The 57,671-nt window shown below is 72.4% G+C and carries 48 protein-coding genes and 1 pseudogene (2 of these 49 only partly in view); 42 read left to right on the top strand and 7 right to left on the bottom strand.

Annotation, left to right across the window (positions count from 1 at the left end; genetic code table 11):
* The 4 genes from secD to OG552_RS05805 all read left to right on the top strand — a co-directional run.
* Positions 1–1,455 carry the 3' portion of a protein translocase subunit SecD gene (gene secD, locus OG552_RS05820; protein ID WP_329130119.1) on the top strand. It extends 339 nt beyond the left edge of the window, so 1,455 of the gene's 1,794 nt are visible here — the last part of the coding sequence; its start codon lies off the left edge, out of view; its stop codon occupies positions 1,453–1,455.
* Entirely contained in the window at positions 1,455–2,645 is a 1,191-nt protein-coding gene (gene secF, locus OG552_RS05815; RefSeq protein ID WP_329130118.1) for a protein translocase subunit SecF, read from the top strand. The genes secD and secF overlap by 1 nt, the downstream gene beginning before the upstream one ends.
* 138 nt (positions 2,646–2,783) lie before the next feature.
* Positions 2,784–3,344, top strand: coding sequence for an adenine phosphoribosyltransferase (locus OG552_RS05810; RefSeq protein ID WP_329130117.1), 561 nt, complete (start codon positions 2,784–2,786; stop codon positions 3,342–3,344).
* 119 nt (positions 3,345–3,463) lie between these two features.
* Positions 3,464–5,959: a RelA/SpoT family protein gene (locus OG552_RS05805; protein WP_443070874.1), complete on the top strand. Its 2,496-nt coding sequence runs from the start codon at positions 3,464–3,466 to the stop codon at positions 5,957–5,959.
* Positions 5,960–6,014: 55 nt separating this feature from the next.
* Here the strand turns inward: OG552_RS05805 and OG552_RS05800 are convergent, their stop codons facing one another.
* Together OG552_RS05800 and OG552_RS05795 are read right to left on the bottom strand one after the other, a co-directional pair.
* Positions 6,015–7,244 carry a DUF349 domain-containing protein gene (locus tag OG552_RS05800; protein WP_329130116.1) on the bottom strand — a complete coding sequence of 410 codons (1,230 nt, stop codon included), beginning with the start codon at positions 7,242–7,244 and terminating at the stop codon, positions 6,015–6,017.
* A gap of 267 nt (positions 7,245–7,511) precedes the next feature.
* Entirely contained in the window at positions 7,512–8,360 is an 849-nt protein-coding gene (locus OG552_RS05795) for a peptidylprolyl isomerase (RefSeq protein ID WP_329130115.1), read from the bottom strand.
* A gap of 363 nt (positions 8,361–8,723) precedes the next feature.
* Between OG552_RS05795 and OG552_RS05790 the strand changes: the two genes are divergently transcribed.
* The 3 genes from OG552_RS05790 (at position 8,724) to OG552_RS05780 (ending at position 11,481) form a co-directional block, all read left to right on the top strand.
* Positions 8,724–9,434, top strand: coding sequence for an MBL fold metallo-hydrolase (locus tag OG552_RS05790; protein WP_329130114.1), 711 nt, complete (start codon positions 8,724–8,726; stop codon positions 9,432–9,434).
* A gap of 11 nt (positions 9,435–9,445) precedes the next feature.
* Positions 9,446–10,708, top strand: a complete 1,263-nt coding sequence (hisS, locus tag OG552_RS05785; protein ID WP_329130113.1) for a histidine--tRNA ligase — start codon at positions 9,446–9,448, stop codon at positions 10,706–10,708.
* Between the two features lie 116 nt (positions 10,709–10,824).
* Complete coding sequence (locus OG552_RS05780; protein ID WP_329130112.1) at positions 10,825–11,481, top strand: vitamin K epoxide reductase family protein; 657 nt, start codon at positions 10,825–10,827, stop codon at positions 11,479–11,481.
* 69 nt (positions 11,482–11,550) lie between these two features.
* On the opposite strand, the gene OG552_RS05775 is transcribed toward OG552_RS05780, so the two are convergent.
* Positions 11,551–12,909, bottom strand: a complete 1,359-nt coding sequence (locus tag OG552_RS05775; protein ID WP_329130111.1) for a glutamine synthetase family protein — start codon at positions 12,907–12,909, stop codon at positions 11,551–11,553.
* A gap of 145 nt (positions 12,910–13,054) precedes the next feature.
* Between OG552_RS05775 and OG552_RS05770 the strand changes: the two genes are divergently transcribed.
* Positions 13,055–14,410: a replication-associated recombination protein A gene (locus tag OG552_RS05770; RefSeq protein WP_329130110.1), complete on the top strand. Its 1,356-nt coding sequence runs from the start codon at positions 13,055–13,057 to the stop codon at positions 14,408–14,410.
* 37 nt (positions 14,411–14,447) lie between these two features.
* Here the strand turns inward: OG552_RS05770 and OG552_RS05765 are convergent, their stop codons facing one another.
* Positions 14,448–15,230, bottom strand: coding sequence for a DUF2470 domain-containing protein (locus OG552_RS05765; protein WP_329130109.1), 783 nt, complete (start codon positions 15,228–15,230; stop codon positions 14,448–14,450).
* A gap of 76 nt (positions 15,231–15,306) precedes the next feature.
* On the opposite strand from OG552_RS05765, the gene rpsD reads away from it, so the two are divergent.
* The gene (gene rpsD / locus OG552_RS05760; protein ID WP_329130108.1) at positions 15,307–15,921 is read left to right on the top strand and encodes a 30S ribosomal protein S4; all 615 of its coding nucleotides are present in this window, start codon (positions 15,307–15,309) and stop codon (positions 15,919–15,921) included.
* Positions 15,922–16,226: 305 nt separating this feature from the next.
* On the opposite strand, the gene OG552_RS05755 is transcribed toward rpsD, so the two are convergent.
* On the bottom strand, positions 16,227–18,368 hold the full coding sequence (locus OG552_RS05755) for an ATP-binding protein (RefSeq protein ID WP_329130107.1): 2,142 nt from the start codon (positions 18,366–18,368) through the stop codon (positions 16,227–16,229).
* A 228-nt stretch (positions 18,369–18,596) separates the two neighbouring features.
* Here OG552_RS05755 and OG552_RS05750 point away from each other — a divergent pair, with 228 nt between their 5' ends.
* The 16 genes from OG552_RS05750 to fusA all read left to right on the top strand — a co-directional run bounded on the left by OG552_RS05750 (position 18,597) and on the right by fusA (position 36,099).
* Positions 18,597–19,034 carry a DUF948 domain-containing protein gene (locus OG552_RS05750; protein WP_329130106.1) on the top strand — a complete coding sequence of 146 codons (438 nt, stop codon included), beginning with the start codon at positions 18,597–18,599 and terminating at the stop codon, positions 19,032–19,034.
* Between the two features lie 13 nt (positions 19,035–19,047).
* Positions 19,048–19,425 carry a DUF6167 family protein gene (locus tag OG552_RS05745; protein ID WP_329130105.1) on the top strand — a complete coding sequence of 126 codons (378 nt, stop codon included), beginning with the start codon at positions 19,048–19,050 and terminating at the stop codon, positions 19,423–19,425.
* Positions 19,425–22,094 (top strand): alanine--tRNA ligase, encoded by a 2,670-nt coding sequence (gene alaS / locus OG552_RS05740; RefSeq protein WP_329130104.1) that lies wholly within the window; start codon positions 19,425–19,427, stop codon positions 22,092–22,094. Before OG552_RS05745 ends, alaS begins: the two co-directional genes overlap by 1 nt.
* A gap of 130 nt (positions 22,095–22,224) precedes the next feature.
* Entirely contained in the window at positions 22,225–22,689 is a 465-nt protein-coding gene (gene ruvX, locus OG552_RS05735) for a Holliday junction resolvase RuvX (RefSeq protein WP_329140565.1), read from the top strand.
* 102 nt (positions 22,690–22,791) lie between these two features.
* Positions 22,792–24,648, top strand: a complete 1,857-nt coding sequence (mltG, locus tag OG552_RS05730) for an endolytic transglycosylase MltG (protein WP_329130103.1) — start codon at positions 22,792–22,794, stop codon at positions 24,646–24,648.
* Positions 24,645–25,508 carry a shikimate dehydrogenase gene (locus OG552_RS05725; RefSeq protein WP_329130102.1) on the top strand — a complete coding sequence of 288 codons (864 nt, stop codon included), beginning with the start codon at positions 24,645–24,647 and terminating at the stop codon, positions 25,506–25,508. The genes mltG and OG552_RS05725 overlap by 4 nt, the downstream gene beginning before the upstream one ends.
* A 125-nt stretch (positions 25,509–25,633) precedes the next feature.
* Entirely contained in the window at positions 25,634–26,818 is a 1,185-nt protein-coding gene (gene aroC / locus OG552_RS05720) for a chorismate synthase (RefSeq protein ID WP_329130101.1), read from the top strand.
* Positions 26,815–27,345 carry a shikimate kinase gene (locus OG552_RS05715; RefSeq protein WP_329130100.1) on the top strand — a complete coding sequence of 177 codons (531 nt, stop codon included), beginning with the start codon at positions 26,815–26,817 and terminating at the stop codon, positions 27,343–27,345. Before aroC ends, OG552_RS05715 begins: the two co-directional genes overlap by 4 nt.
* Entirely contained in the window at positions 27,342–28,448 is a 1,107-nt protein-coding gene (gene aroB, locus OG552_RS05710) for a 3-dehydroquinate synthase (protein WP_329130099.1), read from the top strand. The genes OG552_RS05715 and aroB overlap by 4 nt, the downstream gene beginning before the upstream one ends.
* Positions 28,445–28,885: a type II 3-dehydroquinate dehydratase gene (aroQ, locus tag OG552_RS05705; RefSeq protein ID WP_329130098.1), complete on the top strand. Its 441-nt coding sequence runs from the start codon at positions 28,445–28,447 to the stop codon at positions 28,883–28,885. The genes aroB and aroQ overlap by 4 nt, the downstream gene beginning before the upstream one ends.
* Before the next feature lie 250 nt (positions 28,886–29,135).
* Positions 29,136–29,843: an AAA family ATPase gene (locus tag OG552_RS05700; protein ID WP_329130097.1), complete on the top strand. Its 708-nt coding sequence runs from the start codon at positions 29,136–29,138 to the stop codon at positions 29,841–29,843.
* 133 nt (positions 29,844–29,976) lie between these two features.
* Positions 29,977–31,089 (top strand): aminopeptidase P family protein, encoded by a 1,113-nt coding sequence (locus OG552_RS05695; protein ID WP_329130096.1) that lies wholly within the window; start codon positions 29,977–29,979, stop codon positions 31,087–31,089.
* A 56-nt stretch (positions 31,090–31,145) separates the two neighbouring features.
* Positions 31,146–31,712: an elongation factor P gene (gene efp / locus OG552_RS05690; protein WP_329130095.1), complete on the top strand. Its 567-nt coding sequence runs from the start codon at positions 31,146–31,148 to the stop codon at positions 31,710–31,712.
* Positions 31,713–31,714: 2 nt separating this feature from the next.
* On the top strand, positions 31,715–32,140 hold the full coding sequence (gene nusB / locus OG552_RS05685; RefSeq protein ID WP_329130094.1) for a transcription antitermination factor NusB: 426 nt from the start codon (positions 31,715–31,717) through the stop codon (positions 32,138–32,140).
* A gap of 95 nt (positions 32,141–32,235) precedes the next feature.
* The gene (locus tag OG552_RS05680) at positions 32,236–33,696 is read left to right on the top strand and encodes a pyridoxal phosphate-dependent decarboxylase family protein (RefSeq protein WP_329130093.1); all 1,461 of its coding nucleotides are present in this window, start codon (positions 32,236–32,238) and stop codon (positions 33,694–33,696) included.
* Between the two features lie 345 nt (positions 33,697–34,041).
* Complete coding sequence (gene fusA / locus OG552_RS05675) at positions 34,042–36,099, top strand: elongation factor G (RefSeq protein WP_329130092.1); 2,058 nt, start codon at positions 34,042–34,044, stop codon at positions 36,097–36,099.
* A gap of 163 nt (positions 36,100–36,262) precedes the next feature.
* Here the strand turns inward: fusA and bldD are convergent, their stop codons facing one another.
* Positions 36,263–36,763 (bottom strand): transcriptional regulator BldD, encoded by a 501-nt coding sequence (gene bldD / locus OG552_RS05670; protein ID WP_329130091.1) that lies wholly within the window; start codon positions 36,761–36,763, stop codon positions 36,263–36,265.
* Positions 36,764–36,960: 197 nt separating this feature from the next.
* Between bldD and pyrR the strand changes: the two genes are divergently transcribed.
* The 14 genes and pseudogenes from pyrR to OG552_RS05600 all read left to right on the top strand — a co-directional run bounded on the left by pyrR (position 36,961) and on the right by OG552_RS05600 (position 54,581).
* The gene (pyrR, locus tag OG552_RS05665; RefSeq protein WP_329130090.1) at positions 36,961–37,695 is read left to right on the top strand and encodes a bifunctional pyr operon transcriptional regulator/uracil phosphoribosyltransferase PyrR; all 735 of its coding nucleotides are present in this window, start codon (positions 36,961–36,963) and stop codon (positions 37,693–37,695) included.
* Positions 37,696–37,798: 103 nt separating this feature from the next.
* On the top strand, positions 37,799–38,794 hold the full coding sequence (locus OG552_RS05660) for an aspartate carbamoyltransferase catalytic subunit (RefSeq protein WP_329130089.1): 996 nt from the start codon (positions 37,799–37,801) through the stop codon (positions 38,792–38,794).
* Positions 38,795–38,796: 2 nt separating this feature from the next.
* Positions 38,797–40,089, top strand: coding sequence for a dihydroorotase (locus OG552_RS05655; protein ID WP_329130088.1), 1,293 nt, complete (start codon positions 38,797–38,799; stop codon positions 40,087–40,089).
* Positions 40,086–40,637 (top strand): annotated as a pseudogene (locus tag OG552_RS05650) (PH-like domain-containing protein); the annotation flags it as partial. The gene OG552_RS05655 and the pseudogene OG552_RS05650, both read left to right, overlap by 4 nt.
* A 203-nt stretch (positions 40,638–40,840) precedes the next feature.
* Positions 40,841–42,004 (top strand): glutamine-hydrolyzing carbamoyl-phosphate synthase small subunit, encoded by a 1,164-nt coding sequence (gene carA / locus OG552_RS05645; RefSeq protein ID WP_329130087.1) that lies wholly within the window; start codon positions 40,841–40,843, stop codon positions 42,002–42,004.
* Positions 41,997–45,308 (top strand): carbamoyl-phosphate synthase large subunit, encoded by a 3,312-nt coding sequence (gene carB / locus OG552_RS05640; protein WP_329130086.1) that lies wholly within the window; start codon positions 41,997–41,999, stop codon positions 45,306–45,308. The genes carA and carB overlap by 8 nt, the downstream gene beginning before the upstream one ends.
* A 648-nt stretch (positions 45,309–45,956) precedes the next feature.
* A complete protein-coding gene (locus OG552_RS05635; protein ID WP_329140563.1) occupies positions 45,957–47,066 on the top strand; it encodes a quinone-dependent dihydroorotate dehydrogenase in 1,110 nt (369 codons plus the stop codon).
* Positions 47,063–47,926, top strand: a complete 864-nt coding sequence (gene pyrF / locus OG552_RS05630; protein ID WP_329130085.1) for an orotidine-5'-phosphate decarboxylase — start codon at positions 47,063–47,065, stop codon at positions 47,924–47,926. Before OG552_RS05635 ends, pyrF begins: the two co-directional genes overlap by 4 nt.
* Before the next feature lie 250 nt (positions 47,927–48,176).
* A complete protein-coding gene (locus OG552_RS05625; RefSeq protein WP_073502779.1) occupies positions 48,177–48,500 on the top strand; it encodes an integration host factor in 324 nt (107 codons plus the stop codon).
* 50 nt (positions 48,501–48,550) lie between these two features.
* Positions 48,551–49,174, top strand: a complete 624-nt coding sequence (gene gmk / locus OG552_RS05620) for a guanylate kinase (protein WP_329130084.1) — start codon at positions 48,551–48,553, stop codon at positions 49,172–49,174.
* An 85-nt stretch (positions 49,175–49,259) separates the two neighbouring features.
* Positions 49,260–49,535, top strand: a complete 276-nt coding sequence (gene rpoZ / locus OG552_RS05615; RefSeq protein WP_329130083.1) for a DNA-directed RNA polymerase subunit omega — start codon at positions 49,260–49,262, stop codon at positions 49,533–49,535.
* A 116-nt stretch (positions 49,536–49,651) separates the two neighbouring features.
* Positions 49,652–50,890 (top strand): bifunctional phosphopantothenoylcysteine decarboxylase/phosphopantothenate--cysteine ligase CoaBC, encoded by a 1,239-nt coding sequence (gene coaBC / locus OG552_RS05610; RefSeq protein WP_329130082.1) that lies wholly within the window; start codon positions 49,652–49,654, stop codon positions 50,888–50,890.
* Positions 50,891–51,105: 215 nt separating this feature from the next.
* On the top strand, positions 51,106–52,329 hold the full coding sequence (metK, locus tag OG552_RS05605) for a methionine adenosyltransferase (RefSeq protein WP_329130081.1): 1,224 nt from the start codon (positions 51,106–51,108) through the stop codon (positions 52,327–52,329).
* Between the two features lie 104 nt (positions 52,330–52,433).
* The gene (locus tag OG552_RS05600) at positions 52,434–54,581 is read left to right on the top strand and encodes a primosomal protein N' (RefSeq protein WP_329130080.1); all 2,148 of its coding nucleotides are present in this window, start codon (positions 52,434–52,436) and stop codon (positions 54,579–54,581) included.
* Between the two features lie 68 nt (positions 54,582–54,649).
* Here the strand turns inward: OG552_RS05600 and OG552_RS05595 are convergent, their stop codons facing one another.
* The gene (locus OG552_RS05595; protein ID WP_329130079.1) at positions 54,650–55,144 is read right to left on the bottom strand and encodes a hypothetical protein; all 495 of its coding nucleotides are present in this window, start codon (positions 55,142–55,144) and stop codon (positions 54,650–54,652) included.
* 266 nt (positions 55,145–55,410) lie between these two features.
* Here OG552_RS05595 and def point away from each other — a divergent pair, with 266 nt between their 5' ends.
* From def to OG552_RS05580, 3 genes are all read left to right on the top strand, one after another.
* Positions 55,411–55,956 carry a peptide deformylase gene (gene def, locus OG552_RS05590; RefSeq protein WP_329130078.1) on the top strand — a complete coding sequence of 182 codons (546 nt, stop codon included), beginning with the start codon at positions 55,411–55,413 and terminating at the stop codon, positions 55,954–55,956.
* A gap of 85 nt (positions 55,957–56,041) precedes the next feature.
* Positions 56,042–56,971, top strand: a complete 930-nt coding sequence (gene fmt, locus OG552_RS05585; protein ID WP_329130077.1) for a methionyl-tRNA formyltransferase — start codon at positions 56,042–56,044, stop codon at positions 56,969–56,971.
* A 242-nt stretch (positions 56,972–57,213) separates the two neighbouring features.
* Positions 57,214–57,671, top strand: partial view of an RsmB/NOP family class I SAM-dependent RNA methyltransferase gene (locus OG552_RS05580; protein WP_329130076.1) — the start only. Its footprint extends 988 nt past the window's final position; the window shows 458 of its 1,446 coding nt (coding positions 1–458); its start codon is at positions 57,214–57,216; its stop codon lies beyond the right edge, outside the window.

The raw sequence follows: 57,671 nt of genomic DNA, 5'->3' as shown, positions 1-57,671 counted from the left end.
GCCGAGCAGCAGGTGGGAACCACCGCTCAGCTGTACTTCCGGCAGGTGCTCACCGAGCTCGCCGGGACGCCCACGGCCCCCACCCCCACTCCCTCTCCGACGAAGCCCGGGGCCACGCCCTCCGGCTCCGCCACCCCCAGCTCCACGGGCACGCCGAAGTCCACCGGCACCCCGTCGAGCACCCCGTCGAACTCCGCCAGCCCGCAGGGCCGCGCGGTCAGCGACGCGCTGAAGTCGACCACGGACAAGGCCCCCACGCCGGTCCCGACGTCTCCGGCGAGCACCCCGGGCGCCGCGGACACCCCGGCCCCCAGCACCACCACCCCGGCCGCCGACGTGTCGATCCCGGCCGACCTGCAGGCCAAGCTCGACAAGCTGGACTGCAGCGACCCCCAGCAGCGCGCCAACGCCAGCGAGGGCACCAAGCCCACCGACAAGGTCGTCGCCTGCGGCCAGGCCAGCGGCAGCAAGGACTGGATCAAGTACGCGCTCGGCCCGGTGCTGATCGACGGCAAGAACGTCTCCAGCGCCAGCTCGGCCTTCGACACCCAGCAGGGCAACGGCTGGGTCGTCAACTTGAACTTCGACTCCAAGGGCGCCAAGCAGTTCACCTCGGTGACCGGCAACCTGGCGCAGCAGCAGTCCCCGAACAACCAGTTCGCCATCGACCTCGACGGCAACGTGGTGTCCGCCCCGCAGGTCTCCCAGGCACTGCCCGGCGGCAGCGCCCAGATCTCCGGCAGCTTCACCCAGCAGTCCGCCGACGACCTGGCGAACGTACTGAAGTACGGCTCGCTCCCGCTGGCCTTCCAGATCTCCGACAAGACCACCGTCTCCGCCGCCCTCGGCGGTGAGCAGCTGCGCGGCGGCCTGATCGCCGGCGCGGTCGGCCTGGCCCTGGTCGTGATCTACCTCTTCGCCTACTACCGCGGCCTGGCCGGGGTGGCGATCGTCTCCCTGCTGGTCTCCGCCGGACTGACCTACACCCTGATGTGCCTGCTCGGTGAGGCCATCGGCTTCGCCCTGAACCTGCCGGCGGTCTGCGGCGCCATCGTGGCCATCGGTATCACCGCCGACTCGTTCATCGTCTTCTTCGAACGCATCAGAGACGAATTGCGCGAGGGCCGGTCGCTGCAGCCGGCCGTGGCCCGCGGCTGGCCGCGCGCCCGGCGCACCATCCTGGTGTCGGACTTCGTGTCCTTCCTCGCCGCGGCGGTCCTCTACGTGGTCACCGTCGGAAAGGTCCGGGGCTTCGCCTTCACCCTCGGACTGACCACGGTGCTCGACGTTGTGGTGGTGTTCCTCTTCACCAAGCCGCTGATGACGATCCTGGCCCGGCGGCTGTTCTTCTCGCAGGGGCACAAGTGGTCCGGCCTCGACCCGAAGAGCCTCGGCGTCAAGGCCCCGCTCCGCCGTGTCCGCCGTACGCCCAGCACCGAGACGAAGGAAGCCTGATGTCGAAGCTCAGCGATCTCGGTCACAAGCTGCACCGGGGCGAGATCAGTTACGACTTCGTCGGCAAGCGCAAGATCTGGTACGGGATCTCGCTGCTGATCACGGTCGTGGCGATCGTCGGGCTCGCGGTGAACGGCCTCAAGGAAGGCATCGAGTTCTCCGGCGGCGCCGTCTTCACCACCCACAAGACGTCGATGTCCGTCACCCAGGTACAGAACAAGATCTCCGGTGACACGCACGGCAACGACGCCACCGTCCAGAAGCTCGGCAACGGCAGCGTCCGCATCCAGGTCGGCGGGGTCTCCACCGACGAGTCCAAGAAGATGCAGGACGACATCTCCAAGGACCTGGGCATGCCCAAGTCCCAGATCGACGCCGAGATCGTCGGCCCCAGCTGGGGCAAGGAGATCTCCAACAAGGCCCTGGAAGGCCTGATCATCTTCCTGGTCCTGGTGGTCGTCTACCTCGCGATCGCCTTCGAGTGGCGGATGGCGCTCGCCGCGCTGATCGCGCTGCTGCACGACCTCACCATCACCACCGGCGTGTACGCCATCGTCGGCTTCGAGGTCAGCCCGGGTACGGTCATCGGTCTGCTGACGATCCTCGGTTACTCCCTCTACGACACCGTCGTCGTCTTCGACGGTCTGAAGGAAGCCAGCAAGGACCTCACCAAGCAGAACAAGTACACCTACAGCGACATCGCCAACCGCAGCCTCAACGGCACGCTGGTGCGGTCCATCAACACCACGGTGGTGGCGCTGCTGCCGGTCGCCGCGCTGCTCTTCATCGGTGGCGGCATCCTCGGCGCCGGCACGCTGAACGACATCGCGCTCGCCCTCTTCGTCGGCCTGAGCGCCGGTGCGTACTCCTCGATCTTCATCGCGACCCCGATCGTCGCGGACTTCAAGGAGCGCGACCCGCAGATGAAGGCGCTGCGCAAGCGGGTCCTGGCCAAGCGGGCCGCCGACGCGGCGAAGGCCCGGCAGGCGGAGCTGAGTGGCGAAGCGCTGCCGGAGGAAGAAGACGGCGGCATCGAGGGCGACGAGGGCGTGGCCGGTGCCACCCCGGCCGTGGTCGGCCCGCGGGCCCAGGGCCCGGCGGCCTCCGGCGGCACCCGGCAGCCCCGCAGCCAGCCGGTGAACCGCGGCAACCGCGGTGGCCGCGGGCGCCCCTCCGGCAAGCGCCGCTGAGGCGCGAAGGCCCCGAGCAGCACCCGTCGCCGCCCGGCCCCGTACAGGGACCGGGCGGCGACGGCCGTTCCGGTACCTTGTCCCGGGGCGCGAAGCCCCCGACGTACGCCAAGCCGCAGAAGAGACGAAAGAAGCGCGATGACCACGACGGAAGCCGCCTCGCCGGAGCTGCGGACCCTGCTGCTCTCCCGGATCCGTGATGTGCAGGACTACCCGCGGCCCGGGGTGGTCTTCAAGGACATCACCCCGCTGCTCGCCGACCCGGTCGCCTTCAACGCGCTGGTCGACGCTTTCGCCGCGCTCTGCCGCCGGCACGCCGCCACCAAGGTGGTCGGCCTGGAGGCGCGCGGCTTCATCCTGGCCGCCCCGGCCGCCGCCCGCGCCCACCTCGGCTTCGTCCCGGTCCGCAAGGCCGGCAAGCTGCCGGGGAACACCCACTCCCAGTCCTACGACCTGGAGTACGGCAGCGCCGAGCTGGAGGTGCAGACCGACGCCTTCGCGGCGAACGACCGCGTGCTGGTGATCGACGACGTGCTGGCCACCGGCGGCACCGCCGAGGCGTCCGTGGCACTCGTCCGCCGGGCCGGCGCCACCGTCGCCGGAGTGGCCGTACTCATGGAGCTCGGTTTTCTGGCCGGCCGTGACCGCCTCGCCAAAAGCCTCTCCGGTGCCCCGCTGGACGCCCTGATCACCATCTGAGGAATCCCGGAGCGCACCCGCGCGTTCCCGGGGGGACCGGGGCTTCCTTGCCCCGGCCGGGCGCCCGGGCGGCGCCGTAGGTCGATACCATGGAAGACCCACCCGCGTGAGGAGTGCTCTTGCCAGACAAGGCCCAGCCACTCGACGCCGCAGGCGGGACGCAGCCGGTGGACGCGAGCGCGCAGACCCCCGCCGAGAGCGAAAGCAGGGGCCAGGCAGCCGCGGCGGAGCCGGCGGCGGCCCTGCCGCTGACCGCGCCGGAGACAGCTCCCGCCGTGCGGCCCGTCCGCACGCCCGGAAGCGTCGCCCCGACCCGTCCCGGCGCCTCCTCCAGCCGGGTGCGCGCCCGGCTGGCGCGGCTCGGTGTGCAGCGCTCCAGCCCGTACAACCCGGTCCTGGAGCCGCTGCTGCGCGTCGTGCGGGGGAACGACCCCAAGGGTGACACCGCGCAGCTCCGGCAGATCGAGAGCGCGTACCAGGTCGCCGAGCGCTGGCACCGCGGTCAGAAGCGCAAGAGCGGCGACCCGTACATCACGCACCCGCTGGCCGTCACCACCATCCTCGCCGAGCTGGGCATGGACTCGGCCACCTTGATGGCCGGGCTGCTGCACGACACCGTCGAGGACACCGAGTACGGCCTGGACACCCTGCGCCGCGACTTCGGCGACCAGGTGGCGCTGCTGGTGGACGGCGTGACCAAGCTGGACAAGGTCAAGTTCGGCGAGGCCGCGCAGGCCGAGACGGTCCGCAAGATGGTCGTGGCGATGGCCAAGGACCCCCGGGTGCTGGTCATCAAGCTCGCCGACCGGCTGCACAACATGCGGACCATGCGCTACCTCAAGCGCGAGAAGCAGGAGAAGAAGGCCCGCGAGACCCTGGAGATCTACGCCCCGCTGGCCCACCGGCTGGGCATGAACACCATCAAGTGGGAGCTGGAGGACCTCGCCTTCGCGATCCTCTACCCGAAGATGTACGACGAGATCGTCCGCCTGGTCGCCGAGCGCGCCCCCAAGCGCGACGAGTACCTGGCCGTCGTCACCGACCGGGTCCAGCAGGACCTGCGCTCCGCCCGGATCAAGGCCACCGTCACCGGCCGCCCCAAGCACTACTACAGCGTGTACCAGAAGATGATCGTCCGCGGCCGGGACTTCGCGGAGATCTACGACCTGGTCGGCATCCGGGTGCTGGTCGACACCGTCCGGGACTGCTACGCGGCGCTCGGCACCATTCACGCGCGATGGAATCCGGTCCCCGGCCGGTTCAAGGACTACATCGCGATGCCGAAGTTCAACATGTACCAGTCCCTGCACACCACGGTGATCGGTCCCAGCGGCAAGCCCGTCGAGCTGCAGATCCGCACCTTCGACATGCACCGCAGGGCCGAGTACGGCATCGCGGCGCACTGGAAGTACAAGCAGGAAGCGGTGGCCGGCGCCTCCAAGGTGCGCACCGACAGCCCGCGCTCGGACAAGAAGGACGACGCGGTCAACGACATGGCCTGGCTGCGTCAGCTGCTGGACTGGCAGAAGGAGACCGAGGACCCGGGCGAGTTCCTGGAGTCGCTGCGCTTCGACCTCTCGCAGAACGAGGTCTTCGTCTTCACGCCCAAGGGCGACGTGATAGCGCTGCCGGCCGGCGCCACCCCGGTGGACTTCGCCTACGCGGTGCACACCGAGGTCGGTCACCGGACGATCGGCGCCCGCGTCAACGGCCGTCTGGTGCCGCTGGAGTCCACCCTGGACAACGGCGACACCGTGGAGGTCTTCACCTCCAAAGCGGCCGGCGCCGGGCCGTCCCACGACTGGCTCGGCTTCGTCAAGTCACCGCGGGCCCGTAACAAGATCCGCGCCTGGTTCTCCAAGGAGCGCCGCGAAGAGGCGGTCGAGCAGGGCAAGGAAGCCATCGCCCGGGCGATGCGCAAGCAGAACCTGCCGATCCAGCGGGTGCTCACCGGCGACTCGCTGGTCACCCTCGCGCACGAGATGCGCTATCCCGACATCTCCGCGCTGTACGCGGCGATCGGCGAGGGGCACATCACCGCCCAGTCGGTGGTGCAGAAGCTGGTGGACGCGCTCGGCGGCGAGGAAGGTGCCACCGAGGACATCGCGGAGATCACCACTCCGACGCAGGGCCGCACCAAGCGGCGGGCCAACGCGGACCCCGGTGTCATCGTCAAGGGCGTCAGCGACGTCTGGGTGAAGCTCTCGCGGTGCTGTACGCCGGTGCCGGGCGACCCGATCATCGGGTTCGTCACCCGCGGGAACGGCGTCTCGGTGCACCGGGCGGACTGCGTGAACGTGGAGTCGCTCTCCCAGCAGCCCGAGCGGATCATCGACGTCGAGTGGGCGCCGACCCAGTCCTCGGTCTTCCTGGTCGCCATCCAGGTGGAGGCGCTGGATCGCTCCCGGCTGCTCTCGGACGTCACCCGGGTGCTCTCCGACCAGCACGTCAACATCCTGTCCGCGGCCGTCCAGACCTCCCGCGACCGGGTCGCCACCTCCCGGTTCACCTTCGAGATGGGCGACCCCAAGCACCTCGGGCACGTCCTGAAGGCCGTCCGCGGCGTCGAAGGCGTCTACGACGTCTACCGGGTCACCTCGGGCCGCCAGCGCTGACCACAGCTGAGGGGCGGGACCCGTCCGGGTCCCGCCCCTCAGCCGTGCGCCGTACTCAGCCGCCGAACTCCTGCATGCCCTTCAGCGCCGAGTCCAGCAGCGCCTGCCGGCCGTCCAGCTCCGCCTGGAGCTTGTCGGCCTTCGCGGTGTTCCCCGCGGCCCGCGCCGCCTCGATCTGCGCCCGGAGCTTGTCGACCGCCGCCTGGAGCTGTCCGGTCAGGCCGGCCGCCCGCGCCCGTACCTCCGGGTTGGTGCGCCGCCACTCGGCTTCCTCGGTCTCGGCCAGCGCACGCTCGACGGTGTGCATCCGGGCCTCGATGCGCGGCCGGGCGTCCCGCGGCACATGGCCGATGGCCTCCCACCGCTCGTTGAGCGAGCGGAACGCGGCCCTGGCCGCCTTCAGGTCCGTCACCGGCAGCAGTTTCTCCGCCTCGGTGACCAGCTCCTCCTTGAGCGCGAGGTTGTCGCGCTCGCTGCTGTCGCGCTCGGCGAAGACCTCGGAGCGGGCGGCGAAGAAGACGTCCTGGGCGCCGCGGAAGCGGTTCCACAGGTCGTCCTCGGCCTCGCGCTGGGCGCGGCCCGCGGCCTTCCACTCCGCCATCAGCTCGCGGTAGCGGGCCGCCGTCGGCCCCCAGTCCGTCGAGTCCGACAGCGCCTGCGCCTCGGTGACCAGCTTCTCCTTGGTCCGCCTGGCCTCCTCGCGCTGGGCGTCCAGCGACGCGAAGTGCGCCTTGCGGCGCTTGGAGAACACCGACCGCGCGTGGCTGAACCGGTGCCACAGCTCGTCGTCCGCCCGCCGGTCGAGCCGGGGCAGCGCCTTCCAGGTGTCCACCAGCGCGCGCAGCCGCTCGCCCGCCGTACGCCACTGCTCGCTCTCGGCCAACTGCTCGGCCTCGGTGACCAGTTGCTCCTTGGCGGCCTTGGCCTCCTCGTTCTGCTTCGCCTTGGCGACCCGGCGTTCCTCCCGCCGGGAGTCCACCAGGGCGACCAGGGCGTCCAGGCGCGTGGCCAGCGCCTCCAGGTCGCCCACCGCGTGCGCCTCGGCCACCGCGGCCCGCAGGTGCTCGATCGCGGCCAGGGCGTCCTTCGGGGCGATGTCGGTGGTCCGCACCCGCCGTTCCAGGAGGCCGATCTCCACGACGAGCCCCTCGTACTTGCGCTCGAAGTAGGCGAGGGCCTCCTGGGGGGAGCCCGCCTGCCACGAACCGACCTCTTTCTCCCCCTCGGCCGTACGCACGTACACGGTCCCCGTCTCGTCGACGCGGCCCCACGGGTCGCTGCTCACAGCGCCTCCTCCACGTGATGCCCCCACCGCATGACACCGGCGGGCATCGTCCACAGTATTTCTCCGGCCGGGCCGCACGCCCTGACCGATCCAACGCCAACATAGGCGACCGGCGGCCCGGCTGTCCGCATCCGGTGCGGGCCCGATGGTGATTCAGATACCGATCAGGTCTCGAACCCTTACCCGAACCCGTGCCCGGAGCCGCCCGGAAGCCGGAGACCGGCCCCCGCTGGGGGCCGGTCTCCGGCTTCCGGCTGCGGGCCGGGATCAGGACTTGGTGACGGTGGCCTTGTTGATCACCACGGTGGCGTTCGGCGCACCGTCGCCCTGGCCGGAGTTCTCACCGGCGCCGGCGATCTTGGCGAGCACCTTCAGGCCGTCCGGGCTGATCGTGCCGAACGGGGTGTAGCTCGGCGGCAGCGGGCTGTCCTTGTAGACCAGGAAGAACTGGCTGCCGCCGGTGTGCGGCTGGCCGGTGTTGGCCATCGCCACGGTGCCCGCCTTGTAGTTCACGCTGCCGTCGGCGCCGGCCTTGCCGAGTCCGGTCAGGTTCTCGTCCGGGATGGTGTACCCCGGGCCGCCGCTGCCCTGGCCGGTCGGGTCACCGCACTGCAGCACGTAGATGCCGGTCGTGGTGAGCCGGTGGCACTTGGTGTGGTCGAAGTAGCCCTTGCCGGCCAGGAAGTCGAAGGAGTTGGTGGTCTGCGGGGCCTTCGCCGCGTTCAGCGCGATCGGGATGCTGCCGCAGGTGGTCTGCAGGGTGAAGGTGTACTTCGCGCTCTTGTCGATCGACAGCGCCGGCGCGGTCTTCCACTGCTGCTTGCCCGGCGAACCGGCGGCCGGCTTGCTGCACGGGTCCTTGACCGGCGCGGCGGTGGTGGCGGGCGCGGAGGCCGACGGCGTCGCGGCCTTCGCGGCCGCGTCGGTCTTCTTGCCGTCGCTGTCGAAGGCGCCGCCGATCCAGGCACCGCCGACACCGGCGATGACGACCACGGCAACCGCGGCGATGATCGCATTGCGGATCCGCGACTTCTGCCGCAACTGCACCCTGCGCTGCTGCTGACGCTCGAACTTCTCCCGGGCGAGCTGCCGCCGCCGCTGGTCCTTGGTGACCACTTCGCCGTCTCCGTCGTTAGTCTCGTGTGTGCTCGGTCGAGCACGCCGTCTGCCCGCTGTCTGGGGCTGTCTGCGCCATCTGCTGTTGTACCTGCTCGCGCACGGGACGTCTGTGCCGCGTGCCGCAGATCCTCGCGGTCCGCAAGCGCGCAGTCCAGTCCCCCTGCCGGCCGGCGGACCTGCCGATGCGGGCACCATACGAGTTCGCGGCCGTCATGGGGTCGCCGGTAGGCTCGTGGAACGGATCGTGCACCACCGAGCTGTGAATCGGCGGCCTCCCGCGATCCGCACCCGATCACCGCACCTGATCGCAAGCCCTGATCGCGGCACTTGATCACCGCGCCGGACGACAGAAGGACGAACGTGCTCATTGCCGGGTTCCCCGCCGGGGCCTGGGGCACCAACTGCTACGTGGTCGCCCCCGCCGCCGGTGAGGAGTGCGTGATCATCGACCCGGGCCACCTCGCGGCCCAGGGCGTCGAGGACACACTCGCCAAGCACCGGCTCAAGCCTGTCGCCGTCATCCTCAGCCACGGTCACATCGACCATGTCGCCTCCGTCGTACCGGTCTGCGGGGCGCGGGGCATTCCGGCCTGGATCCACCCCGAGGACCGCTTCATGCTCAGCGACCCGGAGAAGGCGCTCGGCCGCGCGTTCGGCGCGCAGCTGCTGGGCGAGCTGACCGTCGGCGAGCCGGACGACCTCAGGGAACTGACCGACGGCGCCGGCCTGCCGCTGGCCGGCCTGGAGTTCTCCGTCGCGCACGCGCCCGGCCATACCAGGGGGTCGGTGACGTTCAGGCTGCCCGAGACCGCCGGCATCCCGTCGGTGCTCTTCTCCGGTGACCTGCTCTTCGCCGGCTCCGTCGGACGCACCGACCTGCCCGGCGGCTCCACGGCCGAGCTCCACGAGTCGCTGGCCCGGGTGTGCCTGCCGCTCGACGACTCGACCGTGGTGCTCTCCGGCCACGGCCCCCAGACGACCATCGGCCGCGAGCGTGCCACCAACCCCTACCTGGGCGAGGCGGCCCGCGGCCACGGCGCCGGCGACCCGGCTCCGCGACGAGGATTGTGACGACCCACGCTGTGACCACGTTCCAGGCCCCCAAGGGCACCTACGATCTGCTGCCGCCCGCCTCCGCGACGTACCTCGCGGTGCGCGAGGCGATCGCCGCACCCGCCCGCCGGGCGGGCTACGGCTATGTCGAGACCCCCGGATTCGAGAACGTCGAACTCTTCTCCCGCGGTGTCGGCGAGTCCACCGACATCGTCACCAAGGAGATGTTCACCCTCACCACCAAGGGCGGCACCGAGCTGGCCCTGCGCCCCGAAGGCACCGCCTCGGTGCTGCGGGCGGCCCTGCAGGCCAATCTGCACAAGACCGGCAACCTGCCGGTCAAGCTCTGGTACTCCGGCTCCTACTACCGCTACGAGCGCCCGCAGGCCGGCCGCTACCGGCACTTCTCCCAGGTCGGCGCCGAGGCGATCGGCGCCGAGGACCCGGTGCTCGATGCCGAGCTGATCATCCTGGCGGTGGACGCCTACCGCTCGCTGGGCCTGCGGAACTTCCGGCTGCTGCTCAACTCGCTCGGCGACAAGGAGTGCCGGCCGGCCTACCGCGCCGCCCTCCAGGAGTACCTGCGACGGCTCGACCTCGACGAGGACACCCGCAAGCGGATCGAGATCAACCCGCTGCGTGTGCTGGACGACAAGCGTGAGTCCGTCCAGCGTCAACTCGCCGGCGCCCCGCTCATCAGTGATCACCTGTGCGAGGCGTGCAAGGCGTACCACGAGCAGGTACGCGAACTGCTGACCGAGGCCGGCGTCGCCTACGAGGACGACCCGCGGCTGGTGCGCGGCCTGGACTACTACACCCGGACCACCTTCGAGTTCGTGCACGACGGGCTCGGCTCGCAGTCCGCGGTCGGCGGCGGCGGCCGGTACGACGGCCTCTCCGAGATGATCGGCGGCCCGTCACTGCCCTCGGTCGGCTGGGCGCTTGGCGTGGACCGCACCGTGCTCGCGCTCCAGGCGGAGGGTGTCGAACTGGCACTTCCCGCGGTCACCGACGTCTACGCGGTACCGCTCGGCGAGGAGGCCAGGCGGGCGCTGTTCACCGCGGTCACCGCGCTGCGCAGGGCCGGGGTCGCGGCGGACTTCGCCTTCGGCGGCAAGGGCCTGAAGAACGCGATGAAATCGGCCAACCGGTCCGGCGCCCGCTTCGCGCTGGTCGCCGGTGAGCGGGACCTGGCCGAGGGGGTCGTGCAGCTGAAGGACCTGGAGACCGGCGAGCAGGGGCCGGTGGCGCTCGATGAGGTCGTCACCACGGTCAAGGAACGTCTGGCCTGATCTCCTCGGCATTCCCTCATCCGTGGCACCGGGGTGGCCGGGACTTATTCCGTCCTCACCACCCTGGTGCACAATGAGGGGTGCCCGCCCCACGGCCCTAGTAGAGATCGGCGACCATGACGACTTCCGCTCTTGATGAGACGCGTACCGGCGGCGAACCGGACCAGCGTCCTGCCGACGGCATCGCCGCGGGACGAGCGTTCACCTGGCTGCTGCTCATCTGCGGAGCACTCGGCCTGCTCGCGTCCTTCGTCATCACGGACGACAAGTTCAAGCTGCTGCAGGCCAAGGTCGACGGCAAGACGTACACCCCCGCGTGCAGCCTGAACCCGATCATCTCCTGCAGCAACATCATGCAGAGCGACCAGGCGCACGCCTTCGGCTTCCCGAACCCGATCATCGGGCTGGCCGCGTACCCCGTGATGATCTGCATCGCCATGGGCGTCCTCGCCGGTGCCCGGTTCCGCCCCTGGTTCTGGCTCGGCCTCCAGGCCGGCGGCCTGTTCGGTGTGGTCTTCGTCTCCTGGCTCCAGTACCAGTCGCTCTACAGCATCGGCTCGCTCTGCCTGTGGTGCAGCCTGGCCTGGGTCGTCACCATCGCCACCTTCTGGTACACGTTCGTGCACAACGTCAAGCACGACATCATCCGCATCCCGCGGGCGGCCCGCTCGCTGGTGCTGGAGTTCCACTGGGTCGTGCCGGTGCTCTGGTACGGCATCATCGCCACGCTGATCCTGACCCGCTGGTGGGCGTACTGGCAGACGCTGGTCTGAGCCGCCGGGCCCCGGCGGCTCTCATCCGCCCCCGGCCCCGGCGGGCTCGCACGGGGTCCGACCGCGGACTCACATGCGCTCGAAGGACCGGAACCGCTCCCAGTCGGTGACGGCCGTGTCGAACTGCTCCAGCTCGACCCGGGCCATGTTCGCGTAGTGGGCCACCACCTCGGGGCCGAAGGCCGCCGCCGCCAGTGCGCTGTCCGACCAGAGCGCCGCCGCGTCCCGCAGCGAACCCGGCACCCGCGGATAGCCGGCGGTGTAGGCGTTGCCGGCACACGGCTCGGGCAGTTCCAGCTCCTGCTCCACGCCGTGCAGGCCGGCCGCGACCATCGCGGCCAGCGCGAGGTAGGGGTTCACATCGCCGCCGGGCACCCGGTTCTCCAGCCGCAGTGAGGCCCCGTGCCCGACCACCCGGAACGCGCAGGTGCGGTTGTCATTGCCCCAGGCGACCGCGGTCGGGGCGAAGGAACCGTCCCGGTAGCGCTTGTACGAGTTGATGTTCGGCGCGAAGAGCAGGCTGAGGTCACGCAGGGCCGCCAGCTGGCCGGCCAGGAAGTGGCGCATCACCTTCGACATCCCGCCTTCCGCGTCCGCCAGCACCGGCCGGCCGCCGGCGTCCCGCAGCGACAGGTGGATGTGGCAGGAGTTGCCCTCCCGCTCGTCGTACTTCGCCATGAAGGTGAGCGCCAGGCCCTCCTGGGCGGCGATCTCCTTGGCGCCGGTCTTGTAGACGCTGTGCTGGTCGCAGGTGGTCAGCGCCTCGTCGTAGCGGAAGACCACCTCGTGCTGGCCGAGGTTGCACTCGCCCTTGGCCGACTCCGGGACCAGACCGGCGCCGGCCATGTCGTTGCGCAGCCGGCGCAGCAGCGGCTCCACCCGGGAGGTGGCGAGCAGCGAGTAGTCGGCGTTGTAGCGGTTGGCCGGGGTCAGTCCCCGGTAGCCGGCGTCCCACGCCTGCTCGTAGGTGTTCTTGAAGACCAGGAACTCCAGCTCGGTCCCGGCGTACGCCTGCCAGCCGCGGGCGGCGAGCCGGTCCAGCTGGCCGCGCAGGATCTGCCGCGGCGAGGCGACCACCGGGGAGCCGTCGTGCCAGGTCAGATCGGCCAGCACCAGCGCGGTGCCGTCCTCCCACGGGATGCGGCGCAGCGTCGCCAGGTCCGGCCGCATCGCGAAGTCCCCGTAGCCGCGCTCCCAGGACGACATCGCGTACCCGTCGACCGTGCCCATCTCGACGTCGACGGCCAGCAGGTAGTTGCAGCCCTCCGAGCCGTGGGGCAGCACCTCGTCGAGGAAGAACGGGGCGGCGAACCGTTTGCCCTGCAGGCGGCCCTGCATGTCGGTGAAGGCCAGCACCACGGTGTGGATCTCGCCGGCCGTCACCAGCAGGCGCAGTTCTTCGGCGGACAGTGCGGGCTCCCGGGACACTGCGGAATCTCGGCGCTCTACGGGCAAGGGGTTCCCCTCTCGTGGCACGGGCCACCCAACCTAGGGGTTTCGCCCCGCCGAGGGAACGAGGCGCCCTGACGGCCGCAGGACCGGGATGTCGGACCGGTGACCTAGGCTGAAGTGCGTGGAGCCAGATCTGTTCACCGCGGCCGTCGAGGACCGCCAGGAGCGCGACCCCAGCAGCAGCCCGCTCGCCGTACGGATGCGTCCGCGCACCATCGACGAGGTGGTGGGCCAGAAGCACCTGCTGCGCCAGGGCTCACCGCTGCGCCGGCTGGTCGGCGAGGGCGGCGGCGGCCCGGCCGGGTCGTCCTCGGTGATCTTGTGGGGTCCGCCCGGCACCGGCAAGACCACCCTCGCGTACGTGGTCAGCAAGGCCACCAACAAGCGTTTCGTGGAACTGTCCGCGATTACCGCGGGGGTCAAGGAGGTCCGCGCGGTCATCGAGAGCGCCAAGCGCCAGTCCGGCGGCTATCAGCGTGAGACCGTGCTCTTCCTGGACGAGATCCACCGCTTCAGCAAGGCCCAGCAGGACTCCCTGCTGCCCGCGGTGGAGAACCGCTGGGTGACCCTGATCGCGGCCACCACCGAGAACCCGTACTTCTCGGTGATCTCCCCGCTGCTGTCCCGCTCGCTGCTGCTCACCCTGGAGCCGCTCACCGACGACGACCTGCGGGACGTCCTGCACCGGGCGCTGACCGAGGAGCGCGGATTCGGCGGCGCGATCACGCTGCCCGAGGACGCCGAGGCGCATCTGCTGCGGATCGCCGGCGGCGATGCCCGCCGGGCGCTGACCGCGCTGGAGGCGGGCGCCGGTTCCGCCATCGCCAAGGGCGAGGACACCATCACCCTGGCCACCCTGGAGGAGTCGGTCGACCGGGCCGCGGTGACCTACGACCGGGACGGCGACCAGCACTACGACGTGGCCAGCGCGCTGATCAAGTCCATCCGCGGGTCCGATGTGGACGCGGCCCTGCACTACCTGGCCCGGATGATCGACGCGGGCGAGGACCCGCGCTTCATCGCCCGCCGGCTGATGATCTCGGCGAGCGAGGACATCGGCCTCGCCGACCCCACCGCGCTGCCGACCGCGGTCGCCGCGGCGCAGGCGGTGGCCATGATCGGCTTCCCCGAGGCGTCGCTGATCCTCAGCCACGCCACGATCGCGCTGGCGCTCGCCGCGAAGTCCAACGCGGCGACCACCGCGATCGGCGCGGCGCTTGCGGACGTACGGGCCGGCAAGGCGGGACCGGTGCCGCCGCACCTGCGGGACGGGCACTACAAGGGCGCGGCGAAGCTCGGCCACGCCCAGGGGTACGTCTACCCGCACGATGTGCCGGGCGCCATCGCGGCCCAGACGTACCTCCCCGCGGAACTGCTCGGCACCCGCTACTACGAGCCGACCCGGTACGGAGCCGAGGCGCGCTACTACGACGTGCTGGAGCGGGTCAGGGAGCGGCTGGCAGGCCGCGGGGACTGAGGGCGGCGACGGCTCCGCCGGTCCCGCCGGCCCGGGGTCACTCCTCGCGGGCGGCGGCGAACAGCGCCCGCATCGAACGCTGGGCGTCCTCCAGGCCGCCGGCCGGCTCGGGGAAGTCGAAGCGCGCGTCGAAGACCCCGTCGTCGGCGGTGAAGCGCACCCGCAGCCCGAACCGGTCCAGCGCCAGCGGCACCGCGGCGGCGGCCGCCCGGGGCCCGCATCCGCCGTCCGGGGAGGCGATCAGACCGCAGAGCAGTCCGACCTCCTCCTGGTGGGCGGCGGCCAGGTGCTGGAGCACCTCCGCCTCGCAGCCGCGCAGCGGATCGGCCTCGGCCGCGGCGAACTCGTCCGGCTCCACCAGCCCGGCGCCCCACAGATCGTCCACCGTGATCTCGCCGGGCTCCAGCCGCAGCAACTGGGCGCCGGCCTCGAAGGCGCCGCACGGCACCGGGGTCAGCCAGCCCGCGATCCAGGCCCGGCCGCGGATCCGGTGCGGCACCGCGACCGGGGCCACATCGGTGATCTCCAGCACAGCGGTCACCTCTTCGTCGCCGGCGTCCAGCACCGCGCGGGCGGCGGGCGCGTGCCGAGGGACGAGCAGAAACAGGTCGCCGTCCGGGCCCACCGAGTGCCGCAGCGGGGTCATCGGGGTCATCGGGTCTTCGGGGGAGACGCCGAGGCCCGGAATGGTCAGGGCGAGTGACGGGTTACCCTCGACGAGAGTGCGTGCGCGTTCGGCGGCCGTTGGCTGCCGGGGCGCTTCCTCCTCCTCTACGGGACGCGGCTGACTGTGCTCTGACTCGTTGCTCAGGTCAGGCATGGGGTTCCCGGGTCGAATCATGCGCACTCCTCAGTTAAGGTAAGCCTTACCTAATTTACACGGAGGTTCAACGCACGTGAATCAGTCGCGTCCCAAGGTCAAGAAGTCCCGGGCGCTGGGCATCGCGCTCACCCCGAAGGCGGTCAAGTACTTCGAGGCACGCCCGTACCCGCCGGGTGAGCACGGTCGTGGTCGCAAGCAGAACAGCGACTACAAGACCCGGCTGCTGGAGAAGCAGCGGCTGCGCGCGCAGTACGACATCAGTGAGCGTCAGATGCAGCGCGCCTACGACCGGGCCAGGAAGGTCGCGGGGCAGCGCACCGGCGAGGCGCTGATCATCGAGCTGGAGCGGCGGCTGGACGCGCTGGTGCTGCGCTCGGGTCTTGCCCGCACGATCTACCAGTCCCGGCAGATGGTGGTGCACGGCCACATCGAGGTGAACGGCCGCAAGGTCGACAAGCCGTCCTTCCGGGTGCGCCCCGAGGACGTCGTCCAGGTCCGCGAGCGGTCCCGGGAGAAGACGCCGTTCGCGGTCGCCCGCGAGGGCGGCTGGGCCGGTGACGGCGAGACCCCGCGCTACCTTCAGGTCAACCTGCAGGCGCTGGCGTTCCGGCTCGACCGCGACCCGAACCGCAAGGAGATCCCGGTCATCTGCGACGAGCAGCTCGTCGTCGAGTACTACGCCCGCTGATCCCTCCGGGGGGCGCGGGGAACGGCGGCCGGCCACGACGGGGCCGCACCCCGTCACCGGCCGGGTAGGGCAGTTGCTCTCGTGTCCGGACCACCGGCCGGTGGCCGGTTGCTCGCGCCGTTCCTCGCGCCCCTTCGGGGCACGGGTCCCCGCTAGGGCGCTGGGGGTACCCCCGGACGGAGTCTGGGGGAGGAACTGCGGCCGGCCACGACGGGGCCGCACCCCGTCACCGGCCGGGTAGGGCAGTCGCTGTCGTTTCCGGACCACCGGCCGGTGGTGGGTTGCTCGCGCCGTTCCTCGCGCCCCTAGAGGGGGAGGGGGCTGGTCCGGGAGGGGGCCGCGGTGGGGGGCCGGTCGCGGGGGAGGGAGGGCGGTGGGCCGGGGCGGTCCAACGCCCGCCGTACCGCCTGGTCGAGAGTCAACCGCCCCCCTTCCGCCAGCGCCGCCGCGTACGCCGGCTCACCCAGTACCTCCCGCAGTCGCCGCTCGCAGATCAGGTGCGGCGCGTTGAAGTACCGCGAGCCGAAGAGCCGCAGGCCCACCGACTCCCACAGCCGGCCCGCCGCGCCCTGGAGCACCGCCGCCTCGTGCGGCGCCCCCTCGCCCTCGGTGATCAGCGCCAGCAGTTCCAGCGCCAGCACCGCCCCCACCAGATCGTGGAAGGCGTGGTCGATCGCGAGCGACTCCTCGGCCAGCCGCCGGGCCCGCTCCGGCTCACCGGCCAGCCAGGCCGCGTACGCCAGCACATAGAGCGCGTAGGCCAGCGTCCAGCGCTCCCCGTGGTCCCGGCAGATCTCCCTGACCTCCTGGGCGAGCCGCACCGCGTGCGGCACATCGCCCTGGAAGGCCACTGCCATCGCCAGCTCGACCTGCCCCATCAGCACATTGCTGTTCAGCTCGCCGATCCGCCGGTAGCGCCGCAGCGCGTCCCCGATGAAGTGCTCGGCGCGCGGCATGTCGTCCGAGACCAGCGCCAGGCAGCCCAGCCGGTGCACGGCGTACGCCTCGGCCGCCGCGTTCCCGGTCGCCTCCGCCTCGGCCCGGCACTCCTGGAGCGCCGCCAGCGCCGCCGCGGAGTCGCCCTGGAGCAGCGCCACATACCCGTACACCCACATCACCTTGGCCCGCGGCCCGCTCGGCGCCCCGGAGAGCTCCATCGCCCGCTCCAGCCAGTGCCGGCCCTCGCCCAGGCGCCCGCAGCCGACCCAGCAGAACCACAAGGTGGCCGCCAGGTACTGGCCGACCGCCGGGTCCTCGGCCGGCTCGCCCGCCGTCCCGTCCAGACTGAACTCCAGGGCCAGCCGCAGATTCGGCAGATCCGCCGCCACCCGGGCGGCCACCTCCGCCTGCCGCGGGCTGAACCACTCCAGCTCGCACCAGGTGGCCAGCCCGAGGTACCAGTCACGGTGCCTGCGCCGCATCCGGGTCTCGTCGCCGAGCACGGTCAGCCAGCCGGCCGCGTACTCGCGCACGCTCTCCAGCATCCGGTACCGCACCTGCCCGTCCGGGCCCTCCTCCCGGCTCAGCACCGACCGCTCGACCAGTGCCGCGACCGTCTCCACCACGCCTTCTTCGGCCAGTTCCGGGCCGCCGCACACGTACTCCACCGCGTCCAGGTCGAACCGGCCGGTGAACACCGACAGCCGTGCCCACAGCAGCCGTTGGGCGGGTGTGCACAGCTCATGGCTCCAGCCGATGGTGGTGCGCAGCGCCCGGTGCCGGGGCTCCGCGCCGGGGTCGCCGCCGGTCAGCAGCCGGAAACGGTCGTCGAGCCGGTCGAGCAACTGCTCCACCGACAGCGCGCGCAGCCGCACCGCGGCCAGCTCCAGGGCGAGCGGCAGCCCGTCCAGCCGGGCACACAGCTCGGCGACCGCGGCCGCGTTCTCCTCGGTGACCGCGAAGCCCGGCAGCACCGCCGCCGCCCGCTCGGCGAAGAGCCGCACCGCGTCCCCGGCCACCGGCAGCGGTTCCAGCGTCAGCAGCCGCTCCCCGGTGATGCCCAGCGGCCGGCGGGCGGCCGTCAGCACCCGTAACGCGGGCGCCCGGCGCAGCAATTCGGCCACCAGGGCCGCCGTCCGGCTGTGCAGCAGGTCGAAGCCGTCCAGGACCAGCAGCAGTTCGCGGTCGGCCAGATGCTCGGCCAGCGCCAGCCGGGGCGGCCTGGTGGTGTGGTCCGGCAGCCGCAGCGCGTCCGCCACCGTACGGTCGAGCAGCTCGCTGTCCCGGCCGTCCCGTGTCCCCGACAGCTCGACCAGCCAGACCCCGTCGCGGAAACGGTCCTGCGACTGCCCGGCCGCGCGCAGCGCCAGCCGGGTCTTGCCCACCCCGCCGGTGCCGGTCACCGTGACCAGTCGCTCGCGCGCCAACAGCCCCGACAACTCGGCCAGTTCATCGTCACGGCCGACGAAGCCGGTCAGTTCGGCCGGGAGGTTGCGCGGCGTACCCATGGTGCACGGAGCGTACTGGTGCAAACGCGGAACGTACAATCATGTCTCCAACCTTTCACCGATCTGATAAGGGATCGGCTGCCGGCCGCCGCCCGGCGGGCCGCCGCCACGCACCCGCGCGGTAGGGCCGGCCAGGCGCGGCGCGATAGGCTCGGCAGTCCCATCGCTGTGATGGGCACAGTGGCGGCGTACGAGCGAGTCAGGGCTGACAGGCAGGAGAGCGGCAGCGTGTCCGGTGGAGAGGTGGCCGGCCTCATCGTGGCGGTCTTCTGGGCGATCCTGGTGTCCTTCCTCGCCGTGGCGCTCTTCCGGCTCGCCCAGACCCTCAAGCGCACCACCGAGCTGGTCGCCGGGATCACCGAGCAGGCCGTACCGCTGCTCGGCGAGGCGTCCGACGCGCTGCGCACCGCGCACACCCAGCTCGACAGGGTCGACACCATCACCTCCGACGTCGCCGAGGTCACCGCCAACGCCTCCGCGCTCTCCTCCACCGTCGCGTCGGCGTTCGGCGGCCCGCTGGTGAAGGTCGCCGCCTTCGGTTACGGAGTGCGGCGCGCGGTCGGGCTGCAGACCGGCGACGCCGGCCGGGCCAGGGTGAGGACCGTCAAGGGCAAGGTGGTGCCCGCGGCCCGGCGTGGCCGCCGCCGCAACCGCACCGAGGACTGAGGGCTGAGAATCCATGTTTCGCCGCCTGTTCTGGTTCTTCACCGGCGCCGCCACCGGCGTCTGGGCCACCGTCAAGGTCAAGCGGGCGCTGCGCCGGCTCAGCCCGGACAGCCTCGCCGCCACCGCCGCCGACCGCGCGCTGGAGACCGGCGCCCGGCTGCGGCTGTTCGCCCACGACGTACGGGCCGGCATGGCCCAGCGTGAAGGCGAACTCCACGACGCCCTCGGCCTGCACGGCACGTCCGAGACACCGGGCCTGACCGCCCGCAAGGACCGGCCCGCGGTACTGCCCGCCCAGGACACCGACTTCCCGGCACCGCGCCGGGGCATCGCACACGACGCGTCGCACGAGGCGTACGACGCGTACGGAAACCGGAAGGACGAACACTGATGGAGTCGGCAGAAATCCGCCGCCGCTGGCTGCGCTTCTTCGAGGAGCGCGGGCACACCGTCGTGCCGTCGGCGTCCCTCATCGCCGACGACCCGACGCTGCTGCTCGTCCCGGCCGGCATGGTGCCCTTCAAGCCGTACTTCCTCGGCGAGGTCAAGCCCCCCTTCGCGCGTGCCACCAGCGTCCAGAAGTGCGTGCGTACCCCGGACATCGAAGAGGTCGGCAAGACCACCCGGCACGGCACCTTCTTCCAGATGTGCGGCAACTTCTCCTTCGGCGACTACTTCAAGGAAGACGCCATCACGTACGCCTGGGAGCTGCTCACCACGCCCCAGGACAAGGGCGGGTACGGCCTCGAAGGCGACCGCCTGTGGATCACCGTCTACGAGCAGGACGACGAGGCCGAGGCCATCTGGCGCGATGTCGTCGGCGTGCCCGCCGAGCGCATCCAGCGGCTCGGCATGGACTCCAACTTCTGGTCCATGGGCGTCCCCGGCCCCTGCGGCCCCTGCTCCGAGATCAACTACGACCGCGGCCCCGAGTTCGGCGAGGAGGGCGGCCCGGCGGTCAACGACGAGCGGTACGTGGAGATCTGGAACCTGGTCTTCATGCAGTACGTGCGCGGCGCCGGCGAGGGCAAGAACGACTTCCCGATCCTCGGCGACCTGCCCGCCAAGAACATCGACACCGGCCTCGGTCTGGAACGCCTGGCGATGATCCTGCAGGGCGTGCAGAACATGTACGAGACCGACACCCTGCGCGTCGTCATCGACAAGGCCACCGAACTCACCGGCGTGCCCTACGGCCGCGCCCACGACACCGATGTCGCGCTGCGGGTCGTCGCCGACCACATGCGCACCTCGATGATGCTCATCGGCGACGGCGTCACCCCCGGCAACGAGGGCCGCGGCTACGTCCTGCGCCGGATCATGCGCCGCGCCATCCGCAACATGCGGCTGCTCGGCGCGCACGAGGCGGTCGCCGCCGAACTCGTCGACGTGGTGCTCACCACCATGGGCGAGCAGTACCCGGAGCTGCTCACCGAGCGCAAGCGGATCGAGGCGGTGGCGCTCGCCGAGGAGGCCGCCTTCCTCAAGACGCTGCGGGCCGGCACCAACATCCTGGACACCGCGGTCAGCGAGACCAAGGCCGGCGGTGGCAGCGTCCTCTCCGGCGACCAGGCGTTCCTGCTCCACGACACCTGGGGCTTCCCGATCGACCTCACCTTGGAGATGGCCTCGGAACAGGGCCTGTCCGTGGACGAGGAGGGCTTCCGGCGGCTGATGAAGGAGCAGCGGGAGCGGGCCAAGGCCGACGCCCGGGCCAAGAAGACCGGCCACGCCGACCTGTCGGCCTACCGCGAGGTCGCCGACCGGGCCGGCGGCACCGAGTTCACCGGCTACCTCCACGACCACAACGAGGCCACCGTCGTCGGCCTGCTGGTCGACGGTCTGCCGTCGCCCGCGGCCACCGAGGGCGACGAGGTCGAGGTCGTGCTCGACCGCACCCCCTTCTACGCGGAAGGCGGCGGCCAGCTCGCCGACACCGGCCGGATCCGGCTGGACTCCGGCGCCGTGGTCGAGGTCCGCGACGTCCAGCAGCCGGTGCCCGGCGTCAGCGTGCACAAGGGTGTCGTCCAGGTCGGCGAGGTCACCGTGGGCGCGGCGGCGCACGCCCAGATCGACCTGGTGCGCCGCCGGGCCATCGCCCGCGCGCACAGCGCCACCCACCTCACCCACCAGGCGCTGCGCGACGCGCTCGGCCCCACCGCCGCCCAGGCCGGCTCGGAGAACTCACCCGGCCGTTTCCGCTTCGACTTCGGCTCCCCGGCCGCCGTACCCGGCGGGGTGCTCACCGACGTCGAGCAGAAGATCAACGAGGTGCTGGCCCGCGAACTCGACGTCACCGCCGAGGTGATGCCGATCGCCGAGGCCAGGAAGCAGGGCGCCATTGCCGAGTTCGGCGAGAAGTACGGCGAGCACGTCCGGGTCGTCACCATCGGGGACTTCTCCAAGGAACTCTGCGGCGGCACGCACGTCCAGAACACCGCCCAGCTCGGCCTGGTGAAGCTGCTCGGCGAGTCCTCGATCGGCTCCGGGGTCCGCCGCGTCGAGGCGCTGGTCGGGGTGGACGCGTACAACTTCCTGGCCCGGGAGCACACCGTGGTCGCCCAGCTCACCGAGCTGGTCAAGGGCCGCCCGGAGGAGCTGCCCGACAAGATCTCCGGCATGCTCGCCAAGCTCAAGGAGGCGGAGAAGGAGATCGACCGGTTCCGTGCCGAGAAGGTGCTCCAGGCCGCCGCCGGTCTCGCCGGGGGCGCCGAGGACGTCAAGGGCGTCGCCGTGGTCACCGCGACGGTGCCGGACGGCACCGGGGCCGACGACCTGCGCCGGCTGGTGCTGGACGTCCGGCAGCGCATCACCGGGGGGCGTCCGGCCGTGGTCGCCCTCTTCACGGTGGCCAACGGCCGCCCGCTGACCGTCATCGCCACCAATGAGGCCGCCCGTGAGCGCGGCGTCAAGGCCGGCGAGCTGGTCCGTACCGCCGCCAAGACACTCGGTGGCGGAGGCGGCGGCAAGGACGACGTCGCGCAGGGCGGCGGGCAGAACCCGGCGGCCGTACCGGACGCGATCGAGGCCGTGCGCCGGCTCGTCGCCGAGAAGGCGTGACGCCTGCGTGACCGACAAGTACCGCCGGCCCGAGCAGCCGGAGCGACGGGAGCCGCAGGACCGGCCGGATCAGCCGGATCAACCGGACGGCGGCCCGGGACCCGGCGGACCGGCGGCGGGCCGGCCGGCGATCCGGCGTGGCCGCCGGATCGCGGTGGACGTCGGGGACGCCAGGATCGGGGTCGCGTCCTGCGACCCCGACGGGATCCTCGCCACCCCGGTCGAGACGGTGCCCGGCCGGGACGTGCCCGCGGCGCTGCGCAGGCTCGCCGCGATCGTCGCCGAGTACGAGCCGATCGAGGTGGTGATCGGCCTGCCCCGGTCCCTCAACGGCACCGAGGGCCCGGCCGCCGCCAAGGCCCGTGCTTTCGCGCAGAGTGTGGCGAAAGTCATCGCACCCGTGGCCGTGCGCCTGGTGGACGAGCGGATGACGACGGTCACCGCGGCGCAGGGCTTGCGTGCGTCCGGGGTGACGGCGAAAAAGGGACGCTCCGTAATCGATCAGGCCGCCGCGGTCATTATTCTGCAAAGCGCCCTGGAGTCCGAACGGGCGTCTGGTAAAGCTCCGGGGGAGAGCGTCGAAGTAGTCATCTGATCGCGATACGGTAACGTTCCGCAGCGACTCGGCGGCGCCTTCGGGTGCCGCCCGTTTCGCAGGGTCGGCAGGCCCGTTGCCGACCGCGTACCAAGGGGATCGATGACTGACTATGGCCGGGGCTCCGGCTCCGAACCGTGGCACCCCGAGGACCCGCTCTTCGGTGATGTGTACGACCAGGGCCACGGCTATCAGCAGCAGCCGCAGCACCCTCAGCAGCAGCCGGACGGCAGCTGGCAGGACCCGTACGCAACCGGTCAGCACCCTCAGTACCCGCAGCAGGGGTACCCCCAGCAGCAGTATCCGCAGCAGCCCCAGTCCCAGCAGTACCCGCAGGGCCAGCAACCTCAGCAACCCCAGCCCCAGCAGCCGCAGTACCCCCAGCAGGGATACCCGCAGCAGGCGAACTACGACCCGTACGACACCGGCTCCCACCAGACCGGAACCTACGGTCATCAGGACCCTTACGGCGGGCAGCAGCCGCCGCAGGACCCGTACGGGCGGCCGGACTTCTACGGGCAGAACGGCTACCCGCCGCCGCAGCAGCCGCAGTACCAGCAGCCGGGACAGCAGCCCATGCCGGGGCAGCCCATGCCCGGCCAGCAGATGCCGGGCCAGGGACAGGGCCGCCCCATGCCGGGCCAGGGGCAACCCCTGCCCGGGCAGCAGCAGCCCGGCCCGGGTCAGCCGCAGCAGGCCCGGCAGCCGGGTCAGCAGCAGGGCCACCCGCAGGAGCCCGGCGCCCGTCCCCTGCGCGGCACTCCGCCCGGCGCCGGCGAGTGGGACGCCGAGGAGGAGGGCGCCGACCCGCGCGAGCACGCCTTCTTCGCCGACCACGACGAGGACGACGAGGACGACAGCCCCTCCACCCCGGCGGCCGGCGGCCGGCGGTCCGGCACGTCGCAGCCCAAGGAGGGCAAGAAGCGCCGCAGCGGCTGCGCCTGCCTGGTGGTCATGGTGGTCCTGGTCGGCGGTCTCGGCGGCGCCGCCTACTTCGGCCACAGCTTCTACGAGAGCCACTTCGGCCCGGCCCCTGACTACTCGGGGACCGGCACCGGCGACGTCCAGGTGACCATCCCCAAGGGCGCCTCGGCCACCACCATGGGGAACATCCTCAAGGAGGCCGGCGTCGTGAAGAGCGTGGACGCCTTCGTCTCGGCGGCGAACAAGAACTCCAAGAGCCGCACCATCCAGGCGGGCGTGTACGTCCTCAAGGGCAGGATGCCGGCCTCCGCCGCGGTCACCATGATGCTCGACCCGAAGTCGCAGAACGCGCTGATCATCCCCGAGGGCTGGCGCGCCACCCGGGTGTACGCGGCCATAGACACCAAGCTCGGCCTCAAGGAAGGCACCACGGCGGCCGAGGTCAAGGGAGCGGACCTGGGACTCCCGACGTGGGCGAAGGGGTCGGTCGAAGGCTTCCTCTTCCCGGCGAAGTACAGCGTCGCCAAGACCACGAAGCCCGTGAACCTCGTCAAGCAGATGATCAACCAGGCGAAGGCCGAGTACACCGAGGACGGTCTGGAGGACGCCGCCACGAAGGCGGGGAAGTCACCGCTGGATCTCGTCAAGATCGCCAGCCTGGTGCAGGCCGAGGCACAGGAGGCCGACGACTTCGGCAAGGTGTCGCAGGTCATCTACAACCGTCTCGACCAGGGCATGACCCTCCAGTTCGACTCCACCATCAACTACGCCATGGGCCGGTCCACGCTGAACACCAGCAACAAGGACACCCAGTTCGCGTCGCCGTACAACACCTACGTCCACAAGGGCCTGCCGCCCGGCCCGATCGACAACCCCGGCCACGCGGCGATCCAGGCGGCCATGAACCCGGCCGACGGCGATTGGCTCTACTTCGTCACCGTCAAGCCCGGCGACACCCGGTTCACCGCCAGCTACGCGGAGCACCAGAAGAACGTGGCGGACTTCAACGCCTACCAGAAGGCGCACGGCGGATGACGGCAGCCCGTCGCGCCGCCGTGCTCGGGTCACCCATCGCGCACTCCCTGTCCCCGGTGCTGCACCGCGCCGCCTACGCAGCCCTGGGGCTCGACGGGTGGCGGTACGACCGGTTCGAGGTGGACGAGGCCGCGCTGCCCGGCTTCATGGACAAGCTCGACCCGGCCGAGTGGGCCGGGCTGTCGCTCACCATGCCGCTGAAGCGGGCCGTCATCCCGCTGCTGGACGAGATCAGCGACACCGCGGCCGGCGTGGAAGCCGTCAACACCGTGGTGTTCGGTGCCGACGGCCGCCGCCGGGGCGACAACACCGACATCCCCGGGATGCTCGCCGCCCTGCGCGAACGCGGTGTCACCTCGGTGCCGTCCGCCGCCGTCCTCGGCGCCGGCGCCACCGCCTCCTCCGCGCTGGCCGCCCTCGCCCGGGTGTGCACCGGCGAGGTGACCGCCTATGTCCGCGGCCCGGCCCGCGCCGCCGAGATGCGCCAGTGGGGCGAGCGGCTGGGTGTCGAGGTCCGCACCGCCGACTGGGCCGGCGCCGCCGCGGCGCTCACCGAGCCCCTGGTGATCGCCACCACCCCGGCCGGCGCGGCCGACCACCTGGCCGCCGCCGTACCGCCCCGGCCCGGCGCCCTCTTCGACGTGCTCTACGACCCCTGGCCGACCGCCCTGGCCGCCGCCTGGTCGGCCCGCGGCGGCGCCGTCATCGGCGGCCTCGACCTCCTGGTCCACCAGGCCGTCCTCCAGGTCGAACAGCACACCGGCCGCGCCCCGGCCCCGCTGGCCGCCATGCGCGCCGCGGGCGAGGCGCGCGTGGCGGCCGGCGGGGCCGGGGCCGCCGGGCACGGCCCGCGGGCGTAGCGGGCGCCGCGGTCCGTCTGCTGGACGGGCGTCCGGGCCCGGGCGGGCGGCGTGGGAGGATCGGGGGAGCACCGGGACGCCACACGGGAGCGGACGGAACCCGGGGCCGAGTCGAGGGAGCACCGTTGAGCAGGTTGCGCTGGCTGACCGCGGGGGAGTCGCACGGCCCCGCACTCGTCGCGACGCTGGAGGGTCTGCCCTCCGGCATCCCCGTCACCACGGACATGGTGGCGGACGCGCTGGCCCGGCGGCGGCTCGGTTACGGCCGCGGCGCCCGGATGAAGTTCGAGCGCGACGAGGTGACCTTCCTCGGCGGAGTGCGGCACGGCCTCACCATGGGCAGCCCGGTCGCCATCATGGTCGGCAACACCGAGTGGCCCAAGTGGGAACAGGTCATGGCGGCCGACCCGGTGGACCCGGAGATCCTCGCCGGACTCGCCCGCAACGCGCCCCTGACCCGGCCGCGCCCCGGCCACGCCGACCTGGCGGGCATGCAGAAGTACGACCTGGACGAGGCCCGTCCGGTGCTGGAGCGGGCCAGCGCCCGTGAGACCGCGGCCCGGGTCGCGCTCGGCGCCGTCGCCCGCTCCTACCTCAAGGAGACCGCGGGCATCGAGATCGTCTCCCACGTGGTGGAACTCGCCACGGCCCGGGCGCCCTACGGTGTCGTGCCGGTGCCCGCCGACCAGGACCGGCTGGACGCCGACCCGGTGCGCTGCCTGGACGCCGACACGAGCAAGGCGATGGTCGCCGAGATCGACCAGGCCCACAAGGACGGCGACACCCTCGGCGGTGTGGTCGAGGTGCTGGCCTACGGGGTGCCGGTCGGCCTCGGCTCGCACGTGCACTGGGACCGGCGGCTCGACGCCCGCCTGGCCGGCGCCCTGATGGGCATCCAGGCCATCAAGGGCGTCGAGGTCGGTGACGGCTTCGACCTGGCCAGGGTGCCGGGCTCACAGGCCCACGACGAGATCGTGCCCACCGCCGACGGGGTCCGCCGCTCGACCGGCCACTCCGGCGGCACCGAAGGCGGCATCAGCACCGGCGAGGTGCTGCGGGTGCGCGCCGCGATGAAGCCCATCGCGACGGTGCCGCGCGCACTCGCCACCATCGACGTCACCACCGGCGAGGCCGCCCAGGCCCACCACCAGCGCTCCGACGTGTGCGCTGTCCCCGCGGCCGGCATCGTCGCCGAGGCGATGGTCGCCCTGGTGCTCGCCGACGCGGTCGCCGAGAAGTTCGGCGGCGACTCGGTGGCCCAGACCCGCCGCAGCGTGCGGGACTTCCTCGACCACCTGGCCATCCGGTGACCGCCGCCGCGGGCGGACCGCCCGCCGTCGTCCTGGTCGGCCCCCCCGGCGCCGGCAAGACCACCGTCGGGAGGGTGCTGGCCGGACGCCTCGGCCTGACCTACCGCGACACCGACGCCGACATCGAGGAGGCGGCGGGCAAGCCGATCCCGGAGATCTTCTTCGACGAGGGCGAACCCCACTTCCGCGAGCTGGAACGTACCGCCGTCCGCGACGCGCTGGCCGGTCACGACGGCGTGCTCTCGCTCGGCGGCGGCGCCGTCCTGGACGAGGGCACCCGGGCGCTGCTGGCCGGTGTGCCGGTGGTCTTCCTCGACGTCGGCCTGCACGACGCCGTCCGCCGGGTCGGCCTGGACGCGCCCCGCCCGCTGCTCGCCGTCAACCCCCGGCAGCGCTGGCGCGAGCTGATGGAGCAGCGCCGCCCGCTCTACACCGAGGTCGCCCGGGCCGTCGTCAGCACCGACGACCGCACCCCCGAGGACGTGGCCGCCGCCGTCCTCGACGCACTCCAACTGAAGGACGCATGAGCACCAACCCCCAGGCAGCGCCGCCGCTGCGGATCGAGGTCGGCGGCAGCGCGGGCACCGAAGCGTACGACGTCCTCATCGGCCACCAGCTCCTGGGTGAACTGCCAGGACTGATCGGTCCGAAGGCGATGCGGGTGGCCGTGCTCCACCCCGAGGCGCTGGCCGGCACCGGCGAGGCGATCCGTGAGGACCTGGCCGAGCAGGGCTACCAGGCCATCGCCATCCAGCTGCCCAACGCGGAAGAGGCCAAGACCGCCGAGGTCGCCGCCTACTGCTGGAAGGCGCTCGGCCAGACCGGCTTCACCCGCACCGACGTCGTGGTCGGCGTCGGCGGCGGCTCCACCACCGACCTGGCCGGCTTCGTCGCCGCCAGCTGGCTGCGCGGGGTGCGCTGGATCGCGGTCCCCACCACCGTGCTCGGCATGGTGGACGCGGCGGTCGGCGGCAAGACCGGCATCAACACCGCAGAGGGCAAGAACCTGGTCGGCGCCTTCCACCCGCCCACCGGGGTGCTCTGTGACCTCGCCGCCCTCGACTCGCTGCCGGCCAACGACTACATCAGCGGTCTCGCCGAGGTCATCAAGGCCGGCTTCATCGCCGACCCGGTCATCCTCGACCTGATCGAGTCCGACCCGGCCGGCGCCCGCGACCCGCACGGCCCGCACACCGCGGAACTCCTGGAGCGCGCCATCCGGGTCAAGGCCGAGGTGGTCTCCGCCGACCTCAAGGAGTCCGGGCTCCGGGAGATCCTCAACTACGGCCACACCCTCGCGCACGCCATCGAGCGCAACGAGCGCTACAACTGGCGGCACGGCGCGGCGGTCTCGGTCGGCATGGTCTTCGCCGCCGAACTCGGCCGGCTGGCGGGCCGGCTGGACGACGCCACCGCCGACCGGCACCGCACGGTGCTGGAGTCGGTCGGGCTGCCGCTGAGCTACCGCGGCGACCAGTGGCCCAAGCTGGTGGAGAACATGAAGCTGGACAAGAAGTCCCGTGGCGACCGGCTGCGCTTCATCGTGCTCGACGCCCTCGCCAAGCCGACGGTGCTGGAGGGACCCGACCCCGCGGTGCTGCTGGCCGCCTATGGGGAGGTGTCCGCGTGAGCCGCCCGGTCCTGGTGCTCAACGGCCCCAACCTCGGCCGCCTCGGCTCCCGCGAGCCGGACGTCTACGGTGCCACCTCGTACGCCGGGCTGGTCGCGGAGTGCGGCAAGACCGGGGCGGAACTCGGCTTCGACGTCGAGGTCCGCGAGACCAACGACGAGGGCGAGCTGATCCGCTGGCTGCACGAGGCCGCCGACGGGCGCATCCCGGTGGTGCTCAACCCCGGCGCCTTCACGCACTACTCGTACGCGATGCGGGACGCGGCCGCCCAGCGCACCGCGCCGCTGATCGAGGTGCACATCTCCAACCCGTACGCCCGTGAGGAGTTCCGGCACACCTCGGTGGTGGCCGCGGTCGCCTCCGGCACCGTCGCCGGTTTCGGCATCGGCTCCTACCGGCTGGCCCTGAGGGCACTCGCCGAAGAGCTGCCCGCGTAGCCACGGGCGCCCGGCGGGGCGACGTGTCCCGCCCGGGCACCCGCGGTGGTGCCCGGGCGTTCACACAACGACCGCCCCGGGCATGTACCGTTCGGTGTCGAGCGGCGTTACCCGCCGGTCATGAGCGGGTCGGCACGCCGCCGGTAAGCCGCTGACAAGCCGTCGGCAAGCCGCCGACAGGAGTCGGCGGCGGACGTCAGCGGTCGGCAGGGGTTCGCGGAACCCCCGGTACGGGATGGAGTGGGGCGAGATGCAGCACGCTGTGGGGGCGCCGCAACCCGGTGGCCCCACCCCACGGCCAGGGCAGGGCGGCAGCACCACCGGGCACTTCCCGCTCTCCGCGCCCGCGCCCGTACAGGTGCCCGCCCCGCACACCGGCGGCTCGCTCCCCGGCGCGGCGCAGGGGCCGATAGCGGTGCTGCTGATCGGCGCGGCCGGTGCGGGCAAGACCACGGTCGCGCGGCACTGGGCGGAGCACCGGGGCGCGCCGACCGCGCACATCAGCCTGGACGACGTACGCGAGTGGGTGCGCTCGGGGTTCGCCGATCCGCAGGCGGGCTGGAACGAGCACTCCGAGGCCCAGTACCGGCTGGCCCGGCGGACCTGCGGCTTCGCCGCGCGGAACTTCCTGGCCAACGGGGTCTCCTGCATCATCGACGACGCGGTCTTCCCGGACCGGCCCGCGGTCGGCCTCGGCGGCTGGCAGCGGCATGTGGGCCCCGGCCTGCTCCCGGTGGTCCTCCTCCCCGGCCTCGACGTGGTCCTCACCCGCAACGCAGAACGCACCGGCAACCGCCGCCTCTCCGACGAGGAGGTGGCCCGCATCCACGGCCGCATGGCCGGCTGGTACGGCTCCGGGCTCCCCATCATCGACAACTCCCAGCTCGACATCCCGTCGGCCGCCGCCGCGCTGGACCGCGTGGTGGCCCGGGCCGCGCAGACTCCGCCGCCCTGGTAGCCGAATCCTTTCCGCACGCCGCCGCAGGCCGCCGTACGCAGCCGCACGCCGCCGCCCGCCCCGGTGGCGCGGGGTACCCCGGTCAGGCGTACAACGCCGCGTCCCGCCGCGGCTCAAGCCTTACGCTCGGGCCATGGCCGACGTGCATACGACCCGCAGGGCCCGGCTGCGCGACCGGTGCGCGGCCACCGGGGTCACCGCTGCCCTGGTGACCGGCGCCGCCAACGTCCGCTACCTCACGGGCTGTGCCCCGCAGGGCGCCGCGCTGCTGGTCGGCCCGGGCCCGGAGGACACCCTGGTCCACCTGCGTCCGCCGCCGGACGACGACCCCGAGCAGGGTCAGCCGCCGGACGACCTGCGCTCGGTCGTCCTGCCGAGCCCGGACGGCGACGCCGCGGTGGCCGCCGCCGAACTCGCCCGCGAGCAGCGCGCCGACTCCCTCGCGGTCGAGGAGCACCACCTCACCGTCACCCGCCACCGCGCACTGCGCACGGTCACCGAGGGCATCGCGCTCACCGACCTCGCGGGAGCCGTCGAGCACCTGCGCCTGGTCAAGGACGAGCACGAGATCGCCGCGCTGCGGATAGCAGCCGAGATCGCCGACCAGGCCCTGGGCGAACTGCTGGAGTCCATCCTGGTCGGCCGGACCGAACGCCACCTCGCCCTGGAGCTGGAGCGCCGGCTGGTCGACCACGGCGCGGAAGGCCCCGCCTTCCCCACCTCCGTCGGCACCGGCCCGCACTCCGGCATGGCCCGCCACCTGCCCACCGACCGCCGGGTGGAGGAGGGCGACTTCCTCACCGTCCGCCTCGGCGCCCGCTACCGGGGCTACCGCTGCGAGGTCGGCCGGACCTTCGTGATCGGCACCGCTCCCGCCTCCTGGCAGATCGAGCTCTACGAGCTGGTCTTCGACGCCCAGCGGGCCGGCCGCGAGGCCCTCGCACCCGGTGTGGCCTGCCGCGACGTCGACCGGGCCACCCGGCAGCCGCTCATCGCGGCCGGCCACACCGAGGGCCTCGCCCCCTGGACCGGCCATGGCGTGGGCCTGGAAATCGACGAGGACCCTCGGTTGTCACCTGCGGCCATGGGTAAACTGGACGCTTGCGTGCCGGTCACCGTCGAACCGGGAGTCCACCTTCCGGGCCGCGGCGGGGTTCGCATCGACGACACGCTCGTCGTACGCCCCCCGGCGGACGGCGGACCCGAACTACTCACCATCACGACCAAGGAACTGCTCGCCCTGTAGCAGCGGGTGCGGGAATCCCTGGTCCCGAAGCAGCACTTTCAGGAGATTCCGCAACCGTGGCCACCACGAACGACCTCAAGAACGGCCTCGTGCTCAAGCTCGACGGCGGCCAGCTCTGGACCGTGGTCGAATTCCAGCACGTCAAGCCCGGCAAGGGCCCCGCCTTCGTGCGCACCAAGCTGAAGCACGTGCTCTCCGGGAAGGTCGTCGACAAGACCTTCAACGCGGGGCTGAAGGTGGAGACGGCCAACGTCGACAAGCGCGGCATGCAGTTCTCCTACAAGGACGGCGCCGACTTCGTCTTCATGGACACCGAGACGTACGACCAGATCAACGTCAGCCCCGAGGTGGTCGGCGACGCCGCCAACTACCTGCTGGAGGGGTTCGAGGCCGTCGTCGCGATGTACGAAGGCTCCCCGCTGTACATCGAGCTCCCCGCCTCCGTCGAACTCGTCATCGAGTACACCGAGCCGGGTGTGCAGGGCGACCGCTCCACCGGCGGCTCCAAGCCGGCCCGGCTGGAGACCGGCTACGAGATCGGCGTCCCGCTCTTCATCACCACCGGCGAAAAGGTCAAGGTCGACACGCGTACCGGCGACTACCTCGGCCGGGTGAACAGCTAACCGTGGCTGCCCGGAACAAGGCCCGCACGCGCGCTTTCCAGATCATGTTCGAGGCGGAACAGCGGGGTGCAGCCCCCACGTCCGTCATGGCGGACTGGATCCGGCTCGCCCGGACCGACGACCGGCAGCCGCCGGTCACCGAGTACACCACGCAGCTGGTCGAGGGGTACGAGGCACACGCCCGGCGGATCGACGAGCTGCTCTCCGGCTACGCGGTCGGCTGGACGCTGGACCGGATGCCGGTGGTGGACCGCAGCGTGCTGCGCCTGGGCACCTACGAGCTGCTCTGGGAGGACGACGTCCCGGACGCGGTCGTGGTGGACGAGGCGGTTCAGCTCGCCAAGGAGTTCTCCACCGACGACTCGCCGTCGTTCGTCAACGGACTGCTGGGCCGGCTGCTGGAGTTGAAGCCGACCCTCAAGCGGTAGCCGATACCGCCCTGACCAGGCCCGACAGCAGAAGATGAACAATATTCTGCTTCGGGCCTGGTGTGTGTCGCTGTCGCTGGCCTAGATTCCGGCCCATGCCGCAGGAACACCTCTCCGCCCCGTACGACGACATCCTCCTGGCCCGGCTCGGCGCGCTGCGGGCCGCCGACCTGCCGGTGCACGGCGGCCGGACCATGGCCTATGTCTACGACTCCGGGCTGGCCGGTCTCGATGAGCTGGCCACCCGCGCCCAGGCGGTCTTCGCCGGCGTCAACGGCCTGGACATGACCGTCTTCCCGAGCGTGGTCACGCTGGAGAACGACGTGGTGGGACAGGCCGCGGCACTGCTCGGCGGCACGCGGGCGACGGCCGGCACCTTCACCAGCGGCGGCACGGAGAGCTGCCTGCTGGCCGTACTGACCGCCAGGGAGTACGCCGAGCGCGTGCGCGGGGTGACCGCGCCGGAGATCGTGCTGCCGGTCACCGCACACGCCGCCTTCCACAAAGCGGCCCGGCTCTTCGGCCTGCGCGTGGTCTCCGTACCGGTGGACCCGCGCACCTTCCGTCCGGCCGCGGCAGACATGACGGCGGCGCTCACCGACCGTACGGCGCTGGTGGTGGTCTCCGCTCCGTCCTACGCCCACGGGGTCGTCGACCCGGTGACCGAGGTGGCCGCCGCGGCGGCCGGACGCGGTGTGCTCTGTCATGTGGACGCCTGCATCGGCGGCTGGTACCTCGGGCACCGGCGGCTGGCCGCCGGAATCCCGCAACCGCCGCCGTTCGACCTGGCGGTGCCCGGAGTGACCTCGCTCTCCGTCGACCTGCACAAGTACGGCTACACGCCCAAAGGCGCGTCGGTGCTGCTCTTCCGGGACGCGGAGCTGCGCCGGCACGGCTGGTTCGCCCACGCCTCCTGGCCCGGCTACCCGGTGGTCAACGCGACCCTTCAGGGCACCAAGCCGGCAGGGCCGCTGGCCGCGGCGTGGGCGGTGCTGCAGCGGGTCGGCGCCGTGGGCTACACCGAACTCGCCCGGCGGGTCCATCTGGCGACCCGTCAGCTGATCGAAGGCATCGGCCGGATCGACGGTCTGCGGGTCCTCGGCGAACCGGACGCCTCGCTCGTCGCGGTCGCCTCGGACGACCCCGGGCTCGACCCCTTCGTGGTCGCCGACGAGATGCGGCTGCGCGGCTGGTACCTCCAGCCGCAGCCCGCTTTCGGGGAGTCCCCGGCCAATCTCCATCTCACCGTCACCGCCGCGGTGGCCACCCCGGAACGGATCGCGGGACTCCTCGGCGAACTCGCCGCGGCCACCGTCCGGGCCCGTGCCCTCGGCCCGGCCGCGGCGGACCCCGGGATCGTGGAACTCGCCGCCGCCCTGGACCCCGACACCCTCGGGCCCGCCGAGGTGGCCCTGGCCCTGGAAGTGGCGGGCGTCGCCCCGGACGGCGCGCTCCCGGAGCGGATGGCCCCCGTCCTGGCCGTCCTGCAGGCGCTCCCGCCCCGCCTGACCGAACGGCTGCTGCCGGAGGTCGTCTCCCGGCTCTACACGCGCTGAACGGAAAACCAGGTGCTGTGGCCCGGTGCCTTCCCTACGCTCGTCACGACAACGCGCGCCACCCGCCGCTTCGCGGGGCGCGCCTGACGAGCGAGGGGGAGACCGGTCATGCGCCACCGCACCGCTGCCGCTGTCCCCCCGTCACGGCACAAGGTGATCCTGGTGTCTTCGTCCGCCCGGCGCCGGCTGCGCGGCCGGCCCCGGACCCCGTGACGACCGTCCGCCCCCTGCCCGTCTGACGCCACGACGCCCAGGGGCCGTACCTCCGCCTGCTTCCCGGCGGTCCGGCACGGGAATCGCGCGCCCTCCTCCCGCTCTTCCAGGATCACCTGAAAGGCCAGGGCCGTGCGCGGCAACCTCTCTCTCCCCACCGCCTCCGCCGTCCGCAACCTGGGCATCCTCGCCCATGTGGACGCCGGCAAGACCACCCTCACCGAACGGATCCTCTACGTCACCGGCGCCACGTACAAGCGCGGCGAGGTGCACGACGGGACGACCGTCACCGACTTCGACTCCCAGGAGCGCGACCGCGGCATCACCATCTTCGCCGCCGCCGTCGGCTGCGACTGGGACGGCCACCGGATCAACCTGATCGACACCCCAGGGCACGTCGACTTCGCCGACGAGGTGGAGCGCTCGCTGCGGGTGCTGGACGGTGCGATCACGGTCTTCGACGCCGTCGCGGGCGTAGAACCGCAGAGCGAGTCGGTATGGCGGCAGGCGGAACGGCACGGGGTGCCGCGGATCGCCTTCGTCAACAAGCTGGACCGGGCCGGCGCCGACTTCGACGCGGCCGTCGAGTCGATCCGGCGGCGGCTCCACCCGGCGCCGCTGGCGGTCCAGTTGCCGATCGGACGCGAGGGCGGCTTCACCGGTGTGGTGGACCTGGTGCGCCTGCGGTCGCTGGTCTGGGCCGACGGCGACGGCGACGCGGCCGTTGCCGAGGGCCCGGTGCCCGACGCGCTGCTGGCGCGGGCACACCGGCGCCGCCGGCTGCTGACGGAGGCGGTCGCCGAACTCCACCCGGCGGCGCTGGAGGAGTTCTGCGCCCAGGGTTCGCTGTCCGCCGGGACGCTGGCCGCGGCGCTGCGCGACCTGACCCGTACCGGCGAAGCCGTGGTGGTGCTCTGCGGATCGGCGTACCGCAACCGCGGCATCGAGCCGCTGCTGGACGCGGCCGTGGCCTACCTGCCGTCGCCGCTGGACGTGCCGGCGGTCCGCGGCATGTTCGACGGCGAGGTGCGGGAGCGGGCCGCCGACCCGCGAGCGCCCTTCGCGGGGCTGGTGTTCAAGGTGACCGCGACCGCCACCGGGCGGCTGACGAGTCTTCGGGTGTACTCGGGGACGCTGCGGAAGGGGGACACGGTGTTCGACGCCGGCGCACGGCGCACCGAGCGGATCGGGCGCATCCTGCGGGTGCAGGCGGACCGGCACACCGAACTCGACGTCGCGGTGGCCGGGGACATCGTTGCGGTCGCCGGGGTGAAGGCGGCCCGCGCCGGTGCCACCCTCTGCGCTCCGGACCAGCCGCTGGTACTGGAACCGCCGGGCACGGCAGAACCGGTGGTCTCGGTGGCGGTCGAGGCGGCCCGGAACTCCGACACCGGCAGACTGGCGACGGCGCTGGCCCGGATGGTGGAGGAGGACCCCTCGCTGGTGGTGCGGACCGACGGCGGGGACGGCGGCACGGGGCAGACCGTGCTGTCCGGCATGGGCGAGCTGCATCTGGAGGTCGCGGTGGAGAGGATCCGCCGCGACCACGGGCTGGCCGTGAGCGTCGGCCGGCCGCGGGTGGCCTACCGGGAGACGGTCGCCCGCGGCGTCAGCGGGCTGCTCCACCGGCACGTCAAGCAGGACGGCGGCGCCGGCCAGTACGCCCATGTCGTCCTCGACGTGGAGCCGCTGGACCCGGCGGCCGGCTTCGTCTTCCGGTCCGCCGTGACCGGTGGCAAGGTGCCGCGCAGTTACGTGCGGGCGGTCGAGTCGGGCTGCCGGGACGCGCTGGTCGAGGGGCCGCTGGGCGGGCACCCGGTGACCGGGGTGCGGGTCACGCTGACCGACGGGGCCACCCACCCGAAGGACTCCTCGGAGACGGCGTTCCGCACCGCGGGCCGCCTCGCGCTGCGGGAGGCCCTCAGGGCGAGTGCCATGGCCCTGCTGGAACCGGTGGCCGAGGTGACGGTCACCGTGCCCCAGGACGCCGCAGGCGGCGTCCTGGGCGATCTGGCGGCCCGGCGCGGCCGGGTCTCCGGCTCGACGGTGCGGGGCGGGGTCGCGGTGATCACCGCGACCGTGCCGCTGGCCGAGCTCTTCGGCTACGCGACCCGGCTGCGCAGCCGCACCCGGGGCCGCGGCACCTTCACCACCCGGCCGGCCGGTTACGCCCCCGCGCCGGTCCGGTAGGAGGCCCGCAGGGCGCCGACGGAGCACCGGCAGAAGCACCGACGGAGCACCGGCAGGGCACCCGCAGGGCCGGCGGCTCAGAAAGCCGCCGCCCGGGACGGCCCCGAAAGGGGGCCGCCCCGGGCGGCGGGACGTTTCTGCAGTTATCGGGCGAAGCGCGGACTCACGCCTCTTCGGGCTGGACCGCACGGCGGGCGTCCGCGTCCAGGACGCCCCAGGCGATCAGGTGCTCGGTGAGGACCGAGGGCGACTGGTCGTAGATCACCGCGAGGGTGCGCAGGTCGTCCTGGCGGATCGAGAGCACCTTGCCGTTGTAGTCACCGCGCTGGCTCTGGATGGTGGCCGCGTACCGCTGCAGCGGACCGGCCTTCTCCGGCGGGACCTGGGAGAGGCGCTCCAGGTCGAGCACCAGCTTCGGCGGCGGTTCCGCGGCGCCGCCGGGGGTGGTGCCCGGCAGCAGCTCCTGGACCGGCACGCCGTAGAAATCGGCGAGCTCGGCGAGGCGCTGCACGGTCACGGCGCGGTCCCCGCGCTCGTAGGAGCCCACGACCACTGCCTTCCAGCGGCCCTGGGACTTCTCCTCGACACCGTGCAGAGACAGTCCCTGCTGCGTGCGGATGGCGCGGAGCTTGGCTCCGAGCTGCTTGGCGTAATCGCTGGACATATGGCTCCCCGGACGGAAACTCGGTGACTCACTGTGAGGTTACGCAGCGTAATCCGGGCTCGTCAAGCCGGAAGGGTCCGACTGGTCTCTGACCAGGGCCGCTCCGCCCCGAGCCGTCCCCACCTGATACGGTTGCGGGGTACCCCTGACGTCCTTTAATGCCCGTCCTGTGAGGCGGGGAAGGAGGTCCCCGACCCATGGTCGAAGACCGCAGCAAGGACCGTAACGGCGACCGCAGCATCCAGGACCGCATCAGCGACGAGCACGACGAGCGCACGGTCCGCGAGGGCCACAGCGGCCCCGGTGACCTCAGTGACCGGAGTGACCACGCCGAGCACGGTGCCGTCCCCGCAGCCGCCCGCCCGGTGCTCGAAGCCCCCGACATCGCCCGGGTGCTGACCCGCATCGCCCACGAGATCGTCGAACGCGCCAAGGGCGCCGACGACGTGGTGCTGCTGGGCATCCCCACCCGTGGAGTCTTCCTCGCCCGCCGGCTCGCCGCCAAGCTCGCCGGGATCACCGGCCGGGCCACCGACGTCGGCTCGCTCGACATCACGATGTACCGCGACGACCTGCGGCTCCACCCGCCGCGCGCGCTGGCCCGCACCGAGATCCCCGGCGAGGGCATCGACGGCCGGCTGGTCGTCCTCGTCGACGACGTGCTCTTCTCCGGCCGCACCATCCGCGCCGCCCTCGACGCCCTCAACGACATCGGCCGCCCCCGTGCCGTACAGCTCGCCGTCCTGGTCGACCGCGGCCACCGCGAGCTGCCGATCAGGGCCGACTACGTGGGCAAGAACCTGCCCACGTCGGTGCGCGAGACCGTCCGGGTCCAGCTCACCGAGGAGGACGGCCGGGACAGCGTGCTGCTCGGCCAGAAGAGCCGGCCCCAGGACGCGTCCTCGCCCGCGGGAGGGCCGGCGGACCTGTAGCGCACCACCGCCGGCCCCCGTACCGGGGCCCGGCGGTTCCGCGTGCCCTCCTTCCGCCCTCCGCCCGCACCCCACGGCCCGCCCAGCACCCCCGGAGCACCCTGTGAAGCGCCATCTGATCTCGGCCGCCGACCTCACCCGCGACGACGCCCTCCTCGTACTCGACACCGCCGAGGAGATGGCCCGCGTCGCCGACCGGCCGATCAAGAAACTGCCCACCCTGCGCGGCCGGACCGTGGTGAACCTCTTCTTCGAGGACTCCACCCGGACCCGGATCTCCTTCGAGGCCGCCGCCAAGCGCCTGTCCGCCGACGTCATCAACTTCTCCGCCAAGGGCTCCTCGGTCTCCAAGGGCGAGTCCCTGAAGGACACCGCGCTCACCTTGGAGGCGATGGGCGCCGACGCGGTGGTCATCCGCCACTTCTCCTCCGGCGCCCCGCACCGGCTGGCCACCTCCGGCTGGATCAGGGCCTCGGTGGTCAACGCAGGCGACGGCACCCATGAACACCCCACCCAGGCGCTGCTCGACGCCTTCACCATGCGCCGCCACCTGTCCGGCGTCGGCAAGGACCTCGACGGCCGCCGGATCACCATCGTCGGCGACGTGCTGCACAGCCGGGTGGCCCGCTCCAACGTGGCGCTGCTCACCACGCTCGGCGCCCAGGTCACCCTGGTCGCGCCCCCCACCTTGCTGCCCATCGGCATCGAGCAGTGGCCGTGCGAGGTCTCCTACGACCTGGACACGGTGCTCGCCAAGTCCGACGCGGTGATGATGCTGCGGGTCCAGCGGGAGCGGATGAACGCCGCCTTCTTCCCCACCGAGCGCGAGTACGCCCGCCGCTACGGCCTGGACGGCAGCCGGATGGCCGCGCTGCCCGAGCACGCCATCGTGATGCACCCCGGGCCGATGAACCGCGGCATGGAGATCACCGCCGAGGTCGCCGACTCGCCGCGCTGCACCGCCGTCGAGCAGGTCGCCAACGGCGTCAGTACCCGGATGGCGGTGCTCTACCTGCTGCTCGGCGGCTCGGAACCCGCCATCTCCACCGCACCCGAGCCCGCCCGTACCGAGCCCGCCCGCACCGAGGAGAGCAAGTAACGATGAGCAAGATCCTGATCCGCGGTGCGAAAATCCTCGGCGGCGGGCCCCGGGACGTGCTGATCGACGGCGAGACCATCGCCGCGATCGGCACCGGCCTGTCCGGCGAGGGCGTCACCACCACCGTCGAGGCCGGCGGCGAGATGGTGCTGCTGCCCGGCCTGGTCGACCTCCACACCCACCTGCGCGAGCCCGGCCGGGAGGACTCCGAGACGGTGCTGACCGGCACCCGCGCCGCCGCCGTCGGCGGCTACACCGCGGTGCACGCCATGGCCAACACCTTCCCGGTCGCCGACACCGCCGGCGTGGTCGAGCAGGTGTGGCGGCTCGGCAAGGAGTCCGGCTACTGCGACGTGCAGCCGGTCGGCGCGGTCACCGTGGGCCTCGGCGGCAAGCAGCTCGCCGAACTGGGCGCCATGGCCGACTCCGCGGCCCAGGTGCGGGTCTTCTCCGACGACGGCAAGTGCGTGGACGACGCGGTGATCATGCGCCGCGCCCTGGAGTACGTGAAGGCGTTCGGCGGGGTCGTCGCCCAGCACGCCCAGGAACCGCGGCTCACCGAGGGCGCCCAGATGAACGAGGGCGTCGTCTCCGGCGAGCTGGGCCTGACCGGCTGGCCCGCGGTCGCCGAGGAGTCCGTCATCGCCCGCGACGTCCTGCTGGCGGCGCACGTCGGCTCCCGGGTGCACATCTGCCACCTGTCCACGGCCGGCTCGGTGGAGATCGTCCGCTGGGCCAAGTCCAAGGGCTGGGACGTCACCGCCGAGGTCACCCCGCACCACCTGCTGCTCACCGACGAACTGGTGCGCTCCTTCGACCCGGTCTACAAGGTCAACCCGCCGCTGCGCACCGAGGCCGACGTGGTGGCGCTGCGCGAGGCGCTCGCCGACGGCACCATCGACTGCGTCGCGACCGACCACGCCCCGCACCCGCACGAGGACAAGGACTGCGAGTGGGCCGCCGCCGCCATGGGCATGGTCGGCCTGGAGACCGCCCTGTCGGTGGTGCAGCACACCATGGTCGACACCGGGCTGCTGGACTGGGCGGGCGTCGCGGACCGGATGTCGTCCCGGCCCGCGGCCATCGGCCGGCTCGGCGGCCACGGCCGCCCGGTCGCGGTGGGCGAACCCGCCAACCTCGTGCTGCTCGATCCCGCATACCGTGGAACGGTCAATCCCGCGGGCTTCGCCTCCCGCAGCCGCAACACCCCCTACGCGGGCCGCGAGCTGCCGGGCCGGGTGTTCGCCACCTTCCTGCGGGGCCACGGGACGGTCATGGACGGGAAGCTCCAGTGACACCTTCGAACCTCTTGCCTGCGGTCACCCTGCAGGCCGCGGAGAAGCACTCCGCCAAAGTCACCGACCTGACCGACCGGATCGGCTGGATCGTCGGTCTCGCGCTGGTCGTCGCCCTCGTCTACTGGCTGATGCGGCAGGGCTGGCAGTGGCGCCGCACCCTCCAGGGCGGCCTGCCCGCACTGCCGCAGGGCCCCGAGGAGACCGGCCCTGCGCTGCTGGAGTTCGAGGGCCGCTACCACGGCAGCACCACCGCCGGTCAGTGGCTCGACCGGATCGTCGCCCACGGCCTGGGCGTACGCAGCAAGGTCCGCCTCACCCTGACCGAGGACGGCCTGGACGTGGACCGCACCGGCGCCCCCGGCTTCTTCGTGCCCGCCGCCGCGCTGCGCGGTGCCCGGCTCGACAAGGCCATCGCGGGGAAGGTGCTCACCGAGGGCGGACTGCTCGTGGTGACCTGGGAGCACGGGCACACCCTGATCGACTCCGGTTTCCGCTCCGACCACGCCGCCGAGCACCCCGCCTGGGTCGAGCGGATCAACGCCCTCAGCGGCGAGCGGGCGGTGGTCTTCACCGACACCGACACCGATACCGATACCGATACCGGCACCGGCACCGACACCGGCACAGAACCGGGCGGCGACGAGGCCGCACCCCGCCCCGCCGCAGCGCTCGACGCCGGGCGCACCGCCCAGCACCCGGCCCAGCAACCGGCCCAGCACCCCGCCCAGCACAACAAGGAAGGCGCACGATGACGACCTCCACCCGCGCGGCCACCGAGCCCGCCGTACTCGTCCTGGAGGATGGCCGCACCTTCCGCGGCCGCGCCTACGGCAAGCGGGGGGAGACCTTCGGCGAGGCGGTCTTCTCCACCGGTATGACCGGCTACCAGGAGACGCTGACCGACCCCTCGTACCACCGCCAGGTGGTCGTGATGACCGCCCCGCACGTCGGCAACACCGGCGTCAACGACGAGGACGCCGAGTCCGGCCGCATCTGGGTGGCCGGCTACGTGGTGCGCGACCCCGCCCGCGTCCCGTCCAACTGGCGCTCCCGGCGCACCCTCGACGACGAACTCACCGCCCAGGGCGTGGTCGGCATCAGCGGCATCGACACCCGCGCCCTCACCCGCCACCTGCGCGAACGCGGTGCCATGCGGGTCGGCATCTTCTCCGGCCCCGCGCTCGGCGGCCCTGCTGCCGGCCCGGCCGACGACGCCGCCCTGCTGGCCCGGGTCCGCCAGGCCCCCGAGATGACCGGCGCCGACCTGTCCGCCGAGGTCGCCACCGGTCAGACGTACGTGGTCCCCGCCATCGGCCCCAAGCGCTTCACCGTCGCCGCCCTCGACCTCGGCATCAAGGGCATGACCCCGCACCGGATGGCCGAGCGCGGCATCGAGGTGCACGTCCTGCCCGCCACCGCCACCGCCGAGGAGGTCTACGCGGTCGCCCCGGACGGGGTCTTCCTCTCCAACGGCCCCGGCGACCCGGCCACCGCCGACCTCACCGTCATCCAGGCGGTGCTGGAGCGCGGCACCCCGCTCTTCGGCATCTGCTTCGGCAACCAGCTGCTCGGCCGGGCCCTCGGCTTCGGCACCTACAAGCTCAAGTACGGCCACCGCGGCATCAACCAGCCGGTGCAGGACCGCGCCACCGGCAAGGTGGAGGTCACCGCGCACAACCACGGCTTCGCCGTGGACGCGCCGCTCGACCAGGTCAGCGACACCCCGTACGGCCGCGCCGAGGTCAGCCATGTCTGCCTCAACGACAACGTGGTCGAGGGGCTGCGGCTGCTCGACAGACCGGCCTTCAGCGTCCAGTACCACCCCGAGGCGGCGGCCGGCCCGCACGACGCCGCGTACCTGTTCGACCGCTTCGTAACGCTCATGACAGATCAGGGAGCCCAGCGTGCCTAAGCGCACCGATATCCAGTCCGTCCTGGTCATCGGCTCCGGCCCGATCGTCATCGGCCAGGCCGCCGAGTTCGACTACTCCGGCACCCAGGCGTGCCGGGTGCTCAAGGCCGAGGGCCTGCGGGTGATCCTGGTCAACTCCAACCCGGCCACGATCATGACCGACCCGGAGATCGCCGACGCCACCTATGTCGAACCGATCACCCCGGAGTTCGTCGAGAAGATCATCGCCAAGGAGCGGCCCGACGCGCTGCTGCCCACCCTCGGCGGCCAGACCGCGCTCAACACCGCGATCGCCCTGCATGAGAACGGCGTACTCGCCAAGCACGACGTCGAACTCATCGGCGCCAACGTCGAGGCGATCAACAAGGGCGAGGACCGCGAGCTCTTCAAGGGTGTCGTCGAAGCGGTACGCGCCAAGATCAGGCACGGCGAGTCCGCCCGCTCGGTGATCTGCCACTCGATGGCGGACGTGCTGGCCGGCGTGGACACCCTCGGCGGCTACCCGGTGGTGGTCCGCCCCTCCTTCACCATGGGCGGCGCCGGCTCCGGCTTCGCGCACGACGAGGAGGAGCTGCGCCGGATCGCCGGCCAGGGACTGACCCTCTCGCCCACCACCGAGGTGCTGCTGGAGGAGTCCATCCTCGGCTGGAAGGAGTACGAACTGGAGCTGATGCGCGACAAGCACGACAACGTGGTCGTGGTCTGCTCCATCGAGAACTTCGACCCCATGGGCGTGCACACCGGCGACTCGATCACCGTGGCGCCGGCGATGACCCTCACCGACCGCGAGTACCAGATCCTGCGGGACATCGGCATCGCGGTGATCCGCGAGGTCGGCGTCGACACCGGCGGCTGCAACATCCAGTTCGCGGTGAACCCCGAGGACGGCCGGGTCATCGTGATCGAGATGAACCCCCGGGTCTCCCGGTCCTCCGCGCTGGCCTCCAAGGCCACCGGCTTCCCGATCGCCAAGATCGCCGCCCGGCTCGCGGTGGGCTACACCCTCGACGAGATCCCCAACGACATCACCGAGCAGACCCCGGCCTCCTTCGAACCCACCCTGGACTACGTGGTGGTCAAGGTGCCGCGGTTCGCCTTCGAGAAGTTCCCGGCCGCCGACGCCACCCTCACCACCACCATGAAGTCCGTCGGCGAGGCCATGGCGATCGGCCGCAACTTCACCGAGGCGCTCAACAAGGCGCTGCGCTCGCTGGAGAAGAAGGGCTCGCAGTTCGACTTCGTCACCCCGCCAGGCGACACGGCAGAACTGCTGGCGAAGGCCGCGGTCCCCACCGACGGCCGGATCAACACCGTGATGCTCGCCATCCGGGCCGGCGCCACCCGGGAAGAGGTCTTCGAGGCCACCCGGATCGACCCCTGGTTCGTCGACCAGCTCTTCCTGATCAAGGAGTACGCCGACGAACTGGCCGCCGCCGACCGGCTGGTGCCCGAACTGCTGGCCGAGGCGAAGCGGCACGGCTTCTCCGACGCGCAGATCGCCGGCATCCGGGGCCTGCGCGAGGAGGTCGTCCGCGAGGTGCGGCACGCTCTGGGCATCCGCCCGGTCTACAAGACGGTCGACACCTGCGCCGCCGAATTCGCCGCCCGCACGCCGTACTTCTACTCCTCCTACGACGAGGAGAGCGAGGTCGCGCCGCGCGAGCGGCCCGCGGTGATCATCCTCGGCTCGGGGCCCAACCGGATCGGCCAGGGCATCGAGTTCGACTACTCCTGCGTGCACGCCTCCTTCGCGCTGCACGACGCCGGGTACGAGACCGTGATGGTCAACTGCAACCCCGAGACCGTCTCCACCGACTACGACACCTCCGACCGGCTCTACTTCGAGCCGCTCACCCTGGAGGACGTCCTGGAGATCGTGCACGCGGAAGAGCTGGCGGGACCGGTCGCCGGGGTCATCGTGCAGCTCGGCGGCCAGACCCCGCTCGGCCTGGCCCAGGCGCTCAAGGACAACGGGGTGCGGGTCGTCGGCACCTCCCCGGAGGCCATCCACCTCGCCGAGGACCGCGGCGCCTTCGGCCGGGTGCTCGCCGAGGCCGGCCTGCCCGCGCCCAAGCACGGCACCGCCATCTCCTTCCCCGAGGCCAAGGCGATCGCCGACGAGATCGGCTACCCGGTCCTGGTCCGGCCCTCCTACGTGCTCGGCGGGCGCGGCATGGAGATCGTCTACGACGAGACCCGGCTGGCCTCGTACATCGCCGAGTCCACCGAGATCGGGCCCAACCGGCCGGTGCTGGTCGACCGGTTCCTCGACGACGCCATCGAGATCGACGTGGACGCGCTCTACGACGGCCACGAGCTCTATCTCGGCGGCGTGATGGAGCACATCGAGGAGGCCGGCATCCACTCCGGCGACTCGGCGTGCGCGCTGCCGCCGATCACCCTCGGCGGCCATGACATCAAGCGGCTGCGGGCCTCGACCGAGGCCATCGCCCACGGGGTCGGGGTGATCGGGCTGATCAACATCCAGTTCGCGCTGGCCGGCGACATCCTCTACGTCCTGGAGGCGAACCCGCGCGCGTCCCGGACGGTGCCGTTCACCTCCAAGGCGACCGCGGTGCCGCTGGCGAAGGCCGCCGCCCGGATCTCGCTGGGCGCGACCGTCGCGGAACTGCGGGCCGAGGGGCTGCTGCCGGCCACCGGGGACGGCGGTGAACTGCCGCTGGACGCACCGATCTCGGTCAAGGAGGCGGTGCTGCCCTGGAGCCGCTTCCGCGATGTGCAGGGCCGCGGCGTGGACACCGTACTCGGCCCGGAGATGCGCTCCACCGGTGAGGTCATGGGCATCGACGCGGTGTTCGGCACGGCCTACGCCAAGTCCCAGGCGGGTGCGTACGGGGCGCTGCCGACCAAGGGGCGCGCGTTCGTCTCGGTGGCCAACCGCGACAAGCGGGCGCTGATCTTCCCGGCCCGCGCGCTGATCGAGCACGGCTTCGAGCTGCTGGCCACCTCCGGCACGGCGGAGGTCCTGCGGCGCAACGGCATCGAGGCGCGGGTCGTCCGCAAGCAGAGCGAGGGGGTGGGGCCGGACGGCGAACCCACCGTCGTCACCCTCATCCACGAGGGGGAGGTCGACCTCATCGTCAACACCCCCTTCGGCACGGGCGGGCGGCTCGACGGCTACGACATCCGCACGGCGGCGGTGGCCCGCGGGGTGCCGTGCCTCACCACCGTCCAGGCGCTGGCGGCGGCGGTCCAGGGCATCGATGCGTTGACGCGTGGCGATATCGGGGTTCGCTCCTTGCAGGAGCACGCCCAGCGCCTCACGGCATCCCGCCTCCGGTGACCTCCCCGGGGTGCCTTCGCGCCATGCGCCGCCAGACCGCCTCCCGCGGGGTGCCCTGGCGGGCGCCGGTGCCCCCCGGGCGGGGGGTGCGTGATGTGCGGCTGCCGCCGCGTGGCCGCGACCGCGCAGGACGGTGCCTACCAGGGGCGCGGGGCTGCATCTCCTGTGCGGCTGCCGCCGCGTGGCCGCGACCGCGCAGGACGGTGCCTACCAGGGGCGCGGGGCTGCATCTCCTGTGCGGCTGCCGCCGCGTGGGCGCGACCGTACGGGACGGTGCCTACCAGGGGCGCGGGGCTGCATCTCCTGTGCGGCTGCCGCCGCGTGGGCGCGACCGTGCGGGACGGTGCCCTACAGGGGCGCGGGGAACTGCGCGAGCAACCGGCCACCGGCCGGTGGTCCGGATACGACAGCGACTGCCCCAACCGGCCGGTGACGGAGTGCGGCCCCGTCGTGGCCGTTCGCGCAATTCCTCCCCCAGACTCCGTCTGGGGGTACCCCCAGCGCCCCTGAAAAGCAACCGCCGCCCGCAAGGGCACCCGCCCGGGAGGGCACCGCGTCCGGTAGGGCACCCCGCAGGGGAGGGCACCCCGGAGGCCCGCGCCCCGTAGGGGATCCGCTCCGAATGACGACGAGATGACAGGCGAAACCATGTACCCCCTCTTCTTTCGACTGGTCTTCCGCAGGATGGACCCCGAGACGGCGCACCACCTGGCCTTCCGGTGGATCCGCGGCACCGCCCGCGTCCCCGTGCTGCGGACCTTCGTCGCCGCCGTCCTCGCCCCGCGCCACGCATCGCTGCGGACCGAGGCGCTGGGGCTGCGGATGCACGGGCCGTTCGGCCTGGCCGCGGGGTTCGACAAGAACGCCGTGGCGATCGACGGCATGGCGATGCTCGGCTTCGACCACGTCGAGATCGGCACCGTCACCGGGGAGGGCCAGCCGGGGAATCCCAGGCGGCGGCTCTTCCGGCTGGTGGCCGACCGCGCGCTGATCAACCGGATGGGCTTCAACAACGACGGCTCCGCCGCGGTCGCCGCCCGCCTCGGGGCCCGCCGCCAGGTGTTCCGCACCACCGTCGGCGTCAACATCGGCAAGACCAAGGCCGTCCCCGAATCGGGTGCCGTCGCGGACTACGTGACCTCGACCGAGCGGCTGGCCGCGTACGCCGACTACCTGGTGGTCAACGTCTCCTCCCCGAACACCCCCGGCCTGCGCGATCTGCAGGCCACCTCCGCGCTGCGCCCGCTGCTCACCGCGGTGCGCGAGGCCGCCGACCGCGCCGTGCCGGAGCGCCGGGTGCCGCTGCTGGTGAAGATCGCCCCGGACCTCGCGGACGACGACGTGGACGCGGTCGCCGACCTCGCCCTGGAACTCGGCCTCGACGGCATCATCGCGACCAACACCACCGTCGCCCGCGACGGCCTCGGCCTGCGCTCGGCGCGCGACCTGGTCGAGGAGACCGGCGGGCTGTCCGGCGCCCCCCTCAAGGAGCGCTCGCTTGAGGTGCTGCGCCGGCTCCACGGCCGGGTCGGCGACCGCCTGGTGCTGGTCGGGGTCGGCGGCATCGAGGACGCCGACGACGCCTGGCAGCGGATCCTGGCCGGCGCCACCCTGGTCCAGGGGTACAGCGCCTTCATCTACCGGGGGCCGCTGTGGATGCGCGCGATGCACAAGGGGCTGGCCGCCCGCCTGGCGGCGAGCCCGTACACCACGCTCGCCGACGCCGTCGGCGCCGACACCCGGAAGGTGACCGTATGACCGCCGCCCCCGACACCCCTCTCGCGCCCTTCGGCGCCCGTCTGCGGCACGCCATGGACACCCGCGGACCGCTGTGCGTCGGCATCGACCCGCACGCCTCGCTGCTGTCCGCCTGGGGTCTGGCCGACGACGTACCGGGCCTGGAGCGCTTCACCATGACGGTGGTGGACGCGCTGGCCGGCAGCACCGCGGTGTTCAAGCCGCAGTCCGCCTTCTTCGAGCGCTTCGGCTCGCGCGGCATCGCCGTGCTGGAGCGGGCGGTGGCGGCCGCCCGGCAGGCGGGCGCGCTGGTGCTGATGGACGCCAAGCGCGGCGACATCGGCTCGACCATGGCCGCGTACGCCGCCACGTACCTCGACAAGGACTCGCCGCTCTTCTGCGACGCGGTGACGGTCAGCCCCTATCTCGGCTTCGGTTCGCTGCGGCCCGCGCTGGACGCGGCCCGGATCTCCGGCGCGGGCGTCTTCGTCCTCGCGCTGACCTCCAACCCCGAGGGCGCGGAGGTGCAGCGGGCGGTCACCGCGGGCGGCGCGTCGGTCGCGCAGGTGATGCTGGACCACATCGCGGCCGAGAACGCCGGCGCGCTGCCGCTGGGTTCGGTCGGCGCGGTGGTCGGCGCCACCATCGGCGACGCCGGGGCCGACCTGTCGGTCAACGGCCCGCTGCTGGCGCCCGGGATCGGCGCCCAGGGCGCGACCCCGGCCGGGCTCCCCGCGGTGTTCGGCGCGGCCGTGCGCAATGTGCTGCCGAGCGTCAGCCGTGACGTCCTGCGGCACGGCCCGGACGTCACCGCTCTGCGGAATGCGGTGTCGGCCTATGCGGACGAGGTGCGTGTGGCGGTCGGGACCGCGAAGGGCTGAGAAATCGGCAAGAAAAAGGGCGGGATTCAACCACCTGGCCCCTTGACCCCGAATCCTGTTCCGCTTTGCCCCAAATATCCCGCTGGATCGAGTCTGACCAGGACTTTTCGTCTGTTCTCGCTGACTTGCGCCGTCCGGACCGCTAGTCTCCGACAGGAGCGCGCCGTTCGGGCGCGCCGCGTGTCGCCCCGCAACTGCGGGGCGGACAAAGGTCCATATCCGATTGCTCTACATCCGAGGTGACGTAGGCGTGGCTCTTCCGCCCCTTACCCCTGAACAGCGCGCTGCCGCGCTCGAAAAGGCCGCCGCGGCTCGCCGGGAGCGCGCCGAGGTCAAGAACCGGCTCAAGCACTCCGGCGCATCCCTGCACGAGGTCATCAAGCAGGGCCAGGAGAACGACGTCATCGGCAAGATGAAGGTCTCCGCGCTGCTCGAATCCCTTCCCGGCGTCGGGAAGGTACGTGCCAAGCAGATCATGGAGCGCCTCGGCATCTCCGAAAGCCGCCGCGTTCGTGGTCTCGGTTCGAACCAGATCGCTTCCCTGGAGCGCGAGTTCGGCGGCACCCCCGCCTGACGATTCCCTCGGTGGTCCCGGTGCACCGGGGAACCAGGGATAATCGCTCCATGAGTCCTGCAGTCTCCCGGGGGGCGGCCCGCCCCCTCGCTTCGCAGGGGGCCTCTCCGGCCCCCCCGGTCAGACACCCGCGGCTGACCGTGCTCTCCGGCCCCTCGGGGGTCGGCAAGAGCACGGTCGTCGCCCACCTGCGCACGGTGTACCCGGAGGTCTGGCTCTCGGTCTCCGCCACCACCCGCGCCCCGCGGCCCGGCGAAGAGCACGGAGTCCAGTACTTCTTCGTCGACGACGACGAGTTCGACAAACTCGTCGCCAACGGTGAACTGCTGGAATGGGCCGAGTTCGCCGGTCACCGCTACGGCACCCCGCGCAGGGCCGTCCTCGACAAGCTCGCGGCCGGCGAACCGGTGCTGCTCGAAATCGATCTCCAGGGCGCCCGGCTGGTCAGGCAGTCCATGCCCGAGGCCCAGCTGGTCTTCCTCGCGCCTCCCAGCTGGGAGGAACTGGTGCGCCGGCTCACCGGCCGGGGCACCGAATCGGCCGAGGTGATCGCGGAGCGGCTGGCGGTCGCCCGGGTCGAACTCGCGGCCGAATCCGAGTTCGACGTGACCCTTGTCAACACCTCCGTCGAGGATGTAGCGCACGAGCTGCTAGCCTTGATGGAGATTGCGTGATCACTCCCGTCCGGCCGGCCCTGAGCGGCTGACCCGTACGGCCGTCCGTGATCTTCTGTCGTCCACAAGTAGGGGTAGGTAGAGCGTGTCCTCTTCCATCAGCACGCCCGAGGGCATCATCAACCCTCCGATCGATGAGCTGCTCGAAGCCACCGACTCCAAGTACAGCCTGGTGATCTACGCGGCCAAGCGCGCCCGCCAGATCAACGCTTACTACTCCCAGCTCGGCGAGGGCCTGCTGGAGTACGTCGGTCCGCTGGTGGACACCCACGTCCACGAGAAGCCGCTCTCCATCGCGTTGCGCGAGATCAACGCGGGCCTGCTCACATCCGAAGCCGTAGAGGCGCCGCCGACCAACTGAGGCGTGCACCACACCACGGGCCCGGCGGCAGCGACCGCCGGGCCCGTGGTGTGTCATGGGACGTGACACACCGGTGAGCGCGCAGCGCGGACCCCGGCGGGACGGCAGGAGAGACGATGAGCCAGACGGACGGCGCCGGCGCCGCCGAAGAGCAGCGCACGCCGCGGATCGTACTGGGGGTCAGCGGCGGCATCGCCGCCTACAAGGCCTGCGAGCTACTGCGGCGCTTCACCGAGTCCGGCCACGATGTCCGGGTGGTGCCCACCGACTCGGCGCTGCACTTCGTCGGGGAGGCCACCTGGGCCGCGCTCTCCGGCCACCCGGTCGCCACCCGGGTCTGGGACGACGTCCACGAGGTGCCGCACGTGCGGATCGGCAAGAGCGCCGACCTGGTGGTGGTCGCCCCCGCCACCGCCGACACCCTGGCCAGGGCCGCCCACGGCCTCGCCGACGACCTGCTCACCAACACCCTGCTCACCGCCCGCTGTCCGGTGGTCTTCGCCCCCGCGATGCACACCGAGATGTGGGAACACCCCGCCACCCAGGAGAACGTCGCGACCCTGCGCCGCCGCGGCAGCATCGTCATCGAGCCCGCCGTCGGCCGGCTCACCGGCGTCGACACCGGCAAGGGCCGGCTGCCCGACCCGGACGAGATCTTCCAGGTCTGCCGCCGGGTGCTCAGCCGCGGCCCGCAGCAGCCGGACCTCGCCGGCCGCCATGTGGTGATCAGCGCAGGCGGCACCCGGGAACCGCTGGACCCGGTCCGCTACCTCGGCAACCGCTCGTCGGGCAAGCAGGGATACGCGCTGGCCCGTACCGCCGTCGCCCGTGGCGCCAGGGTCACTCTGCTGGCCGCCAACACCGGACTCACCGATCCGGCGGGCGCCGAGGTGACCGCCGTCGGCACCGCGGAGCAGCTGCGCGAGGCGGTCCTGAAGGCCGCCGCCGACGCCGACGTGGTGGTGATGGCCGCCGCGGTGGCCGATTTCCGCCCCGCCGCCTACGCGACCGGGAAGATCAAGAAGAAGGACGGCGAGGAGCCCGCGCCGCTCGCCCTGGTGCGCAACCCGGACATCCTCGCGGAGCTCTCGGCCGCCCGCCGGCGTGCCGGTCAACTGGTCGTCGGCTTCGCCGCCGAGACCGACGACGTCCTGGCCAACGGCCGCGCGAAACTCGCCCGCAAGGGCTGTGACCTGCTGGTTGTCAATGAGGTGGGCGAGCGCAAGGCGTTCGGCAGCGAGCAGAACGAAGCGGTGATCCTCGGCGCCGACGGCAGCGAGACCCCCGTTCCCCATGGCCCGAAAGAGGCCCTTGCCGACCAGGTGTGGGACCTGGTCGTGCGCCGCCTCGGCTGACGTGGGAGCGTGGGGTGACCCAGAAACCGGCGAAGTCAATTGCCGGACCACCCGCGAGGGACCTGGACACAGTGCCGCAGGTCGTGGCATATCCAAGGAACGAGACTCCGGGTCCGCTCCGGCGACTCGGAGGATAAACTGACCGCGGAGGCCGGGCGCAGCCCCGCGCCCTCCACCACATTCAGCCAGCAGCCGCTGCAACCCCAGGGAGCGATGTGTCCCGCCGCCTGTTCACCTCGGAGTCCGTGACCGAAGGTCACCCCGACAAGATCGCTGACCAGATCAGCGACACCATCCTCGACGCGCTGCTCACCGCGGACCCGCACTCGCGGGTCGCCGTGGAGACGCTGATCACCACCGGCCAGGTGCATATCGCGGGCGAGGTGACGACGACCGCGTACGCGGACATCGCGACCCTGGTACGCAACAAGATCCTGGACATCGGCTACGACTCGTCCAAGAAGGGCTTCGACGGCGCTTCCTGCGGCGTCTCGGTCTCCATCGGCGCCCAGTCGCCGGACATCGCCCAGGGAGTCGACACCGCTTACGAGAAGCGTGTGGAGGGCGCCGCCGAGGCGGCCGCGGACGACGACCTCAACAAGCAGGGCGCGGGCGACCAGGGCCTGATGTTCGGTTACGCCTCCGACGAGACGCCCGAGCTGATGCCGCTGCCGATCACGCTGGCCCACCGCCTCTCCAGGCGGCTCACCGAGGTCCGCAAGAACGGCCAGATCCCGTACCTGCGCCCGGACGGCAAGACCCAGGTCACCATCGAGTACGACGGCGACAAGCCGGTCCGGCTCGACACCGTGGTGGTCTCCTCGCAGCACGCCTCGGACATCGACCTGGAGTCGCTGCTCGCCCCCGACATCCGCGAGTTCGTGGTGGAGGTCGAGCTGAAGGCGCTCTTCGAGGACGGCATCAAGCTCGACACCGAGGGCTACAAGCTGCTGGTCAACCCCACCGGACGGTTCGAGATCGGCGGCCCGATGGGCGACGCCGGCCTGACCGGCCGCAAGATCATCATCGACACCTACGGCGGTATGGCCCGGCACGGTGGCGGCGCCTTCTCCGGCAAGGACCCGTCCAAGGTCGACCGCTCCGCCGCCTACGCCATGCGGTGGGTCGCCAAGAACGTGGTCGCCGCCGGGCTCGCCGCCCGCTGCGAGGTCCAGGTCGCGTACGCGATCGGCAAGGCCGAGCCGGTCGGCCTGTTCGTGGAGACCTTCGGCACCGCCAAGGTGGACGTGGAGAAGATCGAGCAGGCCATCAGCCAGGTCTTCGACCTGCGGCCGGCCGCGATCATCCGCGACCTCGACCTGCTGCGGCCGATCTACGCCCAGACCGCCGCGTACGGCCACTTCGGCCGGGACATCCCGGACTTCACCTGGGAGCGCACCGACCGGGTGGAGGCGCTGCGCGCCGCCACCGGCCTGTAGGCGGTCCGCCTGCCCCGCGCCGAGGCCCGGCCCCGCCACCATGCGGGCGCCGGGCCTCGGCGTCTTCTGCGGGCGGTGTCCGACCCGTCTGGTAGGAAATGACAGTGAGCGGCGACAGCGGGCAGGACCAGCGGCGCCCCGGGCCGCAGGCGCCGGGGGGCGAACAGCTCGCGCTCATCCGGGAGACGGTCCGCAAGACCCGTGCCAAGCCCCGCACCTGGCGCGGCGCCGCGCTCGCCGAAGGGCTCCCGGTGGCCAGGGTGCTGGTCGACAAGGGCCTGCTCCACCTCGACCAGTTCTTCGACTACGCCGTGCCGGCCGCCATGGACGAACAGGCCCAGCCGGGGGTGCGTGTCCGGGTCCGCTTCGGCGCCCGGGTGGTCGGCGGACGCCGCGAGGGCGGCACCCTGCACGACGGCTTCATCGTCGAGCGCCGCGCGGACAGCGACTACCGCGGGCCGCTCGCCCCGCTCGCCCAGGTGCTCTCCGCCGAACCGGTGCTCACCCCGCCGCTGCTGGCCCTGTGCCGGGCCGTCGCCGACCGGTACGCCGGAGCGCTCGCCGACGTGGTGCAGCTGGCCGTACCGCCGCGGATGGCCCGGGCCGAGAAGGAGCCACCGCAGGTCCCGCTCCCCGACCCCGCGCCGCCGCCGCCCGGCAGCTGGTCCCGTTACGCCACCGGGCCCGCCTATCTGCAGGCGCTGGCCCGCGGCGACACACCCCGCGCGGTGTGGCTGGCGCTGCCCGGGCCGCACTGGCCGGACGAACTCGCGACCGCCGTGGCGGCCACGCTCGCCTCCGGGCGCGGGGCACTGGCGGTGCTGCCCGACGGACGGTCGGCGGCTCGGGCGGACGCCGCGCTGACCGCGCTGATCGGCGAGGGCCGGCATGTGATGCTGACCGCCGACGCGGGGCCCGAGGAACGCTACCGGCGCTGGCTCGCGGTCAGCCGCGGCACGGTGCGGGCGGTGATCGGCACCCGCGCCGCGATGTTCGCACCCGTCGCCGGCCTCGGCCTGGTGGCGCTCTGGGACGACGGCGACTCCAGCCACGCAGAACCGCACGCCCCACAGCCGCACGCCCGGGACGTCCTGCTGCTGCGGGCCCGCGAGGAGCACACCGCGCTGCTGCTCGGCGGGGTCACCAGCACCGTGGAGGGCGCCCAACTGGTCGAGAGCGGCTGGGCGCTGCCGCTGGCCGCGAGCCGGGACGAGGTGCGTGCCGCGGCGCCGCTGATCCGTACCGTCGGCGACACCGACCAGGCCAGGGACGAGGCCGCCAGGGCCGCCCGGCTGCCGTCGCTTGCCTGGCAGGTCACCCGGGACGCGCTCGCCCGCGGACCCGTCCTCGTCCAGGTGCCGCGGCGCGGTTACGTACCCAAGCTGGCCTGCGCCAACTGCCGCGAGGCCGCCCGGTGTTCGCACTGCGCCGGCCCGCTGGAGCTGCGCGACCAGAACGGCACCCCGCACTGCGGCTGGTGCGGCCGCCCCGCCGCGGACTGGCACTGCCAGGAGTGCGGCGGCTTCCGGCTGCGGGCCCAGGTGGTGGGTGCGCGGCGCACCGCGGAGGAACTGGGCCGGGCCTTCCCCCGGGTGCCGGTCCGCACCTCCGGCCGCGACGCCGTGCTCGCCACCGTGGGGGCCGCGCCGGCACTGGTCATCGCCACGCCGGGCGCCGAGCCGGTGGCCGACGAAGGCTATGCGGCGGCGCTGCTGCTGGACGGCTGGGCGCTGCTGAACCGCCCCGACCTGCGGGCCGGGGAGGAGGCGCTGCGGCGCTGGGCGCTGGCCGCCGCGCTGGTCCGGCCGGCCACCGAGGGCGGCACCGTGGTGGTGCTGGCGGAGGCCACACTGCGGCCGGTGCAGGCGCTGGTGCGGTGGGATCCGGCCGGGCACGCGGTGAGGGAACTGGCCGAGCGGGCCGAACTGCGCTTCCCGCCGGTGTCGCGGATGGCCTCGGTGACCGGGCCGCCCGCGGCGCTGGCGGAGTTCACCGACCTGGTGCGGCTGCCCGAGGGGACCGAGCTGCTGGGTCCCGTGCCGCTGCCAGCCGCGCCTTCCGGCGGGGGGCGCGGGCGGGGCGGCGCCCCCGGTGCGCCGCCCGGGGAGAACTGGGAACGGCTGCTGCTGCGGGTGCCACCGGGGGCCGGCTCGGCGCTGGCCGCCGCCCTGAAAGAGGCCCAGGTCCAGCGGGCCACCCGGGGTTCGGCGGAACCCACCTTCATCCGGATCGACCCGCCGGACATCGGCTGAAGCCGCGCGTGGCCGACCGCTCCGCCCGGTTGCCGAACTGTCGGCGTGCCGGCAACCGGGGGAGCGGGTCAGCCGTTGCGCGGGCCCGGCAGTGAAGGGCTGGGTGTCGGGAGGGATTCCTCACGGGGGGCGCCCAGCGGGGGGCCGGGCATGGAGCGGGCCGCCGGGACGGTCGGCGGGTTGAGGGGAACCGGCTCGTCGGAGGCGGGGGTCCCGGGGCGGCGGCCCCCGTACCGGCGGTGCACGGCCTGCTTCGTGACACCCAGCGCGGACCCCACCGCGTCCCAGGAGAAGCCGAGTGAGCGGTCGAACTCCACCGCCGCCGTGACCAGGGTCTCCACGCTGTCGCGCAGCTCCTGTGCGAGGCGGACCGTGGGGGCGGGCGCCCGGCCGTAGACGACGAATCCGGCGGTCGGACCGCTGCGGCGCGGCCGGTACACATTCCCCAGCTGCGCGGTCAGCGTCCGCAGTGCGTCCACCTGGCGGCGGACCCTTTCGATGTCCCGCACCAGAAGGTGCAGGCTTGCCCGTGCCTGGGCGTCAGGAGTTGCGTGGTCGGGCATCAACAAGCCTCTCCAACCGGCGGTTACCAACGGACCGGGTCGCGCATGGCTACGCACGCATTGACCCGTTTTCGGTCAAACTCTCTTGACCAACGCGCCACCGCCCCAAGGAGTCACGCAACTCGGGGCGCGGCGGGCCTGCCGGGGGGCGCGCGGCGGGCGTGCGCACCCCCTGCGCGCGGACGGCCTAGAATTGCCCCTCAGCCTCAGTAGTCCGGCCTCTGCCCAGCTCACGCAGTGCCCCGCGTCCCCCAGGAGAACCTCGCGTGTCCGTCAAGCCCATCCGCCTGTTCGGCGACCCGGTGCTGCGCATGACGGCGCAGCCGGTCACCACCTTCGACCTGGAACTGCGCAACCTGGTCCGGGACCTCACCGAGACCATGCAGGCCGCCCCGGGCGCGGGGCTGGCCGCCCCGCAGCTCGGCGTCTCCCTGCGGGTGTTCACCTACTTCGTGGAGGGGGAGCTGGGACATCTGATCAACCCCGACCTCACCCTCACCGACGAGGAACAGGACGGCCCCGAGGGCTGCTTGTCGCTGCCCGGTCTCACCTACGACTGCAAGCGGGCCTTCGGCGTCGTCGCCAAGGGCTTCAACATGTACGGCGACCCGGTCACCATCGAGGGCACCGAGCGGCTGGCCCGCTGCATCCAGCACGAGACCGACCACCTGGACGGCATCATCTTCATCGACCGGCTCGACACCGATCAGCGCAAGGCCGCGCTGAAGGCGATCCGGGAGGCGGAATGGGGCGGGGAGCAGGCACCCCAGGTCAAGATCTCGCCGCACGACACCTTCGGCCGCGGCATGTGAGTCCGCGGCGCGTGCAGGCCGGGCCGGCACCGCCCCGGCTCCCATCCGTGTTCCGCGCACCGTACCGAGAGGCACCCCCCGCACGATGAGGCTCGTCTTCGCCGGCACCCCCGAGGCCGCCGTACCCGCTCTGGACGCTCTGCTCGCCTCCGACCGGCACGAGGTGGCCGCCGTGGTGACCCGGCCCGACGCCGTCGCCGGGCGCGGCCGCAAACTGCTGGCCAGCCCGGTGGCGGAGCGGGCCGCCGCGGCCGGGATCGAGGTGCTCAAGCCGGTCCGGCCGCGCGACGAGGACTTCCTGGCACGGCTGCGGGAGATCGCCCCCGACTGCTGCCCGGTGGTGGCGTACGGGGCGCTGCTGCCCAAGGTGGCGCTGGACGTGCCCGTCCACGGCTGGGTCAACCTGCACTTCTCGTTGCTGCCCGCCTGGCGCGGGGCCGCGCCGGTGCAGCACGCGGTGATGGCCGGCGACGAGGTGACCGGCGCGTCCACCTTCCTGATCGAGCAGGGTCTCGACTCCGGGCCGGTCTACGGCGTGATCACCGAGGAGATCCGGCCCACCGACACCAGCGGCGATCTGCTGGAGCGGCTGTCGCACAGCGGCGCGCGGCTGCTCACCGCGACCATGGACGGCATCGCGTCCGGTGACCTGGTGGCCCGGCCGCAGCCCGCCGAGGGGGTCACCGTCGCGCCCAAGCTCACCGTCGAGGACGCGGCGGTGGACTGGGCCGCCCCCGCGCTGCGGATCGACCGGCTCATCCGCGGCTGCACCCCGGCGCCCGGGGCGTGGACGCTCGCCGCGGGCGAGCGCCTCAAGCTCGGTCCGGTGACCCTCGCGCCGGACCGGACCGACCTGGCGCCCGGCGAACTCGCGATCGGCAAGAACACGGTGCATGTCGGCACCGGCAGCCATGCGGTCCTCCTGGGGGAGGTTCAGCCGCAGGGCAAGAAGCGGATGGCCGCTGCCGCGTGGACCCGTGGCACCCGGCTCGCCCCCGGCACCCGCCTGGGCTGAGGCCCTGGCCCCGAAGGGGCGCGAGGGACCGCGTTGAGCGACCGGACAGGCCAGTCGCCCGGAGACGGCCGCGGCGGGCTCCGCGCATGGACCCGGTCGCCGCCGCGGCGGCCGGTCGCGTGTTTTCCGGGGTTCGTCCGGGGGCGCCCCAGTGCTCCCGAGGGGGCACGGCCGGTGGAACGGGGCGGGTTAGGCTGGACGGCGACCACGGACCGTAAGAGAAAAAGCGGAGCACCTTTCACGTGACCCAAGCACCCGGGCGCCGCCCGCAGGGCAAACCGTACCGCCGGCCGCAGCGCGACCCCGTGCGGATCCTCGCCTTCGAGGCGCTGCGCGCGGTCGGGGAACGGGACGCCTACGCCAACCTCGTGCTGCCCGGCCTGCTCCGCAAGGCCGAGGAGAAGGCGGTCAAGGAGAACCGCACCTTCGACCGCCGGGACGCCGCGCTCGCCACCGAGCTGGTCTACGGGACGCTGCGCCGGCAGGGCACCTACGACGCCGTGATCGCCGCCTGCGTCGACCGGCCGCTGCGCGAGGTGGACCCGCCGGTCCTCGACGTACTCGCCCTCGGCACCCACCAGTTGCTCGGCACCCGCATCCCCTCGCACGCCGCGGTCTCGGCGACCGTGGACCTCGCCCGGGTGGTGCTCGGCGACGGCCGGTCGAAGTTCGTCAACGCGGTGCTGCGCAAGGTCGCCGC

Source organism: Streptomyces sp. NBC_01476 (assembly GCF_036227265.1).
In the GTDB taxonomy this organism is placed as follows: Bacteria; Actinomycetota; Actinomycetes; order Streptomycetales; family Streptomycetaceae; genus Actinacidiphila.
The sequence above is the reverse complement of the archived record's forward strand: the minus strand, read 5'-3'. Positions and strand labels throughout refer to the sequence as shown.

Excerpts from the sequence above, each read along its gene's own strand:
- OG552_RS05680 (WP_329130093.1), top strand. The coding sequence starts at position 32,236 with ATGCCGCAGGAACACCTCTCCGCCCCGTACGACGACATCCTCCTGGCC.
- pyrR (WP_329130090.1), top strand. The coding sequence starts at position 36,961 with ATGGTCGAAGACCGCAGCAAGGACCGTAACGGCGACCGCAGCATCCAG.
- bldD (WP_329130091.1), bottom strand. The coding sequence starts at position 36,763 with ATGTCCAGCGATTACGCCAAGCAGCTCGGAGCCAAGCTCCGCGCCATC.
- alaS (WP_329130104.1), top strand. The coding sequence starts at position 19,425 with ATGGAGTCGGCAGAAATCCGCCGCCGCTGGCTGCGCTTCTTCGAGGAG.
- OG552_RS05810 (WP_329130117.1), top strand. The coding sequence starts at position 2,784 with ATGACCACGACGGAAGCCGCCTCGCCGGAGCTGCGGACCCTGCTGCTC.
- OG552_RS05700 (WP_329130097.1), top strand. The coding sequence starts at position 29,136 with ATGCAGCACGCTGTGGGGGCGCCGCAACCCGGTGGCCCCACCCCACGG.
- mltG (WP_329130103.1), top strand. The coding sequence starts at position 22,792 with ATGACTGACTATGGCCGGGGCTCCGGCTCCGAACCGTGGCACCCCGAG.
- OG552_RS05765 (WP_329130109.1), bottom strand. The coding sequence starts at position 15,230 with ATGCCTGACCTGAGCAACGAGTCAGAGCACAGTCAGCCGCGTCCCGTA.
- aroB (WP_329130099.1), top strand. The coding sequence starts at position 27,342 with ATGAGCACCAACCCCCAGGCAGCGCCGCCGCTGCGGATCGAGGTCGGC.
- OG552_RS05695 (WP_329130096.1), top strand. The coding sequence starts at position 29,977 with ATGGCCGACGTGCATACGACCCGCAGGGCCCGGCTGCGCGACCGGTGC.
- secF (WP_329130118.1), top strand. The coding sequence starts at position 1,455 with ATGTCGAAGCTCAGCGATCTCGGTCACAAGCTGCACCGGGGCGAGATC.
- OG552_RS05755 (WP_329130107.1), bottom strand. The coding sequence starts at position 18,368 with ATGGGTACGCCGCGCAACCTCCCGGCCGAACTGACCGGCTTCGTCGGC.
- OG552_RS05655 (WP_329130088.1), top strand. The coding sequence starts at position 38,797 with ATGAGCAAGATCCTGATCCGCGGTGCGAAAATCCTCGGCGGCGGGCCC.
- gmk (WP_329130084.1), top strand. The coding sequence starts at position 48,551 with ATGAGTCCTGCAGTCTCCCGGGGGGCGGCCCGCCCCCTCGCTTCGCAG.
- coaBC (WP_329130082.1), top strand. The coding sequence starts at position 49,652 with ATGAGCCAGACGGACGGCGCCGGCGCCGCCGAAGAGCAGCGCACGCCG.
- OG552_RS05725 (WP_329130102.1), top strand. The coding sequence starts at position 24,645 with ATGACGGCAGCCCGTCGCGCCGCCGTGCTCGGGTCACCCATCGCGCAC.
- OG552_RS05635 (WP_329140563.1), top strand. The coding sequence starts at position 45,957 with ATGTACCCCCTCTTCTTTCGACTGGTCTTCCGCAGGATGGACCCCGAG.
- OG552_RS05595 (WP_329130079.1), bottom strand. The coding sequence starts at position 55,144 with ATGCCCGACCACGCAACTCCTGACGCCCAGGCACGGGCAAGCCTGCAC.
- OG552_RS05745 (WP_329130105.1), top strand. The coding sequence starts at position 19,048 with ATGTTTCGCCGCCTGTTCTGGTTCTTCACCGGCGCCGCCACCGGCGTC.
- OG552_RS05780 (WP_329130112.1), top strand. The coding sequence starts at position 10,825 with ATGACGACTTCCGCTCTTGATGAGACGCGTACCGGCGGCGAACCGGAC.
- fmt (WP_329130077.1), top strand. The coding sequence starts at position 56,042 with ATGAGGCTCGTCTTCGCCGGCACCCCCGAGGCCGCCGTACCCGCTCTG.
- pyrF (WP_329130085.1), top strand. The coding sequence starts at position 47,063 with ATGACCGCCGCCCCCGACACCCCTCTCGCGCCCTTCGGCGCCCGTCTG.
- carA (WP_329130087.1), top strand. The coding sequence starts at position 40,841 with ATGACGACCTCCACCCGCGCGGCCACCGAGCCCGCCGTACTCGTCCTG.